The 57,671-nt window shown below is 45.5% G+C and carries 42 protein-coding genes, 1 tRNA gene, 5 pseudogenes and 1 riboswitch (1 of these 49 running past the window's edge); of the genes and pseudogenes, 15 read left to right on the forward strand and 33 right to left on the reverse strand.

Annotation, left to right across the window (positions count from 1 at the left end):
• The 7 genes and pseudogenes from BR62_RS0104760 to BR62_RS0104785 all read right to left on the reverse strand — a co-directional run.
• Positions 1–1,541: condensation domain-containing protein (locus BR62_RS0104760; protein ID WP_032869912.1), on the reverse strand; the 1,541-nt coding region annotated here is incomplete at its 3' end.
• A gap of 15 nt (positions 1,542–1,556) precedes the next feature.
• Complete coding sequence (locus BR62_RS0104765) at positions 1,557–9,254, reverse strand: non-ribosomal peptide synthetase (protein ID WP_032869913.1); 7,698 nt, start codon at positions 9,252–9,254, stop codon at positions 1,557–1,559.
• Positions 9,255–9,279: 25 nt separating this feature from the next.
• A pseudogene (locus BR62_RS0104770) lies at positions 9,280–13,032 on the reverse strand (amino acid adenylation domain-containing protein); the annotation flags it as partial.
• A pseudogene (locus tag BR62_RS20025) lies at positions 13,028–14,779 on the reverse strand (condensation domain-containing protein); the annotation flags it as partial. The pseudogenes BR62_RS0104770 and BR62_RS20025, both read right to left, overlap by 5 nt.
• 479 nt (positions 14,780–15,258) lie before the next feature.
• A complete protein-coding gene (dacB, locus tag BR62_RS0104775; RefSeq protein WP_032869916.1) occupies positions 15,259–16,734 on the reverse strand; it encodes a D-alanyl-D-alanine carboxypeptidase/D-alanyl-D-alanine endopeptidase in 1,476 nt (491 codons plus the stop codon).
• 18 nt (positions 16,735–16,752) lie between these two features.
• A complete protein-coding gene (locus tag BR62_RS0104780; RefSeq protein ID WP_007407363.1) occupies positions 16,753–17,721 on the reverse strand; it encodes an aldose 1-epimerase in 969 nt (322 codons plus the stop codon).
• A 115-nt stretch (positions 17,722–17,836) separates the two neighbouring features.
• Entirely contained in the window at positions 17,837–19,225 is a 1,389-nt protein-coding gene (locus tag BR62_RS0104785) for an MATE family efflux transporter (protein WP_032869917.1), read from the reverse strand.
• 228 nt (positions 19,226–19,453) lie between these two features.
• Here BR62_RS0104785 and BR62_RS0104790 point away from each other — a divergent pair, with 228 nt between their 5' ends.
• Entirely contained in the window at positions 19,454–19,996 is a 543-nt protein-coding gene (locus BR62_RS0104790; RefSeq protein WP_014418077.1) for an IseA DL-endopeptidase inhibitor family protein, read from the forward strand.
• Between the two features lie 322 nt (positions 19,997–20,318).
• Here BR62_RS0104790 and BR62_RS0104795 read toward each other — a convergent pair.
• The 3 genes from BR62_RS0104795 to BR62_RS0104805 all read right to left on the reverse strand — a co-directional run bounded on the left by BR62_RS0104795 (position 20,319) and on the right by BR62_RS0104805 (position 21,526).
• Positions 20,319–20,391, reverse strand: a tRNA-Arg gene (locus BR62_RS0104795).
• Between the two features lie 42 nt (positions 20,392–20,433).
• Positions 20,434–20,979 carry a site-specific integrase gene (locus BR62_RS0104800; RefSeq protein WP_007407359.1) on the reverse strand — a complete coding sequence of 182 codons (546 nt, stop codon included), beginning with the start codon at positions 20,977–20,979 and terminating at the stop codon, positions 20,434–20,436.
• A 316-nt stretch (positions 20,980–21,295) separates the two neighbouring features.
• On the reverse strand, positions 21,296–21,526 hold the full coding sequence (locus BR62_RS0104805) for an excisionase family DNA-binding protein (protein WP_003153848.1): 231 nt from the start codon (positions 21,524–21,526) through the stop codon (positions 21,296–21,298).
• Between the two features lie 243 nt (positions 21,527–21,769).
• On the opposite strand from BR62_RS0104805, the gene ggt reads away from it, so the two are divergent.
• A complete protein-coding gene (ggt, locus tag BR62_RS0104810) occupies positions 21,770–23,545 on the forward strand; it encodes a gamma-glutamyltransferase (protein ID WP_014418078.1) in 1,776 nt (591 codons plus the stop codon).
• 46 nt (positions 23,546–23,591) lie between these two features.
• Here ggt and BR62_RS0104815 read toward each other — a convergent pair whose 3' ends face one another.
• From BR62_RS0104815 to BR62_RS0104830, 4 genes and pseudogenes are all read right to left on the reverse strand, one after another.
• The gene (locus tag BR62_RS0104815) at positions 23,592–24,767 is read right to left on the reverse strand and encodes an MFS transporter (RefSeq protein WP_015239980.1); all 1,176 of its coding nucleotides are present in this window, start codon (positions 24,765–24,767) and stop codon (positions 23,592–23,594) included.
• A gap of 142 nt (positions 24,768–24,909) precedes the next feature.
• Positions 24,910–25,212 carry an ArsR/SmtB family transcription factor gene (locus BR62_RS0104820; RefSeq protein ID WP_003153841.1) on the reverse strand — a complete coding sequence of 101 codons (303 nt, stop codon included), beginning with the start codon at positions 25,210–25,212 and terminating at the stop codon, positions 24,910–24,912.
• A gap of 46 nt (positions 25,213–25,258) precedes the next feature.
• A pseudogene (locus BR62_RS19030) lies at positions 25,259–25,489 on the reverse strand (His/Gly/Thr/Pro-type tRNA ligase C-terminal domain-containing protein); the annotation flags it as partial.
• A 51-nt stretch (positions 25,490–25,540) separates the two neighbouring features.
• The gene (locus BR62_RS0104830) at positions 25,541–26,407 is read right to left on the reverse strand and encodes a LysR family transcriptional regulator (RefSeq protein WP_015417599.1); all 867 of its coding nucleotides are present in this window, start codon (positions 26,405–26,407) and stop codon (positions 25,541–25,543) included.
• Positions 26,408–26,525: 118 nt separating this feature from the next.
• Between BR62_RS0104830 and BR62_RS0104835 the strand changes: the two genes are divergently transcribed.
• On the forward strand, positions 26,526–27,506 hold the full coding sequence (locus tag BR62_RS0104835) for a zinc-binding dehydrogenase (RefSeq protein ID WP_032866223.1): 981 nt from the start codon (positions 26,526–26,528) through the stop codon (positions 27,504–27,506).
• A gap of 26 nt (positions 27,507–27,532) precedes the next feature.
• On the opposite strand, the gene BR62_RS19475 is transcribed toward BR62_RS0104835, so the two are convergent.
• The 3 genes from BR62_RS19475 to gltB form a co-directional block, all read right to left on the reverse strand.
• Positions 27,533–27,733 carry a hypothetical protein gene (locus BR62_RS19475; RefSeq protein ID WP_047935787.1) on the reverse strand — a complete coding sequence of 67 codons (201 nt, stop codon included), beginning with the start codon at positions 27,731–27,733 and terminating at the stop codon, positions 27,533–27,535.
• Positions 27,734–27,828: 95 nt separating this feature from the next.
• Positions 27,829–29,310 carry a glutamate synthase small subunit gene (gene gltD, locus BR62_RS0104840; RefSeq protein ID WP_014418084.1) on the reverse strand — a complete coding sequence of 494 codons (1,482 nt, stop codon included), beginning with the start codon at positions 29,308–29,310 and terminating at the stop codon, positions 27,829–27,831.
• 16 nt (positions 29,311–29,326) lie between these two features.
• Entirely contained in the window at positions 29,327–33,886 is a 4,560-nt protein-coding gene (gene gltB, locus BR62_RS0104845; RefSeq protein WP_032869920.1) for a glutamate synthase large subunit, read from the reverse strand.
• A 145-nt stretch (positions 33,887–34,031) separates the two neighbouring features.
• Between gltB and BR62_RS0104850 the strand changes: the two genes are divergently transcribed.
• Complete coding sequence (locus BR62_RS0104850; RefSeq protein WP_007407347.1) at positions 34,032–34,934, forward strand: glutamate biosynthesis transcriptional regulator GltC; 903 nt, start codon at positions 34,032–34,034, stop codon at positions 34,932–34,934.
• A gap of 60 nt (positions 34,935–34,994) precedes the next feature.
• Here BR62_RS0104850 and proB read toward each other — a convergent pair whose 3' ends face one another.
• From proB to rtp, 3 genes are all read right to left on the reverse strand, one after another.
• Positions 34,995–36,113, reverse strand: coding sequence for a glutamate 5-kinase (gene proB / locus BR62_RS0104855; RefSeq protein ID WP_032869923.1), 1,119 nt, complete (start codon positions 36,111–36,113; stop codon positions 34,995–34,997).
• A gap of 24 nt (positions 36,114–36,137) precedes the next feature.
• A complete protein-coding gene (gene proC, locus BR62_RS0104860; RefSeq protein ID WP_007407345.1) occupies positions 36,138–36,986 on the reverse strand; it encodes a pyrroline-5-carboxylate reductase in 849 nt (282 codons plus the stop codon).
• Between the two features lie 187 nt (positions 36,987–37,173).
• Positions 37,174–37,542, reverse strand: a complete 369-nt coding sequence (gene rtp / locus BR62_RS0104865; protein ID WP_003153833.1) for a replication termination protein — start codon at positions 37,540–37,542, stop codon at positions 37,174–37,176.
• A 429-nt stretch (positions 37,543–37,971) separates the two neighbouring features.
• Between rtp and BR62_RS0104870 the strand changes: the two genes are divergently transcribed.
• From BR62_RS0104870 to BR62_RS0104875, 3 genes and pseudogenes are all read left to right on the forward strand, one after another.
• Positions 37,972–38,400: a GNAT family N-acetyltransferase gene (locus BR62_RS0104870; RefSeq protein ID WP_032869925.1), complete on the forward strand. Its 429-nt coding sequence runs from the start codon at positions 37,972–37,974 to the stop codon at positions 38,398–38,400.
• 139 nt (positions 38,401–38,539) lie between these two features.
• Positions 38,540–38,978 (forward strand): annotated as a pseudogene (locus tag BR62_RS19035) (IS4 family transposase); the annotation flags it as partial.
• 351 nt (positions 38,979–39,329) lie between these two features.
• Complete coding sequence (locus tag BR62_RS0104875) at positions 39,330–39,854, forward strand: SDR family NAD(P)-dependent oxidoreductase (RefSeq protein ID WP_231559575.1); 525 nt, start codon at positions 39,330–39,332, stop codon at positions 39,852–39,854.
• 587 nt (positions 39,855–40,441) lie between these two features.
• Here BR62_RS0104875 and BR62_RS0104880 read toward each other — a convergent pair.
• Complete coding sequence (locus tag BR62_RS0104880) at positions 40,442–41,158, reverse strand: 3-ketoacyl-ACP reductase (RefSeq protein WP_007407344.1); 717 nt, start codon at positions 41,156–41,158, stop codon at positions 40,442–40,444.
• Positions 41,159–41,287: 129 nt separating this feature from the next.
• Between BR62_RS0104880 and BR62_RS0104885 the strand changes: the two genes are divergently transcribed.
• Both BR62_RS0104885 and BR62_RS0104890 read left to right on the forward strand, forming a co-directional pair.
• Positions 41,288–41,593: a hypothetical protein gene (locus tag BR62_RS0104885; protein ID WP_032869927.1), complete on the forward strand. Its 306-nt coding sequence runs from the start codon at positions 41,288–41,290 to the stop codon at positions 41,591–41,593.
• Between the two features lie 65 nt (positions 41,594–41,658).
• On the forward strand, positions 41,659–42,420 hold the full coding sequence (locus tag BR62_RS0104890; RefSeq protein ID WP_012117723.1) for a hypothetical protein: 762 nt from the start codon (positions 41,659–41,661) through the stop codon (positions 42,418–42,420).
• A gap of 31 nt (positions 42,421–42,451) precedes the next feature.
• Here BR62_RS0104890 and BR62_RS0104895 read toward each other — a convergent pair whose 3' ends face one another.
• Genes BR62_RS0104895 through BR62_RS0104905 form a run of 3 tightly spaced genes read right to left on the reverse strand, consistent with a single transcriptional unit; the run spans position 42,452 to position 46,222 of the window.
• A complete protein-coding gene (locus BR62_RS0104895) occupies positions 42,452–43,699 on the reverse strand; it encodes an RbtT/DalT/CsbX family MFS transporter (protein WP_032869929.1) in 1,248 nt (415 codons plus the stop codon).
• Positions 43,700–43,746: 47 nt separating this feature from the next.
• A complete protein-coding gene (locus BR62_RS0104900; RefSeq protein WP_032869932.1) occupies positions 43,747–45,213 on the reverse strand; it encodes an FGGY-family carbohydrate kinase in 1,467 nt (488 codons plus the stop codon).
• Complete coding sequence (locus tag BR62_RS0104905) at positions 45,206–46,222, reverse strand: 2-hydroxyacid dehydrogenase (RefSeq protein WP_032869935.1); 1,017 nt, start codon at positions 46,220–46,222, stop codon at positions 45,206–45,208. Before BR62_RS0104905 ends, BR62_RS0104900 begins: the two co-directional genes overlap by 8 nt.
• A 121-nt stretch (positions 46,223–46,343) precedes the next feature.
• Positions 46,344–46,436: riboswitch (SAM riboswitch) on the reverse strand.
• Positions 46,437–46,583: 147 nt separating this feature from the next.
• Here BR62_RS0104905 and BR62_RS0104910 point away from each other — a divergent pair.
• A complete protein-coding gene (locus BR62_RS0104910) occupies positions 46,584–48,647 on the forward strand; it encodes a molybdopterin oxidoreductase family protein (protein WP_032869938.1) in 2,064 nt (687 codons plus the stop codon).
• 141 nt (positions 48,648–48,788) lie between these two features.
• A pseudogene (locus BR62_RS19815) lies at positions 48,789–49,015 on the forward strand (hypothetical protein).
• Between the two features lie 43 nt (positions 49,016–49,058).
• On the opposite strand, the gene BR62_RS0104920 reads toward BR62_RS19815, so the two are convergent.
• On the reverse strand, positions 49,059–49,283 hold the full coding sequence (locus BR62_RS0104920; RefSeq protein ID WP_015417608.1) for a hypothetical protein: 225 nt from the start codon (positions 49,281–49,283) through the stop codon (positions 49,059–49,061).
• A gap of 197 nt (positions 49,284–49,480) precedes the next feature.
• On the opposite strand from BR62_RS0104920, the gene BR62_RS0104925 reads away from it, so the two are divergent.
• Both BR62_RS0104925 and BR62_RS0104930 read left to right on the forward strand, forming a co-directional pair.
• Entirely contained in the window at positions 49,481–50,059 is a 579-nt protein-coding gene (locus tag BR62_RS0104925) for a MarR family winged helix-turn-helix transcriptional regulator (protein WP_032869940.1), read from the forward strand.
• A complete protein-coding gene (locus BR62_RS0104930; RefSeq protein WP_032869943.1) occupies positions 50,052–50,333 on the forward strand; it encodes a hypothetical protein in 282 nt (93 codons plus the stop codon). Before BR62_RS0104925 ends, BR62_RS0104930 begins: the two co-directional genes overlap by 8 nt.
• A 39-nt stretch (positions 50,334–50,372) precedes the next feature.
• Here the strand turns inward: BR62_RS0104930 and BR62_RS0104935 are convergent, their stop codons facing one another.
• From BR62_RS0104935 to BR62_RS0104960, 6 genes are all read right to left on the reverse strand, one after another.
• Complete coding sequence (locus BR62_RS0104935; RefSeq protein WP_032869945.1) at positions 50,373–50,837, reverse strand: SMI1/KNR4 family protein; 465 nt, start codon at positions 50,835–50,837, stop codon at positions 50,373–50,375.
• A gap of 13 nt (positions 50,838–50,850) precedes the next feature.
• Positions 50,851–52,650, reverse strand: a complete 1,800-nt coding sequence (locus BR62_RS0104940) for a T7SS effector LXG polymorphic toxin (protein WP_032869948.1) — start codon at positions 52,648–52,650, stop codon at positions 50,851–50,853.
• A gap of 330 nt (positions 52,651–52,980) precedes the next feature.
• Positions 52,981–53,313 (reverse strand): chaperone CsaA, encoded by a 333-nt coding sequence (gene csaA / locus BR62_RS0104945; protein ID WP_007407998.1) that lies wholly within the window; start codon positions 53,311–53,313, stop codon positions 52,981–52,983.
• 68 nt (positions 53,314–53,381) lie between these two features.
• Positions 53,382–54,092, reverse strand: coding sequence for an AraC family transcriptional regulator (locus BR62_RS0104950; protein ID WP_032869951.1), 711 nt, complete (start codon positions 54,090–54,092; stop codon positions 53,382–53,384).
• Between the two features lie 52 nt (positions 54,093–54,144).
• The gene (locus BR62_RS0104955) at positions 54,145–54,711 is read right to left on the reverse strand and encodes a TetR/AcrR family transcriptional regulator (RefSeq protein ID WP_012117734.1); all 567 of its coding nucleotides are present in this window, start codon (positions 54,709–54,711) and stop codon (positions 54,145–54,147) included.
• The gene (locus BR62_RS0104960; protein WP_014418104.1) at positions 54,711–55,430 is read right to left on the reverse strand and encodes an MBL fold metallo-hydrolase; all 720 of its coding nucleotides are present in this window, start codon (positions 55,428–55,430) and stop codon (positions 54,711–54,713) included. The genes BR62_RS0104955 and BR62_RS0104960 overlap by 1 nt, the downstream gene beginning before the upstream one ends.
• A gap of 224 nt (positions 55,431–55,654) precedes the next feature.
• On the opposite strand from BR62_RS0104960, the gene BR62_RS0104965 reads away from it, so the two are divergent.
• Entirely contained in the window at positions 55,655–56,176 is a 522-nt protein-coding gene (locus tag BR62_RS0104965; RefSeq protein WP_032869954.1) for a CcdC protein domain-containing protein, read from the forward strand.
• A 29-nt stretch (positions 56,177–56,205) separates the two neighbouring features.
• Here the strand turns inward: BR62_RS0104965 and czrA are convergent, their stop codons facing one another.
• Positions 56,206–56,538 (reverse strand): Zn(II)-responsive metalloregulatory transcriptional repressor CzrA, encoded by a 333-nt coding sequence (czrA, locus tag BR62_RS0104970; protein ID WP_012117736.1) that lies wholly within the window; start codon positions 56,536–56,538, stop codon positions 56,206–56,208.
• A gap of 191 nt (positions 56,539–56,729) precedes the next feature.
• On the opposite strand from czrA, the gene BR62_RS0104975 reads away from it, so the two are divergent.
• Positions 56,730–57,395 (forward strand): lysozyme family protein, encoded by a 666-nt coding sequence (locus BR62_RS0104975; protein ID WP_032869957.1) that lies wholly within the window; start codon positions 56,730–56,732, stop codon positions 57,393–57,395.
• Between the two features lie 64 nt (positions 57,396–57,459).
• Here the strand turns inward: BR62_RS0104975 and BR62_RS0104980 are convergent, their stop codons facing one another.
• Positions 57,460–57,671 carry the 3' portion of a DUF420 domain-containing protein gene (locus BR62_RS0104980; RefSeq protein WP_007407990.1) on the reverse strand. Its footprint extends 325 nt past the window's final position, so the window shows 212 of its 537 coding nt (coding positions 326–537); its start codon lies off the right edge, out of view — the gene reads right to left on this strand; the stop codon is at positions 57,460–57,462.

Genomic DNA, 57,671 nt, shown 5'->3' on the forward strand with positions numbered 1-57,671 from the left:
CTTTCTTTGCGGACGCCTTTTTGTCGGAGCCAAACAGCGAGTCTGTCTGTGTACTGGTCAAGCTCGGCGTACGTCAGCATACCGCCCGGAAAACGGAGCGCCGGACGATGCGGCGAAAGCGCGGCGCGGCGGGCAAACAGTCCGTGAAGCGTCGGAGCCGGCGGTTCAACCGTTTCTGTACGGTTAAACGCATCCAGCATACTTCTGGCTTCACGCGCATCAAGCAATGCGATCTCGGAGGCGCAAATTTCAGGATCGGAGATGACTGAATTCATCATATGCCGTAAAAATGTTTCGATATTCTTCATAAAAACGCTGTCGTATATACCGGTATCAAAGTTTAAGCGGATATAAAGAGAATTTCCCGGAATCACCTTTATGCTGCATCCGTAGTTTGTGACTTCCTCCATCGTGAAATCTTCTACCGCAAAATCAAATGAACCGGACTGACTCACATTTTCAATTTCACGCTGGGCCGGCACATTTTCAAACACGATAATGTGGTCAAACAGCGCTTGCTTCAAAGGGCTTTGCGCTTGAATGTCATACAGCGGATAATAGCTGTACGCTTCTGCTTGCAGCGTCTCCTGCTGCAAATGCCTGACGAGCTCCAGAAAAGAAAATGAACCGCTTTTCACCCGCACGGGAATCGTATTAATAAACAGTCCCACCATTTTTTCCACGCCTGCGAGATCCGACGGCCGGCCGGAAACGACAGAACCGAAAACGGCGTCATCACAGCGGCTGACACGCTGCAGCAACATGCCCCACAGTGCCTGGAACACTGTATTCAGCGTTGCTCCCGCCCTTGCCGCAATGTTCTTCAGCTCATTTGTCTGCTCTTCAGAAATGGTGAAAACCGCCTGCTCAAGTTCGCCATTTGGTTCCGCGGATTTTTTCGGAAGAGACGCCGATTGCTCAAGATCGGCAAGTCTCGTTTTCCAAAAAATCTCGGCTTCTTTACGATCCTGCTTCATGAGCCATTTAATATACTTACCATATGGCTGAACAGGCTCGAGAGACGGGAGCCGCCCGTCTCCCAGAGATTGATAGATCATCAGAAATTCCTTCATGACAATCCCGAAGCACCAGCCGTCCATGACGATATGATGATGGCTCCAGATACAAACATAGCGTTCAGGCGCTTTTTTCAAAATGGAGACTCTCATGAGAGGGTCTGATTGCAAATCAAAGCCTTTATCTTTATCTTCTTTTCTGAACCGGTCGGTATATTTGTCTTGTGCCTTCTCGTCCAAATGAGAAATATCATGAAACTGAACGCGGCTCGGCCTGTTTTTCAACACGACTTGGCGGGGCTTCGCCACATTCTTATGAATAAATGTCGTACGGAAAATATCGAATCGTTCAAAAACAGCATCTATACTTTTTTGGAATCGTTCCCGGTCAAGCTGTCCGTTGATCGTAAACACCGCTTGTTCGAAGTAGGCTCTTGAGTCATGATCCAACAGAGAATGAAAAAGCATGCCCTCCTGCATAAAAGATAAAGGATATATATCTTGTATTTCCGGTTGCTGCCCCATTGCGCCACTCCTTTTCTATAGTTTGTTGACGGCTCCCATAATGTCACTCAGATCTTCCAGCGTTAACTCCTCGTCACTGAAATCAGCGGCGCTCCATTCACGCTCCTCTTTGCCTGTGCAATGCGAGATGATCTGCTTGAGAAAGGCATGAAAATATCCCGTCAAAACTTCAATCGTTTCTTTTTGATACTGAAAACGGTTGTACACGACATGCATGCTGAGACATTCCGACGATACGGAGCCGCTGATATCAAGTGTGTACGGACGTTCCCAGTCTGGGCTGACTTCATTTCCCGCTTTTACGGGAGAAACACCAAAGCCGCTGGAACGGATCTCCCTGTCAAACTGCCCTAGATAGTTAAAACTGATTTCAGGAGAATCGGATTCAGTCTCTTCCCAGAGTTTGCTTATATACTTCAGCACCCCGTATCCCGCTCCTTTATGCGGAATGCGGCGCATCATGTCTTTTGTCCGCTTAATGTGATAGCCGAGCCGCTCGCCGTCATCAGCCTGATCTTGAAAACTTGCGTCAACCAATACCGGATAAATTGACGTAAACCAACCGATTGTTCTGCTGATATCAAGATGCTCCAAGTGCTCTTCCCTTCCGTGGCCTTCCATGCTGATTTTGAATGTCTCGTTTCCGGTCCATCTGTTCAGCGCAAGGCTTAACGCGGCAAGCAATAATTCACCCGTCTCTGTTGTGTATGCTCTGTTCGCTTCCGTTAACAGCTGCTCAGTCTCCTGTTTCGTCAATGTAACGGTCATCACATCTGTATCTTTCAGAAGATTGGAAGAGATGCGGGCATCTTTCGGAAGCGGTTCGACCGCCGCTCTTTCTCTTTCGGACCAGTAGTCTGCTTCCTGTAACAGCCGGCGGCTTTTAGCATAATCAGAGATTTGCTTCGCGTAAGTCTGATAGGAATCGGTTTTTGCCGGAAGCGCGGTTTCTTTTCCTTCGAGCACCTGCCTGTAGCATGCGGTGAGATCTTCAAATAAAATCCGCCATGACACCCCGTCAATGACAAGGTGATGAATGGAAAGCAGCAGATGATCGCCATCATTAGCGTGAAATAATCCGACAGCTACGAGCGGACCCGTCTCCAGCCGAATGGAAGTTTGAATACAGGCGGCCGCCTGTTCAATTGCGGCGTGCTCCTCTTGTAATGACCCTTTCCCTCTCACGTCAAGCGTTTCAAACGTAAAGAGTTCTTCTTCAGAAAGCTTTTCCGCTCTGTTATATTGAATCACCGATCCGTTTTGCGTGCCGCATACCATCCGTAATGCGTCATGATGAACCGCAAGCTGTGCCAACGCTTTTCTCATAGCAGATTCATTGATTCTGTCCGCACTGCGGAGCATAACCGACTGATTAAAATGATCATGCGGCAATGATTGCGACAAGAACCAGTGCTGGATCGGCGTCAGCGGAACGTCTCCCATGACGGGAGCCTGATCAATCACGCGGCGGACTTTCCGGAGCCGCATCGATACTTCTCCCAGTGTCTGATGCTCGAACAGCTCGCGGACGGTCGTTTCATAGCCCTGCTGTTTCAGCCTCGCACATACTTGCAGCGCTTTAATCGAATCCCCGCCGAGATGGAAGAAATGAGCATTGGGACCGAGGCCTTCAACACCTAAGAGTTCTTCCCAAATGTCAGCCATCATTTCTTCAGTTTCATTTCTCAGGCTGATATCATTTCCAAGGCTATCATTTAATTCAGGCTGCGGGAGCGCCTTCTCGTCCAGCTTCCCATTCGCCGTCAAAGGCAGTTCATCAAGCGCTATCAAGCGGGCGGGAATCATATATTCCGGCAGAAAAGCTCTGAGAGAGGCCTGAATCTCTGCTTCTTTTATCTTTTCGTTCCCGTGTAAGACCGCGTATGCGTAAATGGAGTGCTGACCGTGCTGATCAGCACGTGTGATCACGGCGGCCTCTTTCACGGAGGAAAGCTCTTGCAGCGCTGATTTAATTTCTCCCAGCTCAATTCTGTGGCCTCTGACTTTTACTTGCGCATCTTTCCGCCCGACATATTCCAGCTCGCCATTTGAGAGCCTTTTGGCGATATCACCCGTCCGGTAGAGCCGCATGCCGGAAACGTGCGGATTCGTGATGAAACGGGAGGCGGTTAAATCATCCCTGTTTACATATCCCCTCGCGACGCCTTCCCCGCCGATATAAAGCTCACCGGGAATTCCGATCGGCTGCGGATTCATATAGGCGTCCATAACAAAAGCATGAAGGGTTTCCAGCGGTCTGCCGATATTGCTTTTGTTTCTCTCAATATCATCCATATTCAGTTTTTTGCATGTGACGTGAACCGTGGTTTCCGTAATACCGTACATATTAACAAGCTCCGTCTCCGGGTACTTCTCTTTCCAGCTTTTCAGCATGCCGGGCTGAAGCGCTTCTCCGCCGAAAATGACATATCGAAGCTTCAGCTTGTCCGTATGCCCGGCCTCTTCATGAATGAGTCCGGAAAAAGCCGTCGGCGTTTGGTTCAGCACCGTTACGCCTTCACTTTGCAGCAGCTGCCGGTACAAATGCGGATCACGGGCTGTGTCTTTCGGCACGATAACTACCTTTCCGCCGTATAAGAGCGCGCCGAATATTTCCCAGACAGAAAAATCAAAGCAATAGGAATGGAACAGCGTCCAGACGTCTTCAGAGCCGAAATCAAACGGCAGTCCTTTATGTGTGATAAGGCTGATGACATTGCGGTGTTCCGTCATAACGCCTTTCGGTTTTCCTGTTGTGCCCGATGTGTAAATCACGTAAGCCGGCTGTTCAGGCGTTATTATTTCTTTCGTTCTGTCTGCTGAAACGGATTCAGGCTTATCGATGTATAAAACCGGCAGCCCGTCCATTCCGGATATCCCAAGACCCGATTGCGTCAACAGAACACGCGCGCCGCTGTCAGTCAGCATAAATGAAATCCGCTCGTCCGGATAGTCAGGATCAATCGGCAGATAAGCTCCTCCCGCTTTTAAAATACCGAGAATCCCAATCAGCATATCCGGAGATCGTTCGGTCATAAATCCGACAATCTGTCCGGAGCGGATGCCGTTTTCCGACAGCATATCGGCGATTCGATCCGCCTTTTCATTGAGCTCGCGGTAGGTGAGACGCTCATGAGACATGACGGCTGCAATTTGATCCGGCATTTTTTCCGCCTGTGCTTCGAATAAACTGACAATCGTTTCATGCCTCGGATACTCCGCCGTTTGATTTTCCGCTTGAAGAAGCATCTGCCGCTCGTTTATGCCCAGCAAATGAATGTCAGACAGCTTCCGTTCGTAATCTGCTGCAATTTGTCCTAAAAGCTCTTTAAAATGACCGGCCCACCGTTCGATCGTATCTTTTTCAAACAACGCGGTACTGTATTCAAAATGAAAATCCAGTGAGCCATCCGGCCGTTCCTCGGCATGAAGCGTCAAGTCGAATTTTGAAATGTCATGCTTCACTGCATGTGAAGAAACGGATAAGCCCGGAAGGTTCACTTCGAAATCATCACTGTTTTGCAAAACGAGCATGGCATCAAACAGCGGATTGCGATTGACTTCCCGGTGTGTATCAAGCTTTTGGGCAAGTTCTTCAAACGGGAAGTCCTGATGTTCGGCCGCGCCGAGGGCGAGCATTTTCACCTCTTCTAAATAAGCGCGGAATGTCTTATCCCCTTTCGGCCTGCTTCTCATTGCCACGGTATTTACAAACATGCCGATGACCCCGTCAAGCTCAGCGCGGCTTCTGCCGGCCGCAGGTGAACCGACGACAATGTCTTCCTGCCCGCCCAATTTAGAAAGGAACAAGGAGTAGCTTGCCAAAAGAATCATATACAGTGTCGAACCCGTCTCATCCATGAGCCGGCGCAAGTTCTCCGCCGTTTCCTTTTGAAGGCGCGTTCGAACAACGGACCCGCTGAAATCAGGAAGCTGAGGGCGCTTTTTATCGAGCGGCAGATCAAGAACGGGAATGTTTTCCCCGATCGCATCCAGCCAATAACGCTCATGTCTTTTGAATTCTTCAGCGGCAAACCGCTCATGCTGCCAGACGGAAAAATCTTTGTACTGGAGTTTTAACGGCCGCAACTCTTTTCCTCTGTACAAATCCGTCAATTCTTGAATCAGAACGCTCATTGACACACCGTCTGCGATAAGATGATGCATATCAAGCAGCAGAAAATGACGTTCTTCAGTAACTTTGGCTAAAGTCACTCTCAAAAGCGGCGCTTTTTCCACGTCAAACGGTTTGACGAAAGTTTCCATCACCTCTTGAAGAAGGTTCCCGGATGGCATGTGAATCTCTGTGAGGTCAAGATCGACATGTGCATGTATGTGCTGCATCGGCTCCCCGTTTCGTAAAACAAATGATGTGCGTAACGCTTCATGCCTTTGTAACAGCGCTGAAAAGGCTTCGTGCAGACGATCCCGGTTGAGTCTGCCGCTCAGTTCCAGACAAGCGGGCATATGATAGCCCGTACTGTCCGCTGCCAGCTGATGAAGGGCATAGAGCCTTTTTTGCGCAAAAGATAGCGGGTACAAGTCCTTTGCCACAGCAGGCGTGATTTCTGCATATTCTCCTCTTTTCCTCTGTTCAAGGAAGCGGGCCATGCTCTCGATGGTCGGATGTTCAAAAACATGGCGGACGGCAAGTTCAATTTGCAGCCGTTTATGTATGTTTGAAACAAGCGACGCGGCTTTCAGCGACTGTCCGCCGATTTGGAAGAAATCATCTCTCATACTGATGTGTTCCCGTTTCAGCACTTCTTGCCAAATAGACAGCAGCTCAGTCTCAAGCATTGTGCGCGGAGCTTGATAATCACCGGTTCTCCCGGCTTCTTTCGGCTCAGGAAGTGCGGCCCGATCAAGTTTTCCGCTCACAGACAGCGGCATTTCCGTTAATTTGGTAAAGCTTCCCGGTATCATATAAGCAGGTAATCTCCCGGCCAATTCGGCATGAGGGTCAAATGTCACACCCGCGTTTTCCAGTACGACATAAGCTGCAAGCTCCTGTTCCCCGTCCGCCGTTTTGCGCACGATGACTGCCGCCTCTTTTACCCCGGACAGACTTCTGAGTGCCGTTTCGATTTCTCCCAATTCAATTCTGTAACCTCTTACCTTCACCTGATCGTCAAAGCGTCCCATATATTCAATCGTTCCGTCCGGTAAAAATCGGGCTGCATCTCCCGTTCTGTACAGCCGTTCGCCTTCACGAAACGGATGAGGGGTAAAGACTTTGCCCGTCAGCTCTTTTTGCTGAAAATATCCATCCGCCAGACCTTTTCCGGAAATACACAGTTCACCGACGGCTCCGACCGGCTGCAGCCGATCTCCGTGCATCATATAGACAGAAGTGTTGGCAATCGGGCGCCCGATCGTAATCCGGCTGCTTTTTTGCAGGTTGCGCAGAATCGTCGTGGCCACACTGTTTTCCGTCGGACCGTATTCATTCAGCAGCTCGGCATTCGGGCATATGTTGCGGCTCGCTTCCACGATATCAGGAGTGGCCGCTTCCCCGGCAAATGTCACCGCCCGAAGCGTCTGCGCATCCTTTTTCGTCAGCGAATCAAGCAGAACGCGATACAGAGACGGAACGATCAGAAGATGGCTCACTCCGTGGCGGGCGATTTTCTGTTTTATTGAAAGGACGTCTTTCGCATCATCTTCATCAGTTAACAATACACAGGCGCCCGACAGAATCGGAGTGAAAAGACTCGTTAATGACCCGTCAAATACGTATGAAAAAAGATGAAGCGCTATGTCCCCTTCTGTCATCCCGTATTCTTCACGCCGCCATTGCAATGTATTGCTGATCGCTTTGTGTTGTACAAGCACCCCTTTCGGCCGGCCTGTCGTTCCGGAGGTGTAAATGACATACGCCCAATTTCCGCTGTCAGATACCGGCGGAAGCGGTGCGGTCTGCTGGGAAACCGTTTCCTCCAAGATGACGACGCTGCCCTTGAAATGCGGCGGAATGAGGGGGAGCAGGTCTTTTTCAGTCACGAGCAGTGAGGCTTCACTGTCTCTCAGTAAAAATGAAATCCGTTCAGGCGGAAATTCCGCATCAATCGGCATATAGGCGCTGCCCGACTTCCAAATTCCGAGCAGAGCGGCAACCGTACTCATTGATCGGCGCAGCATAACAGCGGTGATCTGGTCGGGGCGTGCGCCTTTTTCCCTTAACGCATGCGCAATCTGATTCGCCCGCTGATTTAATTTCTTGTAGCTCCAGCTTACCCCGTTATATCTCAACGCCTCTTGGTCAGGCGTTTTTGCCGCCTGTTCTTCAAACAGCCCATGAACGGTTGTCTCAGGGTACGGACGGTTCGTTTCGTTAAACGAATGAATCAAGGCTTCTTCCTCTGGAGGCACGAGACTGATGCTTGATAAAAGCCTGTCCGGATCTTCCGTTACACAGGAGATGACCTCCAGAATATGCCCTTTGATCCGTTTCATGTCTTCCCGATCGTAGATGCCCGCATTGTAGCTGAATTTCACATAAAACTCTTCTCCCGGAACGATGACGACGTTAAGATCGTAATTGGTTTCTTCCGCCATCGAAAAGTTTTCAAGTGAGAGCGCACTGCTTTCCGTTTGCTTCCAGCCGTTTACCGCAGTCTGCATCTGAACCGGATAATTCTCAAAAACCAGGATGTGGTTCAAGAGATCTTGTTGCAGGCCGCTCTCGTTTTGGATGTCATAAAGCGGATAATAGCTGTGCTCTTCCGCAGCGAGTGACTCTTTCTGCACCTTTTTGAGAAGAGAAGAAAAAGTCATATCCCGAGCCGCGCGCACCCTTATCGGCACGGTATTGATAAACAGTCCGGCCATGGATTCGATGCCGGCGATAGCTGACGGCCTGCCGGAAACAACTGAACCGAATACCGCATCTTCAGTGCCGTTGTAACGGTGGAGAAGCAGTCCCCAAATGCTCGTAAATAAAGTATTCAGCGTGACCCCGGTGCTTCGGGCAATGTCTGTCAGCTTTTGCACGGTTTCAGACTCAAGGGAAAATTGAAAATGCTCAGATGCATAACCGTTTTGCGCCGGCTTATTCTTCGTTTGCGGAACGGAAACGACTTCTCCGTAATCTTCCAAGCAGCGCGACCAGAACGCTGACGTTTCTTCTTTATTCCGGCTTCGGAGCCATTTGATATAAGAACTGTAAGGAGCCGGACTGCTGAGGTTTACAGGCCGCCCGTTTCGGATCGCATAATACATGCTGAAGAAATCTTTCAGCACAATGCCCAAGCTCCAGCCGTCCATCATAATGTGATGGTGAGTCCAAACGCATGTATGGCGGTTTTCTCCCGTTTGAAAAAGAGTCAGGCGCATTAAGGGGCCTTTTTGCAGATCAAAGCCCTTATTCCGGTCGGTTTCCTTGAATTCCTTAATGATGTTTTGCTGCTGTTCTTCCGAATAATCTGAAATGTTCTCAGTCTGTACGGCTGTGTCACGGCGTGAAAGGACAACCTGCTGCGGCCCTTCAAGGTCAGGCACTTCTTTTATGAAAATCGTTCTGAAAATATCATAACGGCTGACAAGCATATCCAGACTTTTTTGGAATGTATCAATGCATAAATCCCCGCTGACTGTAAACGAAATCTGCTCGACATATGCGTTTGATCCGGAATCCAGAAGCGAATGAAACAGCATGCCTTCCTGCATATATGATAAAGGGTAAATATCTTGAATTTCTGTCGCTTGTGTCACGAATGCCACACACCTTTTTATGAAATTAAAGTCCTTTTACGAGATCTTCAATGCTTGATAGTGCTTGAGCGGTCAATTCTGTATGGCTGTAATCCGTTAATGTTTTTTCCCGCTCTTTCTTGCCGGAACAGTGGGCGATGATGTCCTCGATGTGAGTATGGAAACGATTCATGAAGAACTCGATTGCCCCCGGTGCAAATACATCGGTATAAACGGCTTTTACCTCCAGTTGCCCGGCCGCCACCATCGCGTTAATATCCAGATCAAACTCGCGGATGCGCCCGGCCGCTATATCATGCTGCGGCTTGAACGGTGACATCTTCAGCGTTCCCTCAAGACCGTCAAACGCACCGAGATAGTTAAAGCTTATTTCTGGGTCTTTATAAAGAATGTTTCGCGAATATCTCAGCAGCCCGTAGCCGGTTCCGTGATGAGGAACCCGTCTCATCATGTCTTTTACCGACTTTATGCGGTGAGCGGTTTTTTCGCCTGAGCCGCCCGGCACTCTCATATCCAAAAGCACCGGGTAAACAGATGTAAACCATCCTGCCGTTCTTGACATATCAATGTCAGGCATATGCCCCTGGCGCCCGTGCCCCTCAGTGCTGATAAGGATCTGTTCAGAACCCGTCCACTCATGAAGCGCCATTCCAAGCGCCGTTAAAAGCAATTCATGAACATCCGTTCCGTATGCCTGCTGTGTTTCCAACAGCAGCTGTTTCGTGACTTCGCTGCTTAATATCCACGATGCCGTGCGCGCGTTTTCCTGCAATCGTCCGGCGTTTTCATCAGTTATTTTCGGCAGCGGCGCTGTTTCACTAGACATCACGCTGTCCCAGTATGCGGCTTCCTCCAGCAATGCTTTGCTTTTGGAAATGTCAAAAAGCTCTTCGGCATACTTTATATAAGAATCGCTTTTCGGCGGCAGTTTGATTTGTTTGCCTTCCAATGCCTGCTGATAAGCTGTCTGCAGATCTTCAAGCAATATCCTCCATGACACGCCGTCCACGATAAGATGATGAATCGTTATAAGAAGATGGTCGGCTTCCTTCTGCCGGAACACTCCGAGATGAAGCAGAGGCCCTTGATCAAGACGCATAGCCTGCTGTATTTCTTTTTCCTCAGCGGCTATCCGTTTTTCGGGCTGCGTTTCTTCTGAAATATCTATGACGTTAAGCGTAAAGATTTCTTCATACTGCTTTGTGATTCCGCGATTATATTGAACCGTTTCCCCATGCTCATTTTCAGTGAAAGTCATTCGCAGCGCATCATGATGTTCTGTCAGCGCGCAAACCGCCTGATACAGCGCATCTATTTCGAGGCTGTCTTCACTGCACAGCATGACCGCTTGGTTATAATGAAGCTCAAACGCACCCGGCTCCTCAAAAAATCTCTGCTGGATCGGTGTCAGCGGAGCGCTTCCTTCTATCGGCCCCTGATCAGCCATTGCAACAGCCGGCATGAGGTGCTTCGCGAGTTCTGCAATCGTCGGGAACTGAAACAAATCGCGGATCGACATGTTCCAGCCTTCTCCCGCGAGTCGGGCTGACACTTGAAGCGCCTTAATGGAATCTCCCCCAAGCTCAAAGAAAGAGTGATGAATTCCCGCTTTCTGAACATGAAGCACATCTTCCCAAATCCGGCATAACATCTCCTGTTTTTCATCGCCGGGCGCGACAAATGCCTGTGTTGAATGTATCTCTTCTGCCGGCAGTGCCGATTTATCAAGTTTGCCGTTCAGTGTCAGGGGCATGCTGTCTAAACCGATAATATGAGACGGCATCATATAAGCCGGGAGCTCCTGCATAAGAGACTGGCGAAGTGATGAGATATCGGCCTCTTTAGGAACGATGTATGCCGCTAATCGGGCTTGTCCTTCAGCATCTTTCATCACGGTAACAGCCGCTTCTTTGACTTGATCGTGTTTCAAAAGCACACTTTCAATTTCTCCCGTCTCAATTCTGTAGCCTCTGATTTTTACCTGCTTATCAATCCGCCCTTGAAAACGAAGAGTACCATCCGGCAGCCAGCAAGCCTGATCTCCGGTTCTGTAAAGCGTTTCTCCCGTTTGTAACGGGTCACTGAATGCGTCCTCTGTCAGCTCAGGCTGTCCCCAATATCCTTTGGCGACGCCGGCGCCCCCGATATACAGCTCTCCGAAAACGCCGATCGGCTGGACCTGTTTGTCTTTGTTTAAGACGTACATTTGCACATTCGGAAGCGGAACACCGATCGGCACATCATCTTCCCGCGGCTCTTCGCTCATTTCGGCTTCATAATACGAAGAATCAATTGTCGCTTCTGTTACACCGTAGCTGTTAATGATCCGCATTTCTTTTCCGAAGCGTTCATGAAGCGTATAAAAATCCTGCGACTTGATCATATCTGAACCCAGTACAAGTATTTTTACACTTTGCAGCGCGAGGTTCCGGCGATATATATATTCCATAAACGGAACAATCAGCGCGGGTGTCGACTCCATAAACGTGATACGGTGCTGATCAATGAGCTGATAAAGCTGTTGTGGCTCAAGCCGGACGTCATCCGAACAAATGACAAGCGTTCCCCCGTTTAGCAGGGCGCGTGCAAGATCCCCTGAAAATACATCAAATGAGAAACTCGCCATCTGCAGCACTCTGACTGGTTTACGATCAAGCTCATAAATTTTTCGCCATGCAAGTGCTGCATGCGTAAAGCTGCGATTTCTGACTTCGACTCCCTTCGGCGTTCCCGTTGTTCCCGAAGTATATATGATATATGCAGTATCATCCGGAGACGCTGCCGGCTGAATATTCTTTGCACAAATATCGTATTGATCTTCATGATCGAGCTGAATGAGAAATAAATTGTTATCCGTCAGCTGTGAAGCAAGTTCTTTGTATTCTGACTGCACCATCAAGACGGATGCCGCGCTGTCTTTTAATAAATAGCGAATCCGTTCCTCAGGATAATGGGAGTCAACCGGTATATACGCCCCTCCCGATTTCATGACCGCAAGAACACTGACGATCGCTTCAATCGAACGGTTTGCCAATATAGCTGCTCTTTTTCCCGGACCGAATCCATTTTTGTGTAATGTTCGCGCAAGCCGATTTGCCCGCTCATTAAGCTGCGAATAGCTGATCTGTTGTGCTCCTTCAATAACAGCGGTCTGATGAGGCGTTTCTTCTACTTTCTCTTCAAACAACTGGTGAAACAGTTTGTGTTTTTCCATGAATTCGGTTTGTGTGTTATTAAACTCAATCAGTAACTTTTGTTTTTCTTCTTCATCCAAAATGTCAGCTTTCGATAGTGTGACTTCCGGTTCGGCGGCAACATGGCGCAAGAGATTCAGTAAGTGGCCCATCCAGCGTTCAATCGTTTCTTTCATAAAAAGCTCGGTGCTGAATTCCATTTCAAAGCGGATGTTTCCATCGGATTCAGCCGCTGATAAGGTCAGGTCAAAACTTGATACATCATGTTCGGTATGCTCTGATCGCGACGCTTTCAGACCGGCCAGATTTATCTCCTCTCGCTCCATATTCTGAAGAATAAACATCGCATCAAACAGCGGATTGCGGCTCATGTCCCGCTGCACGCCGAGCCGTTCCACCAGCTCTTCAAACGGATAGTCCTGATGCTCATACGCCTCAAGCGCCGCCTGGCGGACTTCCGCCAAGTAATCGGTAAACCGTTTGTCTCCTTTCGGCTCCGTTCTGATGGCCAGCGTGTTGACGAACATGCCGAGAATCGGTTCAAGGTCTTTGTGCGGACGCCCGGCAATCGGCGAGCCGACCAACCACAACAGAAAGAGACACTTCTAGCGTTTCTCCGGAAAAACCGGAAACGGATAATCCCGGCTGTGCAAGCAGGAGACAAGCGCCGCAGTCATCGAGCATATAGCGCAGCCTGTCCTCAGGATACTCCGGGTCAAGCGGCACGTAGGCGCCGCCCGCTTTTAACACGGCAAGCACTGAAACCACCATCTCCGGCGAGCGTTCAGCGAGCACGCCGACCATGCTTTCTTTGCGGACGCCTTTTTGTCGGAGCCAAACAGCGAGTCTGTCTGTGTACTGGTCAAGCTCGGCGTACGTCAGCATACCGCCCGGAAAACGAAGCGCCGGACGATGCGGCGAAAGCGCGGCACGGCGGGTGAACAGCCCGTGAAGCGTCGGAGCCGGCGGTTCAACCGCTTCTGTACGGTTAAACGAAGATAACACCCGTTTCTTTTCTTTTTCATCCGCCATATCAATATGCCGAATCAGCCGGTCTGGATTTCTAACGGCATTTTCAACGATCGTCAGCAAATGAGTTTGAATGCGTTTAATTGATGTTTCAGTAAATAAAGCGGATTGGTAATCAAAATTCAGCTCAATCAATCCCGTATCTGTCCGCTCCTTAATTAAAATGGAGAGCTCGTTTGCGGTATGTCCGCTGAAAAACATGGCCGTTTCATAATCGAAACCGTCTGCCTTACGCCACTCAAGCGGCTGATACTGCATCGAAATACCGATGATATTTTGCAGGTCATGATGAGTCTGCCTTAATTCATTCACAAAAAGATTGTAAGGATATTTCTGGTGCCGCATAACAGACAGCTGCTCTTTTCCTACGCTGCGGACAAAGGACAGGAACTCTGCATCAGGATCTGCCGTCATTCTGATCGGCAGTGTGCTGACGAACATGCCGAGCATATCCTTTTCGAGCCTGGAGCCCCGGTTTCCGTAATAAGTGCCGATGGCAATATCCTTTTTAGCCGTCAGACGGCTGATGCATATGTATAACGAAGCCATAAACAGAGAGATGATGCTGATATTATTTTCTTTGCAAAAAAGCCGGATTGATTGTTCTAAGGAGTGAGAAAGAGTGATAGTATCTCTGGAAGCCGCAGTGCTTTGTCTAAGATGAGAGGTTCGTTCCGCCAGTGAAAGGTGTTCCGGAACGGTTCGGTATGTTTCAGTCCAAAATGAACGGTCTTTTTGAAAACGGGAAGACTGTAAGTATTGCTGTTCTTTTTCCATGTAGCTGAGATAGGAAGGTCTGTGGTGTTCAGTTAAATCCTCGCTCCGCATGATCTTTTGGTAGATATCAATGAGCTGGTTGCCGAGCAGGTTGAGCGAGATGCCGTCCATGATAATATGGTGAAATTTTGAATAAAGCCAAACTTCTTCGTCTGACATGACAAGCAGAGTAAATTGATACAGAGGTGAATGAAACAGCTTGAACGGAACACGGGTCTGCGTGTCAATCCATGCGTCCCGCTCTGCCTGATCAGTATGAGTAAAATCAACAGTCTCTAGAGAAATCGGCCGATGCCCCGCAAGATACAGCTGGGGTTCTGATCCGTCCCCTTCTGTCAGTTGAAACCTGAGCGAATCATTTTGCGAGATAGAAAAATCTAAAGCATGGCGCAGTACGTCAAAATCGATGTCCCCCCTGAATTTGACGCATGCCGCGAGATTGCAGATACTTGTGCCCGGTTCGAGCAGCTCCGTAAACCACACTCTTCTTTGTGCGTGAGTTAAAGAATAAACAGTGTTCTCCAATGGAATCCCTCCGCTTCAATTTAAGAGGATAAGAAAGTGAAATAATTACAATTAAATTTCGACAGCATATGACTTAATCATCCATATAAGCATTATTTTAAAACATATTTTAGAAATCACAATAAAAAATTAAATTTTCTCTAACATTTTTTAGAATATAGTATATATTCCTCACTTCACTTCTTCATTTCTATAATCTTTATACCATGTAAAACGGTATGTATGCATACTGTAAACTGGTTCTTAAACACTATAATAAGGAATAAAATGTATAATTAATTGCGCTTTTAAAAAGGTTTTCCTCCCGAAAAGAAGTTTTATGTTAAAAAATGAATAATCGGTGAACATGTAAGAAAGCGGTATGTAAAAAAAAGGAAGGATATTGCCGATATTACTTTTTGAAAAGATTGATTCATAATCGCAATATAATGTTTTACAGACATCAAAAAAAGCCGAATCCTCTAAGGATTCGGCCCTTCTTATTGATTTGCCAGCACGACTGCGATTTTGTCTTCAATGTCTTTTCCGTCATCTTCGTCAAGCAGCCCGGTTTGAAGCACGGAAAAAATAAGCGTATCTCCTGTTTTTGTGTCTGCATAGCCGGCAATCGAACTGACTGATGTTAGTGACCCGGTTTTCGCTTTAATTTTGCCTTCTGCCGGCGTATTCTTCAGCCGGTTCCGAAGGGTTCCTCCCGTCATTCTGTCGCTTGCGCCGGCAACAGGGAGCGAACGAAGGAAAGCCGGGTACCACTTTTCTTTCTGAACCGCATACAAAAGCTCTCCGATTTGGCCGGCGGATACGCCGTTAATATGAGAAACGCCGGATCCGTCTCTTGCAATCAATTCATCCGGATTCAGCCCGAACGATTTGAGCTCCGATTTCATCACGTCCAAGCCCTTTTCCCAGCTGCCCTCCCCTTTTTTCACTTTTCCCATTTCCTTGATCAGAATTTCGGCGTGCCCGTTGTTGCTCAGTTTCATAAACGGGATCAATAATTCTGAAAGAGGCATGGATGTCCGTGATGTGACAAGCTGGGTGCGGTGCGGCATTCGCCCTGTTCTGATTTTCCCTTTTACAGTTATCCCCTGTTTAGTAAGCGCTTGTTTCCATAAATCTAAAGCATAGGACGACGGATCCCACACTGCCGCCCATTCTCTTACCTGTGCCGAGCCGGCAGGTATGGTTCCCTTTATCGTAATCACATTGCCACCGTGCTCCCGTTCAACCGTCAAATCTTTCTTTTCATCAGAAGCGACGGTTTTCACTTCATTTTTCACCCGAACGACGTCCGTATGGGGAGAAATCGAAATGCGCGGCTTTTTACCGGGCTGTTTCGCCGGGCTGATTTCCGCAATCACCGTTCCGGTATCATAATCCTCATTTGGTGAAGCGGTAAGAGCTGATACTTGCGCGCCATAATATTGGCCTTCATCGCTCCACGGAAGATCAACTGAATACCTGGTATCGTCATACCACGAATCATCCCCGACCAGATCTCCTTTAATGACATGGATGCCTCTGGCTTTGACCTGTTTAGCCATCTTCTCAAAAGCAGAAGCCAATAGGGTCGGATCGCCTTTTCCCCTGAGATAAAGGTTTCCGCGCAGCTGTTTTCCTTTCACGGCGCCGTCTGCCCGTACTTCTGTCTTAAAGGTGTAATCTTCTCCGAGAACGGAAAGCGCCGCAGATGCCGTCAGCAGCTTCATCAGTGATGCAGGCCTCAGCCGCATATCTTCCCGGCTGCCGAACAGCACCTCCCCTGTTTTTGCTGACCGGACACTGACGCCCGCTGAAACTCCCTTTAAAGCAGGTTCTTCATCCAGAATGTGTTCCAGCTCTTTTTGCAAAGTATTTTTTTGTTCAGCCGCCTTAGCCGCCTCATCAATATAAGGAACTGCGGCAATGACCAAAAGCAGAATCACCGCGCTCAAGCGTTTCACATATGTTTTCAATGTTATCCCGCCTCTTTCCTATTCTTCGTCATGCAAAATGGTGATCCTGGATGACGCAGCCGCTTCTTCGCCCGGTTTCAGAATCTGAAGCCCTGTCAGTGATGCAGGCTGATTCAGATTAAATGCATCTGTAACGGAAGTATAAGGCTCAAGACTGACAAACCCTTGCTTTCCGTCACCGTTATATACCACCCAATGCTTGAAAGACATGTCTGCTTGATACAGCACGGATAATTGCTCATCCGGATGATAAATAACAGCTTCGTTATTGCCGCCATTCCGTCCGGAAGAAAGAAAAACATCGTCAAACTGTTTATTTTTCAAAGACACCCCCTGACGGAACGCTTCTTTATCAGGCACATCCAATAAACGGCCCGTCGGCACGAAACGTTCATTTAATTCCCACATGCGGTCAGCCGTCAAAAATAGACGGGATCGCTCTTCATTGAAAACAAAAGTTGAATGATAGCCGAGCCCCCAAGGAAAAGCCTCCGTTCCCTTATTCATAATCAGCGCCCGCTGCGTAAACACATTGTCTTTTAATGTATAGGTCATCCGGACAATGACATCGTGCGGAAATTGTTTATGAACACGGGGAATCTTTGAAAGATCAATTTCTGTTTCGACTTTCATTCCATCCCCCTCTTCTTTCGCTGCCGTCGCTTTCCAATGCTGATTGTGAAGAAAGCCGTGAATATGATTATGTTTATCCTCTTCGTTTATCTCAAATTGATACGCGCGGCCGTCAAAACGAAACGTCCCATCCGTAATCCGGTTCGGCGGGAATAAAACGGGAATGCCGTACAGCATCGGTTTTTTGCGGAATTGCTCCGCAGTTTCCGGTTCTCTCAGAAGCCGCATACCGGTTCTTTTATCCCGAAGCGATATGACATTTGATCCCCACTCCGGCACAATGATGCATTCAGCCTGATCAGTCTCCGCTTTTATGGCTGAAGCCCCTAAATAAGTCGTATGTTCAATCGTCATAAGCACCTGCCCTTTCCTTGTTTTCTAGCATGTATAGGAATTCCATTTTCTAAACTCATTTTCCTTCTCTAAAAAAAACATCGCCCGTATGAACTGAGCGATGTGCGGTAAAACCTTATTGAATCAGCCGGGTAATCTGTTTTTTCTTCCATACAAACCGGTAATATACGTATTGCAGCAGCAGGCTGACGACAAAAGCCGCCGGATAACCGACCCAAATGCCGAGAATGCCGAGATTCGTATAATGAGAAAGAATAAAGGCCACAGGCACTTCAATTCCCCAAATCGCAAAAATGCTGATAATCGTCGGCCATAACACCGTACCGCTCGCCCGCATCGTCGCTGAAACGATCTGAGCGTGACCGAAAATCAAATAACTCCAAAGGGTAATCATAATCAGATTGCGGGCAATGTGGAGCGTGTCCTGATCTGTTAAAAACAAAGCAAGTATCTGCCGGGAGAAGGTATAAATCAGCACAATCAAAACCCCGCCGATCAAATAATTCAGGCCGATGCCGACTTTGATGACCTGTTTCAGCCGGCCGAATTGATTGGCGCCAATGGATTGGGCGGCAAAAATGGAAACGGCGATACCGAGGCTTACCGCCGGCATCTGCACATAACTCGCCACTTGGTTGACGACCCCGTAAGCAGCCGTCGCGTTTGATCCGTAATGATTGACAAATGAAATGACCGCAATTTCAGAAAGTGACACGAGAATCATATTGATGCTCGACGGAATACCGAGACGGAGTAAAAGCGCGAGCAGCTTTTTGTCCATTTTAAGAGAACGGAGCGCAGTCCGATCAAATGCCAATGGATGTTTCCTTTTCCGCAAATAAACCATGAGTACGATAAATGTCACGATGTTTGAAATCACGGTTGCATACGCCGAACCGTAAATGCCGAACTTCGGAAGTCCGAAAAGCCCGAGAATCAATAAGGGCAAAAGCCCGATGTTTATGACTGTACTGACGATTAACGTATAAAACGGAGTCTTTGAATCTCCCGTTCCGCGTAAAAATGTCGTATACGCAAAATATAAAAACATCAGCGGCATTGCGCAAAACAAAATGCGCGCATATCGGACACTGACATCTATTACGTTTTCCGGCGTTCCCATCAGCCGCAGAATATCAAGCGTAAACACACTGCCGACAACTGCCAGGACAACACCGAGCATAAAGGTAAAAGTCAGTGTAGTGCCGACAATCGCCTTCATCCTCTCTTCGTTTTTCGCGCCGTAAGCCTGCCCGATCAGAATGGAACTTCCCGAACCGATTCCGATCGTAAAGGAGATCAGCAGAAAAAACAGCGGAAAAAAAGACGATACAGCGGCAAGCGCATCGACTCCGAGCCACCTTCCGACAAATACCATTCCGACCAATTGGCCGACAGATTGCAATACATTGCTTAAAAGCAGCGGCACTAAAAACAGTGACATCGATCGCCAGACTGACTGGCCGCGGCCTTCCGCTGTTTCTAAATGATCTTGTACTTCCATATGTAGGACTCCTTTTTTGATTTTCTTCCATTTTATTATTCAGCAGACAGCTTGTAAAAACCTTTTGTTCAATGAAACTCTTTATCTTTTTCTCACGTCTTACATGGAAATAAACCATAAAAATAAAAAGTCCGGAAAATATTTCTGAAAAGGTATTGTAATCTTATCGTAATTATTGTAACATTTGTAACATAAGAGAAAGAGATTGATTGAAGGAGAGATTATATCATGAAAAAATGGCTATTATTCCTCACTACTATTACATTGATTCTGTCATTGGGCACTGCGGCGACTGCAAAAAATGCACCTAATGACCTTACACAAAAACAAGCACTTCAGCTGGCCCTGTCAGCGAGAGAACATTTCTGGAACACAATGAGCGGCGGTGCGCTTAAATCAAACGCAAATTGCACATCTGAACCGTTTGAATATCAAAATCTGCAATATGTATTTATGTGCAAAGACCTCGGAACAAAAGCGAAAGCCGTAAAATATCTGACACCCGCTTTTACAAAGCAAGCGATTGACAAAGGGCTCAAAGATTACCACTTCACTGTAAAAGACGGCAAATTGGCTGTTCCGGTCGGCGACGGAGATAACCTCCTGAATTGGAAAAAAGCAAAAATGACCCTTCTTTCTAAAAAAGGAAGCGTCCAAACATACCGCTTCACTGTACCGACTCTTGACGGTTCTCCGTCAGCAAAACGCGATGTAACATTCGTAAAAGAAAACAACGTTTGGAAAGTCAATCAATTTGATGCTGTCATATAAGAAAAAGCCCGCTTGCTTACAGCGGGCTTTTTTCAATGATATGCTGGCATATTATAACGGAAGGCTGTTTTTCAGAAGCAGTTGACGGTTAAGAAGAAACAGCTTATGGGAGGAACTCTGTTAAGAAGATAAACGAATACCCTTGATTTTTTTTAAAAAACAACACGGCCGCAAAAACACTTGCATATCAATGTGCAAAATTTGTGCAAAACATAAATTTCCACCAGGTTTTCACAAAATATTCAACTCAAAACCCCCTTGTATAACAAGGGGGTTTCTGTTTTGCCGACATTATTAATCTGCGCCTATCTTATGCTGGAAACGCTCTAGGAGAGATTCGAACTCCCGACCTGCAGTTTAGGAAACTGCTGCACTATCCGCTGTGCTACTAGAGCCTGCTTCTATTATAGTAACGCTGGCGGCCGTTTTTTTCAAGCCTACAGCCCTCCGAACACTTTATAGGCGGCTCTCGTCGTATCTTCATCTATTCCGATATAACGCATTGTAATAGACGGAGAAGAATGATTCAAAATCCTCTGCAGTTCAGCAATGTCTTTTGTCCTCTGATAAAAATGATACCCGAACGTCTTTCTAAGCGTATGCGTCCCGATTTCCTCCAACCCGCAAGCGGCAGCCGCTTCCTTTAATATTCTGTATGCCTGAATCCGGGATATGGGCTTATTCGTCCGTTTCGATTTAAACAAATAGTCATCCTCTTTCATGTCTTTTGTATAAGCGTATATGTCGGCCTTTAAAGACTCCAGTATCAGAATTTTTCTTTTCTTTCTCGTTTTGCTTTCGGTTGCCCACACATGGTCTTTGTTCCTGACATCTCTCACGCGAAGCGGCAGAACATCAGAAATCCGCAGTGCGCTGTTCATGCCAAAAATAAATAAAAAATAATCACGATCACTTTTTTGCATTAAATACTCTTTGACTTCCTGGATCTTCTCCAAACTTCGGATCGGCTGTACGATATGCATCAAAAAACCCCTTATAATTGGTAAAGTAACATATTGAGCATTATGTTACTATTATAGCCGAAACCCGTTGAATGATAAAGGATAAAGGGTCTTATGTAACATAATATACATAGTGTTACATAAGGTGAATCAGATACGCAGTTTCAACAAATTCCTCAAAAACATCATTTTCAGACCGGTGACAAGCTTTTAAACAAATAGAGACTCAAGGCATTAAAAAATGAAAACAACGGCCTTAAAATGAAATCTGAGCATCCGTTTTTTTTGTGAGCAACCGAAAAAAATGCAAAAAAAAGACACAATATGAAATTGTGTCCTAGTCTTCATCTTTTACATCAATGTCTTCAGGAAGCGGCTCATTTAAAAACTCTTGAATCATTTCCTTGTATTTTTCCAACTGCTCGAGATGGGTTTGAAATTGTTCCTTGTTGATTAAATATTGCTGTCCGTCATGGACGGCCCTTATTTTATTCGTCAAAACAAGATTGTGCACATATTCTTCAGGAAGACTGGTAAACTCCGCTGTCTCTTTGATCGTTAAATACATGGCTCACGTTCCTTTCATATGTCATGTGAGTGAATTCTGTTTTGTTCATTGTAGCTTATTTTTTGTCTTTATGCTTGTTTCACAGCTTTTTCAGTCCGGTTTCCCATTTAGCCTATTTGCGACTGATTACATTCACACAGAAACTCCGGCTTTTTGCGCACCGGACTATTCCGTTTGTCACTTGTGAAAACAGCACATTTTACTTACTCTATAATTGTAAGCGGAAAACAAAGGAGGCAGACTATGAAAAAGAAAAAGTTTATGAATCTCTGTTTTATCGTTCTGCTCAGTACGTTGCTCGCGGCCGGAAGCATCCCTTATCACGCTCAGGCTAAGAAACACCCGTTTTCCTATGACGACTACAAACAGGTAGATGTCGGCAAAGACGGCATGGTTGCCACCGCCCACCCTCTCGCTTCACAAATCGGTGCCGACGTGCTGAAAAAAGGCGGCAATGCAATTGACGCCGCGGTTGCCATTCAATTCGCATTAAACGTAACTGAACCTATGATGTCAGGAATCGGCGGCGGCGGATTTATGATGGTTTATGATGCGAAGACGAAAGACACCACCATTATCGACAGCCGAGAACGCGCACCGGCAGGCGCAACACCGGATATGTTCCTTGACGAAAACGGCAAAGCCATCCCTTTCTCCGAACGCGTTACGAAAGGGACTGCAGTCGGTGTTCCGGGAACATTAAAAGGACTTGAAAAAGCGCTCGACAAATGGGGCACACGCTCCATGAAACAACTCATCACCCCTTCCATTAAACTTGCCTCAAAAGGCTTTCCGATCGATTCGGTTTTAGCTGATGCCATCTCAGATTATAAAGACAAATTATCACACACTGCTGCAAAAGACGTGTTTCTTCCGGACGGAGAACCTCTGAAAGAAGGAGACACACTCATCCAAAAAGACTTAGCCAAAACATTTACAGCTATTAAGTACAAAGGCACAAAAGCATTCTATGACGGAGCATTCTCCAAAAAGCTTGCGGAAACAGTGCAGGAATTCGGCGGCTCAATGACAGAAAAAGATATTAAAAACTTCAATGTGACGATTGACGAACCGATCTGGGGAGATTACCAGGGCTATCATATCGCAACTGCTCCTCCTCCAAGCTCGGGCGGTGTTTTCCTGTTGCAAATGCTGAACCTTCTGGATGATTTTAAGCTTTCTCAATATGATATCCGTTCTTGGCAAAAATATCAGCTTCTCGCAGAAACGATGCATTTGGCTTATGCTGACCGCGCCGCATTTGCCGGGGATCCAGAATTCGTCAACGTCCCTCTCAAAGGCCTCTTGAATCCAGATTATATCAATGCCCGCAGACAGCTGATAGATATTGATAAAGTCAATAAAAAACCGAAAGCCGGCGACCCTTGGGCCTATCAGGAAGGTTCTGCAAACTATAAACAAGTGGAGCAGCCGACTGACAAACAAGAAGGCCAAACGACTCACTTCACGGTAACTGATCGCTTCGGCAATGTCGTATCTTATACGACAACGATTGAACAGCTGTTCGGTTCCGGCATTATGGTTCCCGGATACGGCGTTGTGTTGAATAATGAGTTAACAGACTTCGATGCGGTGCCTGGCGGTGCAAATGAAGTGCAGCCGAATAAACGTCCGCTCAGCAGCATGACTCCGACTATTTTATTCAAAAATAACGAACCTGTCCTGACTGTCGGCTCCCCCGGCGGAGCAACGATTATTTCTTCCGTCCTGCAAACGATCCTGAACAAAGTTGAGTACGGCATGGATCTGAAAGCGGCGGTCGAAGAGCCGAGAATTTACACAAACAGCATGACATCCTATCGATATGAAAAAGGAGTGCCGGAAGAAGCCCGCACAAAACTGAACGAAATGGGGCATAAATTCGGCAGCAGCCCGGTTGATATCGGTAATGTGCAAAGCATCCTGATCGACCGTGAAAACGGCACCTTCACCGGAGTCGCCGACTCAAGCCGAAACGGAGCCGCAATCGGCGTAAACTTGAAAAATTATAAAAAATAACAAGACAAAAAGCCTCGTTTCTCAAGCTGAGAAACGAGGCTTTTGTTTATTCTGCACTGTATTCAGATGAGGTTTTTTCAGACGTTAATGACGCAAGCGAAAGCACACCGCACATCGCGATGACAACACCCGCTGATCCGATCCATGTCACTGATGCAAGAGACAGATGAGTGACAACAATGCCCCCGATGCCCGCCCCGGCCGCCATAGCCAGCTGCATCACAGACTGGTTGAGGCCAAGTAATACACCCGATGATTCAGGCTCCATCGTTGCCAAATGATACTGCTGAGCAGGCCCAGATGACCAGGCGGCGAAGGACCAAAACATAAGCACTGCCGCCGCTCCGAAAGCAGAATGTGTGACAAACGGCAATAACATGAGCATGATAGCATGAAGCGCCATTCCGCCGGTTAATGTCATACGCGCCCCCCATTTGTCTGCGCTGAAACCGCCTGCTTTAGAACCGGCAAGACTTGCAACACCGAAAATAAGCAGCAATGTACTCAGTATTCCGCTTCCGATATGAGTAACGTTCAGTAAATACGGAGAAAGGTACGTATACGTAACCGAATAGCCTCCGAGCCAAAAAAACGTAATGGCCAGCCCGACTGCCACCTTTCGTTTCTTCAAAAGAGAAAATTGCTGAATGAGCGGCACCGGTTTATCTCCTTTTATCTCAGGCAACGCGAAACGTATAATAAGCATGGCAATGATTCCGATTGCCGCAATTCCGGCAAAAACCACCTTCCACCCAAAAGCTTCAGACACGGTTCTTCCGATCGGAACACCGATAATGAGCGCCGCCGTAAACCCCATAATGACGGTTGCGAGAGAACTTGCCTGTTTTCCCGGGGGAGCGATTTTTGCTGCGATCGTAAGCGCGGTGACCACCACAGTTCCTGCTCCAAGCGCCATGATCACCCGCGCTCCCGCAAATAAACCGAATCCCTGCACAAGGAAAGAAATGATATTCCCGATAACAAACAGCCCCAGAGCATAGATCATGAGCTTCCTTCTGTCCAGTTTTGCTGTAAGGGCCATCATGACAGGCGTTCCGATTGCATAAACAAGTGAAAAAATCGTAATCAGCTGCCCTGCCGCTGCCACAGTAACTCCCAAGGAACCTGCAATTTTATCAAGCATCCCTGATATCACATATTCAGACGTCCCCACTAAAAAACTGATAATTGCCAAAATGTAAATCTTCCAGGTATTTTGCACCTGACACACTCCTTCATTGATGATTTATATAAAGATATATTGTGATATATCGATATAAAGAGTTGAACAAACAGAAACAAATCGCAATATGTCGATGTGTAGTCGGAAAAAGAAACTGAATCCCTCTTCTAAAGGATTCAGCCTACATTTCGCGCTGAAAATAATCGGCCATCGCCTTTATCGCGTCTTCATCTCTTTTATAATAGGTGTATTTGCCAATCCGTTTTGTTTGGATAAGGCCCGCCCGCTGAAGGATGGAAAGATATTGAGACGCCGTTGACTGTGTCATCTGAAGCTTATCGGTGATCTGGCTGACACATACTCCGATCTCATTCATATCAATGCCATCATGCGGGGCGAAGTGACGGTCCGGCTCTTTCAGCCATTGCAAAATCTCAAGCCGTGACTCATTAGACAACGCTTTAAAAACATCAATAGGTTTCATACGCTTTATTATATCGTGATTTTACGATATGTCAATATTGTTTTTATTAAATCTCTATTTTTTGTTTTGCCTCTCTTATGATCCGGGAAATAAAATCACTCACATTCTCTTCAAATGTGTCTTCCCGCCCGTATTGCCTTACATGTACAGATTGATGGCGGCACTCTCGATCTCCCACAACAGCAATATACGGTATTTTTTTCATTTGTGCTTCTCTGATTTTATAGCCGAGTTTTTCATCACGCTGATCAAGCTCAGCCCGGATACCCGCTTTCTTTTGAGAAAAACCAGAACGAAAAAAATTGGCGTACACAGCTGTCCTGTTTTCTCATCTTCCGTTCGGTAATGCTTTTAATCCATTCAGCAGTTCTTCAAACGCCGATGTCAAAAATAAATCACTCCGGTAGATGAATGATATATTCATATCCCGAAACTGTTCAGGAAGCTCATGAAGAAAAAGATTTTTCCTGTTTTGAAAATAACGGACGGCTGATGCAGGCAGAAAGGAAACCCCCATCCCCGCCTGCACCGCCCCAATAATGGCTTCCAACGTACCGAATTCAATGATTTTATGTGCGGGTACTGCTTCTTCTTTCAGTATGTTCTTTATTTTGCGGCGGTGCGAACAGCCCGCGGCAAAATACAGAATCGGATCTCGCAACAAGTCTTGCAAACTGCCTTCCCGCTTATTTGAAACCAAGACCAATTCTTCTTGAATTACAGCGACTTGCTCAAGATCTTCGTATTCGACCGGACCATAAACAAAAGCGCCGTCCAGCTCATAGTGTAAGACGTGCTGCACTAAGGTATGTGTATCACCGGTTGACAGAGACAGCTGTACTTTCGGGCAGCGGCTGCAATACTCTGTGAAAAATTGAGGGAGATGGACGGCTGCCGCCGTTTCAAGAGAACCGATTCGAAGCGGGCCGTTCGGATCGCCTGCCTCTTGCGCCGTTTTTTGCGCCTCATGCAGCAATTGAAGGATTCTGTCTGCGTCTTTCAATAAGTTTTCACCTGCGGGCGTCAGCGTCATCCCCCGATTTGTGCGGTAAAAAAGCTGTGTTTGCAATTGCCGTTCCAGCTGCTGAATCCGGTTTGTCACATTTGATTGAACATAATGCAGGCTTTCTGCCGCCTTTGAAATACTTCCTTTGCGGGCGACAGCCTGAAAAATCTTTAAGTCTCCGCTTTCCATGTAAGGGCACCTTCTTGCTATGATTTTTATTGATAGCCGGCTATCAATTTTCATTTATTTACTGCAGCTGATACAGCCTGTAAAATCTTTCTCATCAATCATAAAGGAGAGAAGAATGATGAATGCCCTTATCATACACGAAAATGGCTTTGATTTCAGGCAGGCACCTGACAAAAGGCCGGGAAACGGCGAAGTAAAAATAAAGCTGAAAACAGCCGGATTAAACCATCGTGATTTGTTTTTAATGAAAAACCACGAAACCGGAAACCATGAATTTACTCTCGGTTCAGACGGCGCGGGAATCGTAACCGAAATAGGACACGGCGTCCGGTCTCATTTACTGCATGCAGAAGTCATCATCAACCCGGTGCTGAATTGGAAGACCGTTGAGGACGTACCGGCCGTACCTGATATTTTAGGCGGTCCGAGCGACGGAACCTTTTCACCTTATGTCATCGTTCCTGCGGAAAATGCCGTTTTAAAACCCGAACACCTGACATGGGAGGAAGCGGGCGTGCTGCCGTTATCAGCATTAACCGCTTATCGCGCCTTATTTACAAAAGGACAATTAAAAAAAGGCGAACACCTTATCCTTCCGGGCATCGGAAGCGGCGTGGCAACATACGCCTTATTAATGGCAAAAGCTATCGGAGCGACAGTCAGCGTCACCTCCCGCAGTGAAAACAAAAAACAAACCGCACTGTCATACGGTGCAGACCGGGCGATTGACAGCTACGGTGACTGGAATGAGGCGCTGTATGGCGAAAAAGCAGATATCATACTTGACGGTGTAGGCCCCGCCTTGTTTCAACACTATCTTGACATTATGAAACCGAATGGCCGGATCGTAACATTCGGCGCCAGTTCAGGCGATCAGCTCGGATTCCCTATTCGCTCGCTGTTTTTTCCGCAGATTCATATTCTCGGTACATCAATGGGAAGCAATGAGGAATTTGCGGATATGATGGAATTGGTAAACCGCTGCGGCATCCGTCCCATTATCGACCGCATGTACCCTCTCAGTGAAGCAGCTGCCGCTTTTAACAGAATGCGGGAAGGACGGCAGTTCGGCAATATCGGCTTTCGTTTGGATGTCTAAAAAAGAGGAGCGGACGCGTCCGTTCCTTATTTGTTTATAAGCGTTTCCGCTTGAAATTCAATATGTTTTTCTTCATCAATTAAAATCTGCCCGCAAATCGACTGCAGACACACAGAGCCCGTCAGCAGCACCGTGATCGACTGCTCAAGGCTTGCAAATCGTCTCAGTCTGCGGAAGAAAACAATCTCTCCACTCTGTAAAACAAAATTCCATATGTTATCTTCCACGTTACCCTTATATGACCAATAAAGGAAGAAGGAGGTTTCATTTCAATACGAAAAACCGGCTGATCCCAGCCGGTTTTATAAATAAACCCCTTTATTTACGGTAAAACAGTGCTCCCCATTAAATAACTGTCGACTTCGCGCGCTGCTTCCCGGCCTTCATTAATCGCCCATACAATCAGGCTTTGGCCCCTTCTCGCATCCCCTGCGGCGAAAACACCGTCAACATTCGTTTTATAATCCCCATATGCCGCCTGAATTTTATGATTTGCCGAATCGACACCGAACTGTTTCAATAATGGCTGTTCTGTCCCTTCAAAACCGATGGCGATGAACACCAGCTGAGCAGGCCAGACTTTTTCTGTTCCGGGCAGTTCATGAAATTCATACTTTCCGAATTCGTTTCTGACTTTTTCCATTTGAATGGTGTGAATCTCTTGTAAGCGGCCCTGCTTATCGGCCACCATTTTTGTCGTCTGAATTGAATATTCTCTCGGGTCTTTGCCGAACTTTGCCTGCGCTTCTTCATAGGCGTATTCAAGGGTAAAGACGTGAGGCTGTTCAGGCCACATATTGTCGTTCGTGCGCGTTTGAGGAAGTTTAGGATGTTTCCCGAACTGGTGCACGCTGCGCGCTTTTTGGCGCAGCGCGGTTGCCACGCAGTCAGCTCCTGTGTCTCCTCCGCCGATTACGATGACGTCTTTCCCTTTAGCGTCTATATATTGTTTGTCTTTGAAGTTGGAATCTAAATAGCTTTTCGTCGCCAGTGTTAAATAGTCCATCGCATAATGGACGCCTTTTGCTTCCCGGCCTTCAATCAGCAGATTGCGCTGCTTTTGGGCGCCTGTGCACAAAATGACGGCATCAAATTGATCTTTCAGCTCATCTGCCGTTATGTCAACGCCGATTTCGGTATTTGTTACAAAATCTATACCTTCCTGCGTCAAAAGTTTAATACGGCGTTCGACGACATTTTTCTCAAGCTTCATGCTCGGAATGCCGTACATCAGCAGACCGCCGGCTCTGTCAGCACGCTCATAGACCGTTACGGAATGACCGGCTTGGTTCAGCTGATCAGCGCTTGCCAGACCTGCCGGGCCTGAACCGACGACAGCGACTTTTTTACCTGTGCGTTTCGCTGGTATTCTCGGCTGAATCCATCCATTTTCAAAACCTTTGTCAATGATCGTCCGCTCGATGTTTTTAATTGAAACAGCCGGATCTGAAATAGCCAGCGTACAAGATCCTTCACAAGGAGCGGGACAGACCCGCCCTGTGAATTCAGGAAAGTTATTCGTTTTCAGAAGGCGCTCCAAGGCTTCTTTCCAGCGCCCCCGATAGACGAGGTCATTCCACTCCGGTATCAGATTATAAATCGGGCATCCGGAGGTAAAACCGTTGATATCAGCGCCGATTTGGCAAAACGGTGTGCCGCAATCCATACACCGCGCCCCCTGCCGCTTTGACGCTTCATCTGAAAACGGAGCCGAATACTCTTTCCAATCCTTTAAGCGAGTGAGAGGGTCCCGCTCAGCCGGTTTTTCTCGTTTTTCTTCCATGAATCCAGTTGGTTTCCCCATGTTCCTCTCCCCTTTCTTACTGTACTACCGCTTGTTTTTGATCTTTGGCAGGCGTTTGGAGGACCTTTGTATTGGCTTCAAAAGCATACATAATTGCGTCTTCTTCTGATAAACCCGCCGCTTTTTGTTCTTCGATGCTGAGGAGCATTTGTTTATAGTTTTTCGGAATGACTTTGATAAAGGTTTCTGCGGCTTTTTCCCAATTGTCCAGGAGATCTGCGGCTTTTTTGCTGTTTGTCAGCACCGCATGCCGTTTGACCATTTCTTGCACTTCTTTGATCTCCGCCTCATCCGTCAGCTTTTCAAATGAAATCATTTCCATGTTGCATTTGCGTTTAAATGCTTTGGCATCATCACTGAGGACGTATGCGATACCGCCTGACATTCCCGCCCCGAAGTTTTTGCCGACTTCGCCGAGGACGACAACCCGGCCGCCTGTCATGTATTCACAGCCGTGGTCTCCGATACCTTCTACAACGACATTGACTCCGCTGTTACGGACTGCAAAACGTTCACCGGCGCGCCCGTTAATGTACGCTTCCCCGCTTGTTGCTCCGTAAAATGCGACGTTCCCGATAATAACGTTATCGTGTGTTTCACAATTGAAGGCATCAGGCGCTTTCACGATGATTTTTCCGCCTGAAAGCCCTTTGCCTACGTAGTCATTTGAATCCCCGTTCAAATGAAGCGTCATCCCTTTAGGGACAAATGCTCCGAAACTCTGTCCGGCTGATCCGGTAAAATGAAGTCTGATCGTATCATCCGGCAGGCCTTCCGCTCCGTAGCGTTTAGAAATTTCACTTCCCGTCACGGTTCCGGCTACGCGATTTGTATTATTGATCTTGATTTCAGCTTCCGCTTCCTGTCCGGCTTCAATTGCAGCCTGCACCGCCGGAAGAATAACCGTCATATCAAGCGACTGGTCGATTTTATGGTTTTGCGCCGTACGGAAAGTGCGGACGCCTTCAGGCTGGTACAGCAGTGTGGATAAATCAAGCTGGCCCGCTTTCCAATGCGCTTTTGCACGTTCACTGACATGAAGAACGTCTGTCCGTCCGATCATTTCATCAAGCGTCTTAAAGCCTAACTGCGCCATATATTCACGCACTTCTTCTGCGACAAACAGCATGTAGTTTACGATATGGTCAGGATCGCCCATGAATTTTTTGCGAAGCTCCGGGTTTTGCGTCGCGACACCTACAGGACATGTATCTAAATGGCAGGCGCGCATCATGACGCAGCCGAGAACGACAAGCGGCGCTGTAGCAAAGCCGAATTCCTCCGCACCGAGCAAGGCGGCCATTACGACATCCCGGCCTGTCATCAGCTTACCGTCCGTTTCCAATACCACGCGATCCCGTAAACCGTTCAGCATCAGCGTTTGGTGAGCTTCTGCAAGACCAAGCTCCCACGGAAGACCCGTATGTTTAATACTTGTTTTCGGCGACGCGCCCGTTCCGCCGTCGTAGCCGCTGATGACGATGACATCCGCAGTGCCTTTTGCCACACCGGCCGCAATCGTGCCGACGCCGGCTTTTGACACGAGCTTGACGCTGATTCGCGCGCTTCGATTTGCATTTTTCAAATCATGGATCAGCTGCGCCAAATCTTCAATTGAATAAATATCATGGTGAGGAGGCGGTGAGATCAGCCCTACACCTGGTGTAGAACCGCGGACATCCGCGACCCAAGGATATACCTTGTTGCCCGGAAGCTGACCGCCTTCTCCCGGCTTCGCCCCTTGCGCCATTTTGATCTGCAATTCATCCGCATTGACGAGATAATGGCTCTTTACGCCGAAACGGCCGGAAGCGATCTGTTTAATCGCACTTCTTCTGTCGTCGCCATTATCATCCGGAACGAAACGTTTCGGGTCCTCGCCGCCTTCTCCGCTGTTGCTTTTTCCGCCAAGCCTGTTCATCGCTATCGCTAAAGCCTCATGGGCTTCCTTGCTTAATGAACCGAATGACATCGCTCCTGTTTTAAAACGTTTCACGATGGAAGCAGCTGATTCAACTTCCTCTAATTTTAAAGGCTTGCGGTCTTCTTTGAAGGCGAACAGATTGCGTAAAAATCCGATTCGTTCTTCATCCGCTGCATGAGAATACTGCTTAAATAGGCTGTAATCATTTTTGCGGCAGGCCCATTGCAGCGTATGGATGGTTTTCGGGTTGAAAGCGTGGTGCTCTCCCCCGTTCCGCCATTGGAATTCACTTCCCGGATCAAGGGTTTGGCTGTAATCATCCTTGTACGCCGCTTGATGGCGCTGTTTCGCTTCTTGCGCAATCGTTTCGATATCGATTCCGCCAAGCTGAGATGCAGTACCGGTAAAGTATTTGGCGATAACGTCTTCACCGATGCCGACCGCTTCAAAAATTTGGGCGCCCCTGTAACTTTGCACAGTTGAAATCCCCATTTTTGACATCACTTTCACGACGCCTTCTGTTACGCTCTTTCCGTATTTGCTGACAGCTTCTTCATACGGAATATCAAGCCGGCCTTCATCGATTTCCTGCTTATACGTAGCGTAAGTCAAATACGGATTGACAGCATCTGCACCATACCCGATGAGAGCCGCAAAGTGATGAACTTCACGCGCTTCCCCGGATTCAACGATAATGCTTGCTTTTGTTCGCAGTCCTTGGCGGATCAAATGCTGATGCAGCGCACTGACAGCCAAAAGCGGCGGAATCGGCGTCAACTCTTTACTCATTGCCCTGTCAGATAAAATTAACAGAGATACGCCTTCCTTGATCGCTTTTTCCGCCTGCTGAAACAAATCCTCCAGGCCTTTTTCTAGGTCATCGGAAAACAGCGTGCGGATGTTCTGGCTCTTAACGTCAGGATGCACAAGTGTTTTCAGCGCATAAAACTGTTCGTTTGATAATACAGGAGTATAAAGCTTTATGCGGCGTGCATTTCTTTCACTCGGATGCAGCAGATCGCCTTCAGCCCCAAGCCAGGTCACCGTAGAGGTCACAAGCTGCTCGCGGATCGCGTCAATCGGCGGGTTTGTGACTTGCGCAAACAGCTGTTTAAAGTAATGAAACAGTGATTGGGCGCGGTCGGATAAAACGGCGAGCGGCGAATCATTTCCCATAGAGCCGAGCGGGTCCTTGCCTTCTTTAATAACAGGGATTAAATATTTCTGAATATCTTCATACGTATAGCCAAACGCTTTTTGACGGACGAGAAGATCATCGAATTGTTCCTCTTCCCGGATTTCCGGGTCAGGATTCACTTGAACCAATTCTTCTTCAAGCCATTTTTGATAAGGGAATTCATTGGCAATTTCTGTTTTCACTTCTTCATCTGAAATAATCCGGCCTTCTTCTAAGTCAATGAGCAGCATTTTTCCGGGCTCCAGACGTTTTTTATGAAGAATGTTCTCCTGCTCTACTTCAATAACGCCGACCTCAGATGAGAAAATAATATGGTCATCTTTTGTCACATAGTAACGTGCCGGACGCAGGCCGTTACGGTCAAGGATGGCGCCGATCTGTTTTCCGTCCGTAAACGAAATGGCGGTCGGCCCGTCCCACGGCTCCATTAAAGAGCTGTGATATTCATAAAAAGCCCGTTTCGCTTTAGACATGTGAGTGTTTTCCGTCCATGGTTCCGGAATCAGCATCATTGCCGTATGTGCCGGTTTCCGCCCTGCCATCACGAAAAATTCAAACGCATTATCAAGAATGGATGAGTCACTGCCCTCAGCATTTAAAATCGGCAGCACTTTGTGAAGATCGTCTCCGAAGCTTTCTGAAACGAACTGCTGCTCCCTCGCTCTCATCCAATTGATGTTGCCCCGGAGCGTATTGATTTCTCCGTTATGAATCAGATAGCGGTTCGGATGAGCACGTTCCCAGGTTGGAAAGGTATTTGTGCTGAACCTTGAATGCACAAGTGAGAATGCAGATACGAAGGTTTCATCCTGCAAATCCAAATAAAATGCGTCAACCTGCTCAGGCGTTAACAAACCTTTATAAACAATAGTCTGGCTTGACAGGCTTGCGAAGTAAAAATCAAGCTGTTCTTGAACGCCCCAATTTTCCGCCTGCTTCCGGATGACATACAGTTTGCGTTCAAAAGCAAGGCTGTCTTTCAAATCGTTTGCGGCGCCGATGAATACTTGACGCACATACGGGCAAGTGCTTTGTGCCACTGTTCCGATTTTTCCGACATTTACAGGGACGGTTCTCCAGCCGAGAACGATCTGTCCTTCCTGCTCAATGAATGCATTCACCTGTTTTTCGATCTTTTTTCTTTCCTCTTCATTTTGCGAGAAAAAGACCATTCCTACCCCGTAACGGCCTTTTTCCGGCAGTCTCATCTTTCCGCACTCTTTCTTAAAAAAAGCATCAGGGATCTGAACCATCAGGCCGGCGCCGTCACCCGTATTCGGATCACTGCCCTGTCCTCCTCTGTGATCCAGCTGGCAAAGCATCTTCAGTCCTTTTTTGACAATGTCATGTGAAGGTTTCCCTTTTAAATGGGCATACAAGCCGATTCCGCATGCATCGTGCTCAAATTCCGGACGGTAGAGACCTTGTGCTTTCGGCATTTGATTGTAAGTCATAATTCCTCTCCCCCGATCAGTTTCCGTTAATTATCGGTCATAAAATCTGACAACTTTAAATTAATTGTAAGTTTTCAAAACAATATAAACAATATATAATTTAGATCAAATACATCTCAAAATGAGATAGATAGGTGTGAACGCAATGGAATTACGCCAGCTTCGGTATTTTATGGAGGTAGCAGAACGGGAACATGTGTCAGAAGCGGCTGATCATCTGCATGTCGCACAATCCGCCATCAGCAGGCAGATTGCAAATCTTGAAGAAGAGCTGCAAGTCACTTTATTTGAACGGGAAGGCAGAAATATTAAATTAACGCCGATCGGCAAACAATTTTTAGAACATATTAAAACGGCGATGAAAGCAATTGATTACGCGAAAGAACAAATTGATGAATATCTTGATCCGAATCGCGGAACCGTCAAAATAGGATTTCCGACGAGCCTTGCAAGCCAGCTTTTGCCGACGGTGATTTCGGCGTTTAAAGAGGAATACCCGAACGTTGAGTTTTTGCTCCGCCAGGGGTCATATAAGTTTTTAATTGAAGCCGTAAGAAACAGGGATATAGATGCTGCGCTGCTCGGCCCCGTTCCGACGGAATTCCCCGACATAACAGGCAATATCTTATTCACGGAAAAGATTTACGCGCTTGTTCCGCTGCACCATCCGCTTGCCAAACAGAAAAATATTCATTTAATTGATCTGCGCGGCGACCAATTTGTTTTATTTCCTGAAGGGTTTATTCTCCGTAACATGGCGATTGACGCTTGCAGACAGGCCGGCTTTGCGCCGCTTGTATCGACGGAAGGCGAGGATTTAGATGCCATTAAAGGATTAGTCTCCGCGGGGATGGGAGTTACTTTATTACCTGAAAGCACCTTTGGAGAAACCACCCCTCGGTTCACGGTCAAAATTCCGATTGAATTTCCTCAAGTGAAGCGCACCGTAGGCATTATTAAACCAAAAGGAAGGGAACTGGCTCCGTCTGCAAATGATTTCTATCATTTTGTCATTCAATTTTTCTCCAAACTTGAACAATATCAATAAAAAACAAACCCGAGCTTCAAAACGAAGCCTCGGGCTTTTTCATATTTTTATAGATCTTTCTCAGCCGATCGGAATGGATAGTTCAACGTGGCAGACAAACGCTTCCGGATCAATGACTGATTGATCGGTCTGTTTGGGCGGCGTTTCTTTAAATGTCTTCAGCTGGGCTGAGGAATAGTTTACGATGCCGAGTCCGAGCTCTTCTCCCTGCTGATCAAGCAGCCTGACAACCGCTCCGCTGCTGAATCTGCCCTTAATCTGCTCGATGTCCTGCGGTGACAGCTCCATATTTCCGTTCGCGACATCGCGGCTGCTTTCTTTTTCCATCACAATTTCGCCTTCGGGGCCGGAATTAAATGCAAGCCATTGTTCTTTGTGGTTTAACGGCAGGGTTCCTTTCGCTTCAAAATAAGTTCCTTCAGCCGCCTCATCTACCGCTTGAAGCAGAATGTCCGGAATGTTAGCCTGCCCGAGAAAGCCTTTAATACCGGAGGCCATCACAATTTTAAAAGCATCCAGTTTCGAACGCATTCCGCCGGTTCCCATTTCACTCCCGGCATCTCCCGCGCTTGCTTCTATTTCCGGAGTGATGTCACTTACATGACTGATTCTTTTCGCTTTCGGGTTGCTGCGCGGATTATCATCATATAAACCGTCAATGTCTGATAAAATCACAAGCATGTCGGCATCAATTAAACCTGCCACCTTCGCTGCGAGTGTATCGTTATCTCCGAATCTCAGCCGGTTGACTGTGACCGTGTCATTTTCATTAATAATCGGAATAATGCCCCGTTCCAAAAGGACGTTCATCGTATTGCGCACATTATGGTAGCGGTATTCATCGGAAAAGTCGCTTCTTGTAATTAAAATTTGTGATGCGACATAACCGTGCGCTAAAAACAGCTTTGAATAAGCCTCCATTAATAATCCCTGCCCGATGGAAGCAGAAGCCTGTTTTTCAGGGAGGCTTTCCGGTTTCTGAATAAATCCGAGCTTCCGATAACCTGCCGCCACTGCGCCGGAAGATACTAAAATCACTTCATAGCCGCTGTCTTTCAGCTGTGCGATTTGATCCACCAATGCTTCCAGCTTTCTTCTGCTGATTTCCCCGTGCAGGCTCGTCAGTGAGCTGCTGCCGATTTTCACGGCGACTCTTTTGATCTTCGTCCGAGACGTCACTGTATCACTCCTGTTTTTTAACGATTATAGTGCTGCCGTTTTTTCAATTGTTTTGCTGATCTCAATAGAACGTTCGGTCGCGTGTTTAATGGCTTTGGCAATGGCTTCTCCGCCGCCTTCTGACCTGAGCGCATCGAGCCCGGCTTCCGTCGTGCCGTTTGGAGAGGTGATGTTTTCCCGAAGCACATCCGGTTTTTCACCCGTTTCCATCAGCATTTTAGCGGCGCCCAATAACGTTTGCGCGCCGATTTTGCGGGACAGCCGTTTGTCTAAGCCGGCTTCTTCACCTGCTTTTTCAATAAACTCCATTAAATAATAAAAGTACGCCGGTCCGCTGCCTGCGATACCGGTGAAAATGTCCATCTGATCTTCCTTGATCACGTACACTTCCCCGAGGCATTCCAAAAGGGATACCGCGGTTTTTGCTGAACCGTAAGAGACATGGTCTCCGAAAGCCGCAGCTGTTGCCGATTCGCCGATCATGCTGGATGTGTTCGGCATCACTCTTACAACCGGCTGATTATCATGTAATGATTGTTGTATAAATGAGGTTGTTATGCCTGCCAGAACAGACAGGATGATCTGATGAGGTTGAATACGCCGTTTCAGCGCAGCCAGAGCGATTTCAGCATCCTTCGGTTTCATGGCTAAAATAAAGACATCAATGTCTTCGGTTTTCATGCTGTCAAAAGCAATGCCTTGAATACCGTATTGATGTTCCAATTCAGCGAGTCGCTCTGTATTGCGGCGGTTTGTCACGCAGATGTTTTGGTTGGGAATTTTTTTTGCGCGGACCATGCCTGATATCATTCCTTCAGCCATTGATCCTGCTCCGATAAAAGCAACTTTCTTTTGATCTAAGATCGGTAACATCTCCCTTGTTCGTATTTTGTTCGTATTTTGTTCGTATTTTTCACACGTTTTTTATGTTACCACTTCAGGAGTTGATGTCAAGTTTGAAGGTATTATTGATATGTATTGTTCCGAGCCTGCTATTATGTATAATGAATCACAGAACAAACCTTTTGAGCCCGGGAGGCCGGGGGCGTTCCGGCCGGATTTAAAAATTATCTGAAATGGCTTTTTCTATCAGCTTTTTGCAGCGGTCAAGCTCTGTCTTCAGCTGTTTTTTGTAAAGCTTCGCAGCCTCATAGTCTTTAAATTGATAGAGAACGACTTCCTGGAGTTTGGCTCCCTCTTTTTTCACTTTTACTTGCTTTAAAATCCCGTCATCCAATAGTTCGTGAAGTGAACGGTACACCTCGGTATGATTCGGCTTAAAACCGATGGGTTTAAATTCCGAACGCAGCACTTCGAGAAGCTTCAGTCCGTAAAGCCGTTCCTGCTCTGTCATTGTAATCATGTAAAGCTTTAAAAAAGCTCTTTGTTTCACTAAAAAACCGGTTGAACTTCTTTTTTCTTCTTTCAATATGTGCACACCCTTTCCTCTAACGAATAATTCCATGTACTAAATATTCTCTATAGATGCCCTTTTCCTTTTTTATATGCTGTATCAGTTTTATTTGTATCTTGTTGTTTTTATGGATAGAGGGAAAAATTGAATAACTGAACATTTGGTACATAGTTTATTTAGTATATTATAACCTGTTTGTGCCGATATTTCATTCTTCCGTTCAGGGGTAGTACCACATCACTATCAAGTTAAAAAACAAAATACCCCTAAAATGAAAAAATACTGTAAAGTAATAATAAAGATTTGATATTATAATCAAATTATCGAAATGTTTATTTGGAGGTTTTATTAATGAACATTTTAAGTTCGTGGTTATATAACATGAAAATCATAAAATACTTATTAGGAAGGAGTTGATAATTTAAAACTAAAGGAGAGATATTAATGATATATAGAAAAGCAAATCAGAAAGATTATGATACAATTTTGAATATATGGGAAGAGTCGGTTTTAGCTACTCATCATTTTTTAAGAGATACCGATAGAGAAGAGTTTAAAAAAGAAATACCCTCATATTTCCCACATCTTAATGTCCAGTTATGGTATGAGAAAGAAGATTTAATTGGCTTTTCTGCTATAAATAAACAACACTTAGAAATGTTATTCTTAAAACCTAATAAAATAGGTAAAGGATACGGTAAAGCTATTATTAATTCTTTAATTAAAGACTTTGATATTACAACAGTTGATGTAAATAAAGACAATAAGAGTGCAACTAAATTCTATATTAATAATGGCTTTTTTATAGTAAGTGAAACGGAAACAGATTCTTTTGGACGTCCATACCCTATACTAGAGCTAAAGTTAAAATAAGGTAAGGTGAAAATCCTCCCTTACCTTTGATTTTTGCACTAAACTGCACGTTAGTCCAATAAGAATTAAACAACTTTATTGTCACTTAACAAATACGCTATTCTTTTCGTAGAATCATAGGAAAGGATGGCGTCTTTGTATGTCTATTTCTATATCTGATGAATTACAATTATTTGCTCAAGAAATTCAAAGGTTTTTATCTCCAAACGCCTTACAGAATCTTACTAGGGAGTTGGGTTTGTTCAGCAATTGAGTAAGTACCAAGCAAAGGATTTAATCGCTTTATGTGTGTGGATGAGCCAAAAAGTTGCTACGACTTCTTTAACTCAGCTATCTAGCTGTTTAGAAGCATCAACTGAAGTGCTTATCAGTCCTGAGGGACTGAATCAACGATTTAATCAGGAAGCTGTTCATTTTTTGCAACAGATATAGCCAAACTACTAAACCAAAAATCAGCTTCATCTGTATCGTTTTCTTCTCCCTATACTTCTGTTTTCAAACGTATTCGTATTCTAGATTCAACTGCATTTCAACTACCTAATTCCTTTTCAAGCGTTTATCCAGGTGCTGGTTTTTGTGAATTGATAGCTTTTAATCTTGGCAAAAGCTACTTCGCTTTGACCGTGACTGTCTACATAATTCTTTTCTATCTTATTTTAAATACACTTCTTTACAAGCTCAGCTTTTAAAGCTGTATGGTACCTACTGACCTATATAGGTTATTTCTTACGTAACCTGGGTGAAATAAATTAAAGATTTTGAATAATAAAAAACAAACATCCTATAAATTCTTATAAAAATCTTTAAAAATGCATATTTCACACAAAGAAAGCTGCTTAAAATGAAACCGTATTATAAATCTTTGTTATTGACTAACATGCTGCTTAATCGATTTTAAAGTATTTGTTAGCAAAGAAGGAGAAGATAGAATGGAAAAATTAGTTGGAAAAGTAGCCGTTATTACAGGAGCTGGCGGCGGATTAGGTAAATATATTGCACTTCGCTTCGCAGAAGAAGATGCTAAACTAGCATTATGTGATATCAATGCAGAAGGGCTTAACGAAACAGCTGAATTATGTAAAAGCAAAGGTGCAGATGTATTTGCAAAAGCTTTTGATGCTACTGATATTAAGCAGTCAACAGAATTTATTTCGGATACGGTTGTACAATATCAAACCATAGATATTTTAGTAAATTTAGCGATGGCGATTGAGCCACCTCATTCATTTTTGGATCATACAAGAGAGACACTTGATAGAAGTTACCAGACTGGTCTCGTTACAACATGGGATTTTATGAAACTGTGCTATCCATACCTTAAAGAAAATGGTGGTAAAATCATTAACTTTGGCTCTGGAAGTGGTAATGAAGGACAGGAGGGCTATGCAGCTTATGCAGCGATCAAAAAGAGGGATATTGTATGCGTCATAAATCAATTGAGAGATATATTCTAAGTTGTTTTTCATTTTGCCACTCCTGATATATCAAATTTATAAAGCGCCTTCATTTTTGAATTAAAAATAAAGATGCCCCTGGATTGATGAGAGACTGTTCCTTAGAATTCATAGCAAGGTTAAAGTTGTAAAATATTTGGCGGTGTACGCAGGTGAAAAAATTGCTATACATTGTGCCATCACCAAGTTAGATAGCTACTTAGAATTGTAGTGATTATAGTAAAAATAAAAAACAACAGGATAATCATAAATGTATGTTATCCAACTTTTTTTATATTATCGCAGGATTGAATGTTTATATTATTAATTGTAATTTCCAAAGTTCCCAAAGCGTCTTTTGGGAACTTTATTTGCTTAACGTTGTAAATCCGCATTTTTCTGACGCTACCCCAATTATAACTTATTTTAATCTTGATATTTCCTTATTTCGGGTTGTGACAGCTTCGCTGGTACTCCCCCGTTCACGGAAATTCAGAAGACGAATCTTTTGATCTATTAACATCCCCTTCAAAAGATAATCAGAAGAGCCGATGGACCGTTTCGAATGGAATAAAAAAGACCCGTCACGAAGACAGGTCCCCTTTTGTTTAAGGATTCGTTGACCACAAACCGGCAGTTTTGATGAAAATGCGCGGATGTAATTTCAATTGAGCAACCATATATTCTGCAAGATCCTCAGGCTGCATGACTTTTTCCGGATTGCCGTCTGTCAGATTTAATTCAATAGACATGTCGCTGGCAACCGTGCTCGGAGTCATTGCGCTGACACGGATATTGTGTTTTCTGACTTCCTGCATGAGAGATTCAGTCAGACCGAGAACGGCAAATTTAGAAGCGCTGTACGCACTTGTCGCCGCGGCGCCTCTTTGGCCCGCCGTAGAAGAAATATTAATGATATCTCCTGATTTTCTCTCAATCATTTCAGGTAGAACGGCGCGTGTCACGTGGTATACACCCATTACATTCACTTGAATGATGTCTTCCCACTCTTCAGGCGTAAGATCCAAAAATCCGCCGAATTTGCTGATTCCGGCATTGTTAATCAAGATGTCAATCTCACCGAGTTCTTCTTTAATAGAGGAGACGGCTTGCTCTACCTCTTTTTGGTTTTTTACATCGGCAGCAGCGAATGATGCCTTTACACCAAGGGCTTTCACTTCTTCCGCAACCTTTTCGACATTTGCTTCTGTGCGGCCGATTAAACCGATATTGACTCCTTCTTTGGCTAAAGCGATAGCGGCGGCGCGGCCGATTCCTCTGCCCGCACCCGTGATAAGAGCCGTTTTGTTTTGTAAACTTTCCACGTCTTTCACCCTTTCTGAATGTCCTTATGTACGATTTCACATTATAAGCAGAAAAAAAACAATTAGCAAATAAAATGATTCAACACGATCCGTAAAGGGTATCTACTGAAAAAAAGGAGTGAAAAGCAGATGATCATCATTTTGTATATCAGTGCTGCCGTTGCGGCTGCCGCATTAATTTATGCAGCCGTATCCGCCGCGCATTTTAAAAGAAACACAGCGCCTGATATAAAGAAGATTAACGCCGCGACAGCGTCCATGCAGACGGCCGTTGATGAAATCAAAACAGAAACCGATCTGTTATCGCAAAAGCAGAAAGAGCTGAAAGAAGATTTTCTCACTAAAAAAACAGCCGTGCAAACGACGGCGGCCGAAGTTAAAGGAACGCCTCACGTCCTGAAGATGCTCTGGAACGCCGGTAAAAGTGATGTATGAGCCTGCATGTCATCCGACGTTTTTGATGACACTAAGAGAAACCGGCGGATTCAAGGAGGCATAACATGATTTGCGATCGTGAGCGGCTTGCGCATTTTTTGCAGCAGCTTAAAGCACTATCTTCTTCGGTAGGGTTTACAAAATCGGATTTGCTGACTCCGGCTTTCCATTTAGCTAAGGACGGAGATCTGGATTTGTATTATTCGCCTCATAATGAATATATTAACCCTTATGCAGTCGTTGCCATTTCCGGAATCACACCCGGTTTTTTTCAAATGCAGCTGGCTTACAAAAAAGCGGCACAGCTTTTAAAAGATGGCGAAACTCTTGAAACGATAGCCTATGAAACAAAAAAAGCGGCCGGACTTTCCGGTTCAATGAGACAGAACATCATCGAAATGCTTAATGAATGCGGTCTGCCGGCCGCGCTTCACGTTGAGGATTCATCCCGGTTATTTGATTCAAAACGGGAGCTTCTTCATACAACGTCCGTTATCAAACACCCTGTTTTTTATAAACAGAAAAACTATACGGGACATCGGCCGGCAATCAGCAGGTCAGCTCTTCTAAGCCGTTACGCGCTGACATGTTTTCCGGATGAAATAGAAATGATGAAAAAGGACATTCTGCTTATCCCTCTCGGCAAAGCAGCAGAATCAGCCTGCCGCATGCTGAAGAAGAACGGCAGAATGGGTCATGCGGTCATTCTGGAAGGCTTCCCGCATCCGTCCGGAGCAAACGGACATCGTTTCAAACAATTTCACGAAAACAAACAATCGTTACGTGAACAAATTCAGCGCTTTGCCGGGTTTCTTCAGCAGCTGTAAAAAAACGCCCCGAATTTTCGGGGCGCTGCTGTTAAGAAGCGTATTCAGGCAATGCTTTATTGTGTTTTGCCGTTTTCTCTTCAGGTATTTTGATTTGATTTGTCAAGATTGCACTTACGAAATAGAGCGCTGCGAAAATCCATACAACGCCTTGTGCGCCGACAAGTCCGATGAACGCCCAGGCAAGCGCAGGGCCGACAAATGCCGACAGGCCCGCAGCCAGATTTAACACAGACATGGCAGCACCTTTATCGCTGCCGGCCGCCGTCGGCACGATAGCCCCGATCGGAACGAACCCGGCGAGGAGCCCTCCCCATATAAAACCGACAATGCTGACGAAAAGCAAGTTCCCATGTGATACAACAGGAGCATAATATAATAAAAGAGTAAAAATGCCGCAGCCCACTCCCCCGAACCACATGACAGTCTTCTTCCAGCCGAATGCATCGCCGACTGCGCCGAAGATTAAGTTAAAGACGATATTTCCGAGAAAGATCGTTCCCCAAATTTGAAGCCATACATTTGTAGAAATGCCGTGTTGCGCCATATGCATCGGAAGAAATACCGGAAATCCGTATGTACCAATGCTGTTAATGATCCGAATGATCCCCCCAGAGAGCACACGCGGATTTTCAGCAAGGATGGTGATTCCCTTCATTAATTCCTGCGCCTTTTCCCGCTTATCTGCCTTTTTCTTTTCAAAGCGTTCCCTATTTAAAATCAAAGCAAAAAACGCGCCGAGGCAGACCCAGAAAATTGAACTCCACAGTGTATTCAAATAGCCGAAGGATTTGATGGCCCAGCTTGAATACCAAGCACCGAATACAAACATCCCGCAGCAATATGCAATCCAGAACCAGCCGACCGCCGTACTGAGCCTGTTTTTCGGCGACCGGTAAATCACCCATGTCAAAAAAGAATAGGCAAACAGCGGATAACCCAGCCCTTTAATAAAATACGTGACATACATCACCGGCAAATTAAGATTTTCAAATCCGTATGCGATAAACGCGGCTGTTCCGATAACGTAAAACAACAGCCCCATAAACATCGTCCGCTTTGCGCCGAAGGCTTCGAGGCAGACCCCTGAAAACCAAGACGCCACAGCGAGAGAAACACCGTAAACCGTAAACAGGGATGCTGATTGCTGTACCGTCAAGCCGTTTTCAACTAAAAACGGGCTGAGCCAGCCTTGTTCAAGGCCGTCCCCCATCATAAACAGCACGACTCCCAAAAATCCCCATGCGAGCTGTTTCGGAATTCCTATTTTATTAAGCATTTTTGTTCCTCCTCAGCAATCTTTCATGTTGTCATCTCATCCCCAAGTCAGGCTTTCACCGCCGGCTGAAAATGAGTAAATAATTTTTGCGTATGTTTCCATTCTTCATATAGGAAGAGATCCGTCTGATCCGCTTCCGGCTCAATTACCTTTGTGCGGCTCGAAAGCTCTGCTTTCACACCGAGAGCTTCGTTACAAATCATCACCGCTCCCATTGCGGATGCCTGGCTGAACCCCTCTCTCTTATAGATTTTCTTTTGGAGAAGGTTAGCAAGAAACTGCGTCAAAGCATCACTTTGGAAACCGCCGCCGCACACCTTCACATCATCTTGTGAAAAGGAAGCCACCTCTGTTAACGCCTCATAGTTCCATTTGATTGAAAAAGCGATTTCCAGCAGTGCGGCTTTGACAAAATGGGCTCTGCTTAAGTTTTGGGACAGCGGAGCGTCAAAAATAAATCCGCCTTTTGCCAGTGCGTTTTTCTCAGGCGATAAATAGGAGCCTAACGCAGAAATACAAGCATGATCATGTTTCGGCAGACTTGCGATTTCCCGTTCCATAACGCCGTAGGATTCATTCGGATAAAAAATGGATTTTAATTTTTGATAATTGAGTCCTGTTACACCCGGATTCGTTTCAAGAAGCCATTGACCTTCTTCTGTATGGCAATTCAGCCATGCATTCGTTAAACTTTCGGTTCCGGTCTCCGCTGTTATCTTTGTAATCGGCGTCGTCGTGCCGGATACGATGACGATATCTCCCGGCTTTGCATCTGCACTTTTGATGGCAAGCTGTGTGTCTCCCCCGCCTGCAATCACAGGCACTCTTTCAGATAGACCGAGAACCGCCGCTTTCTTAAACGTTAACATTCCGACAACCGTCCCAGATCGGACGAGTGAAGGAAGAATGGCAGAAGGCACACCGAAGATGTTGCATAATTTCTCTGACCACGCCTTTTTCCTTACGTCAAACAGCAGTGTTTCAGCAGCCTGTGACGGTTCATAGCTTAAAATACCGCTCAGCTCAAATGTCACCCAGTCACTGATGCTTGTGATGTACTTCACTTCTTTCCATAAAGACGGCTGTCTAGCTTTTAATCCGACAAGTTTCATGGCGGAAAATAAAGCGCTCGGAAGACGTCCGGTTTGCTGATGCACTTCTTCTTTTGTCTCAATCCCGTCTTCCCATTCACGGCCTCTGTTATCAATGTTGGGCAGACCGAGAAATGCCTTTTTATCTTTATTGATCAGAACAATTCCCTGCCTCTGGCTTGTTGAGGTGATTCCGATTAATGTAATATGAGGGCTTTTGCCAATAACCTTCCTTGCCATAGCGCTGATTTGCTTCCATAACCCTTCCGGTGAGAAATATCGTCCGTCCGGATAAAGCGGATCCGTCACATATTCAATGTCTTCCCTTTCAAGCGCGGTCACTTCGCCGCCGGCAGTCACGACCGCGACTCGCGCATTCCCCGTCCCGATGTCAAATACAAGGTAGCCTTTTTGTTCAGCCATTACAGCCTCCTCCTTCCGTTTCAAGTTCTCTTTTGTTATAAAGTTCACGTATTGAGCAGGTTTGATCTTGTTTCCATTTGAAAAGCGCTTCATTTAAAATCTTCACATGATGATCTTCCACTTCAAATGTTGCGCCCGCTAAATGGGGAGTCGCTAACACATTCGGCAAAGAGATCAATTCATAATCAGAAGATTCAGGCGGTTCGTGATAAAACACGTCAAGGATCGCTCCCTTAATCCGCCGTTCTTTCAGCACCCGCAGCAGCTCTTCCCTGTCTGTAACCGCCGCTCTTGACGTATTGACAAAAACAGCTTCCTGTTTCATCAATTGAAAGTGCCGGGCGCCGATAAGGCCGATGGTTTCTTCTGTGCGCGGTAAGTGAACGGAAACAATATCACTTTCAGAAAATACCCGTTCAATCGTCGTTTTTTCATACTCCCGGTTTTCATGATGGACAAATGGATCATAGTAAAGCACCTTGCAGTCAAAAGCGGCCAATAGCCGGGCGATTCTCTGTCCGACAGCTCCGAAACCGATAAGGCCGACTGTTTTCCCCGTCAGCTCATTTCCTCTGAATTTGACGTAAGCCTGCAAATAATCACCGTTCCACTTCCCGTCCTTCAGCCACTGATGGGAAGAATACGTATGACGCAAAAATGAAATCACATTTCCGATAAACATTTCAGCAACAGCCTGGGCATTGCGGGCCGGTGTAAAGAAAACGGGGATTTTTCTTTTAGTCGCCGCCGCAATATTCACGTTAGACGGCATTCCTCTGCAGACACCGATAAAAGCGGAATCAGGCAATATGTCAATAACACGCTCAGACACCTCATCAAGTTCAGTGATAAGCCCCGACGCGTTTGTCTCTTGAATCATTCGGATCAATTCATCTTCCCGATAGGCCCGGCCGTGCTTCTTCCACGGCCGGTGCACAGTCCGGCCGAACAGCTCAGTCAGCTCCTTCAGCCCCTCGTCGTGATATGGTGCGGTAATTAAAACCGTCATGGTGCAAAACATCCTTTTCACATAAATTTTGTCATAAAAAAATCTCTTTCCCCAAAGAAGGAAAGAGATTCATATACCGTCTTTATGCGCTTGAAGCGCACAAATATGTATAGATCATTCTTTCCTATCTTTCAAGCATACGCTTGCTGGAATTGGCACAATAAATGTTGCCGAGGTTTCGTAGGGCCAGTCCCTCCACCTCTCTGGATAGAAAATAAAATGATGAAATTGTCAGGCTGTTTAAAAGAATAAACTCATCATAGAAAAGTCTTTCCGTGATGTCAACACTTTTTTTCTGAATTGACGTTCGATTTTGAAATGTTATAATGCTTACAATATAAACAAAGAGGAGAAATGGGCTATGAATTCTGCTGCAACACAGCCGAACGGGGTCTTTAAGTCGGTATGCTCACTAGACTGTCCCGATCAATGCGGCTTGCTTGTGACAAAAAAAGACGGAAAAATCGTTAACATTCAGGGAGACCCCGATCACCCGGTCACATCAGGGAATATTTGCAACAAAGTCAGACACATGGCTGAGCGCATTTATGATGAAAAGCGCGTAACCGTTCCGTTAAAACGGATCGGTAAAAAAGGTGAAGCCGCGTTTGCGCCTATTTCCTGGGAGGAAGCGATCAATACGATCAGTGCGCGCTGGAAAGAGCTTATTGCCGAAGAAGGAGCGGAAAGCATTCTTCCGTACAGCTTTTACGGCAATATGGGAAAACTGGCGGCAGAGGGAATGGACCGCCGTTTTTTCCATCGTCTCGGAGCGAGTCATCTCGAACGGACGATCTGCAGCAAAGCCGGTTCTGAAGGCTATAACTATACAATGGGAGAAGGAGCGGGTACTGATCCGGAGGAGACCATACATGCAAAGCTCTTTATTTTTTGGGGGATCAATGCCGTCAGCACGAATATGCACCAAGTCATGATTGCTCAAAAAGCCCGGAAAAAAGGGGCTAAAATTGTCGTTATCGATGTACATAAGAACCAAACCGGCCGGCTTGCCGATTGGTTTATTCCCATTCGCCCCGGCACAGATGCCGCACTCGCCCTCGGTATCATGCATGTCTTATTCGACGAAAACCTTCACGATGAAGCATTTCTCACAGAATACACCGAAGGCAGTGACGAATTAAAAGCGCATGTTAAACACTATGATCCGGAAACGGTTTCTGCTATTACAGGCGTTAAAGCCGACGATATCAGACGCCTTGCGAGAATGTACGGGGAAACCTCCCCTTCCCTTATCAGGATCGGAAACGGCATTCAGCACCATGACAATGGCGGAATGATCGTCCGCACCGTTGCCTGCCTTCCGGCTGTTACAGGACAGTGGCTCAACACCGGAGGAGGCGCAATCAAGCACAACAGCGCGGTATTAAACTATAACAGACAAGCGCTCCAGCGGCCTGATCTGCTTTACGGCAGGAAGCCACGATCATTTAATATGAACAGGCTCGGAAGCGTTCTTTTAGAAACAAAACCGCCCGTGCGCTCCCTGTTTATTTACGGTACGAATCCCGCAGTGGTTGCGCCGGAAGCGAATAAAGTCAGAAAAGGCCTGCTGCGGGAGGATTTATTTACAGTCGTTCACGATCTGTTTTTAACGGAAACCGCCAAATACGCGGATATCGTGCTCCCTGCTGCATCCGCTTTGGAAAACACGGATTTTTACACGTCTTACTGGCATCATTTTATTCAGCTGCAAAAACCGGTGATCGAACCCTGCGGGGACAGCAAATCGAATACGGAAGTGTTCCGTTTGCTTGCCGGAGCAATGGGATTTACCGAGCAGGAGCTTCAGGATACCGATGAAGAATTGATCAGACAGGCGCTGGACTTTCCCGACAATCCGTATATCGAGGATATTGATTACGAAGCGCTCTCACGCCATTCCTTCATGAAAGCCAAACGGAAAAAACCGCTTTTTCCGGGAAAGCTCAAAACACCGAGCGGAAAAATTGAATTATATTCGGAAAAGATGAAACAGGACGGTTATCCGGCGCTGCCGACACACATCCCTCTTGAGAGAGATGACGATTTTCCGCTTTTATTTGTCCCGGGACCGAATCATAATTTTTTAAATTCGACATTTTCGAATAACGAAAAACACGTAAAACTGGAAAAAGCGCCAAAGCTTTTTATTCATACAGAAGATGCTGTACGCCGGAACATAGAAGACGGGGAAACCGTTAGAGTTTGGAATCACCGCGGAGAGTGTGAATTGACAGTTTCGGTCGGCGAACAGGTGCTTCCCGGCGTTGCAGTCAGCCAAGGTCTTTGGGCCGATATGGATGATAAAAAACAGCTCGTCAATTCGCTCACGCCCGATCGGCTGGCGGATATGGGCGGAGGCGCTGTTTTCTTCTCCGGAAAGGTGCAGGTGGAAAAGCTCAGCAATCAAAACCGTCCGCAATAAACGCCGGGCGGTTTTGATGAAGGCTGAATCCTTTCAGCCGGCTTCACCGTATAAAAAGTGATAACGTTTATTGGAGGTTTGCTGTATGGATATCATACCGGCATCGGAATCGCTTTAGCCGGATATTTCATAGGAGACGGATTGAAAAATTTTAAATCACCTGATCCTCATGAACACACTGACCACATTCTCATTAAAGAAAAAGATTTACACTTCTATATTGGTATTATTTCGGAGTTACCAAGGAAGAAGCGAAACAAATCGTGCCCGACACCTCCGACATTCCGCATATCACGAGAAACGGAAAGCGGTATGTACAGAAAACTGCATTAAGAGAATGGCTGACTTCCATGCTGGAAAAAGAATAACAGCTGCCATGAAAAGCGGGAAGAGTTTTTCTCTTCCCGTTTATTAAGATTCGCCGCCCTGCCTCTCTTCAACCCCAAACATACGACAGATATCATTCTTACGTAACGAAACATCCCCTTCTTTAGATTTCAAATAAAACCCTTTCTTATATAACCGTATGACTTCCTCATATGTAAGCTCATGACGAAGGAGCGCCATTAAACGCCCGTCTTTTTCATCTTGTTTATTGAACCATTCATACTGTTCTGACCAGTTCACTTTCTGCATGTCAAACACCTTCTCACTTTGGATTAATGCCTTTTCGCATTCTTTTACTTATTACCCCTTCTGTAAACACTCCGACTGCCTGTGACATTTTTGAAAACAGCCGTAACCCCTCCAATTAGTCACCATGTTGACTTTTTCCCCATTTCGTTGTATATTATAATTGTCAACATGGTGACAATTAAGATAGGAGATACCTTATGGATATTAATTTATTAATGAAGGAACTGCATGTTATGCAACAAAGTTACGCATCATTATTTTCGGTTGTCAATAAAGTGCAGGCTCGGGGGGACGAATACTTAGAAATGTTGACTTCCCGACAGCACATGACTCTTATTGCTATTGCCCATTTACCGACGGAAGATACCACACTTATGAATATCGCTAAAAAGCTGGGCACAACAAAACAAACCGCTAACAAATTAATTTCAAGCCTCGCGAAAAAAGGATATGTTCACACTGTGCCAAGCAAACTGGATAAACGTGCAATCAATATTGAGATTACCGCTGAAGGAAAAAAAGCGTTAATTTCCTGTTCAGAAAAATCCACCTATTTTTTAGCGGATATGTTTCATGACTTCACAACTGATGAAATTGAAACATTCTGGAGGCTATTGCAAAAACTTTATCGTTTTGATGGTGAAGAACAGGATGGTTTTGAAGAAAAAGCACATTTGAAAGTTGAAGATCAGGCACAATTCATCTCAGATGACTATGAAGAAAAAATCATGGCTGAATTTTCAAAACGGCGATATGGGAGTGCAGACGATGAATAATATGCTTTATCGAAAAGTAAAAGAAACAGAGGATAAAATGAAGGAAAAATGCTATGAGCTGAAAGATAAAATTGATCAATTTATTTCTCATGCTAAATATAAAATTCATTGCAACCGTAAACTGGACCGAGCCGGCAATTATATATCAATTGCCATTGGACTCTTTATCCTAACTGCCTCATGGCTGACCGCAACACAATGGCTGCTTTGGATAGGCACGGCGAGTATTTTGAGTAATGCCTGTTTGCTCATTATAAAGCCTGTTAAAAATTGAAAATCTGAAAAAAGCTCTCTAAAAGAGAGCTTTCTTTTATTAATCGTCCCAGTCTTCATCTTCTTCCCAGTTTTCTTTCATCTCATGAAGTCTTTCATAAAAGAACTTTATAAAATGGGCAGAATTAAGTTCTTTATAGCCACCGAATTCACTCCAAATAACAACTGGACATTCTCCTTCACTGTTGATTTTATTGGTATCTAAACAATACCCAAAAAAATCAACATGTTCTATGACTACTAAGCCACTTGGCAATCCCCTATATTCATGATATTCCCTGGTTGTTTCTACAACTGAAGCACCGCCAAAATCATAGCCTAATAAATCGATTCCATAAACCCCGCCAGAACCATAGTTTCTAAGAAACCATTTGTAGCTATCCGGCAGCGTGACTTGAAGATCTTGCTCAATTTTTAAAATTTCATCTTCTCCAATCCCACCCGTAAAATCTTTTTCTTTTGCATTATCAGCTATGAATTCTGTTACTTTCAAATAAAAATCCATGGTTTATAACCCCTTATTCTTTCTCATATTGTTTTGCTCTCCACTTCCAATACCTTGTCTTAAAGTTATTGTACTGTTTCTCCAGGTAAACATCATTCCGGAAGCTTTCTCCATTACCTTTAAGGCCATGTATTACGTCGCTATACTTTGTATGTAAACTATTAGGTATCTCAAGCAACGGTCCACTTTCTTCTTGTATGAGGTGATGTAAGTTAATCTGTGTTCCGTCTTTAGCATAAGGAGACTTACCATCTTTCATTAATTCCAGGTTGGTTTTTCCTTTTGGAGTTTTTTGATTAATATCAATGTCCTTTAAGGTATAGACTCTACGGCTTACATCTCTAATTTGTCCTTTAACTTTTACTTTGCCGTCTATTTCAACAGCACCATACTTTTCTTTATTTAACCAAGGAAGGTTTATTTCTTGACCAGTAAACGGCTTTCTCGTTCCATCCGGGATTTTCTTTGCATTGGTCAAAAGTTCATTTTTAAGGTTTTGGCTGTCAACCACATTGTATGGTACGTCACCCGACAGAGCAAGATCATATTTAGAGTTATAAGGAAGCAGTTCTGGAAGTTTAACGTCTTTAATTTTCTTCCCTGCCTGTCCTGCCCTGTTTATGACTTTCCCCGCCGCATCAGCTTTGTTAACGGCTCCTGCGCCTTTCGTTCCGACGACAGCCACAGCTGCTGAACCAATTGCATATGTCACCCATCTTGATCTGGAGTAAGCATCTCCGTTCACCATATCTTTTTGATACGATTCCTCGATTGCTGCTGAAACAGCATCATATGTTTTTACTGGATGAAGTACTGCATTCCCCAGTGCTGACAAGGTTTCTCCCGGATCGGTTATGAAGTCCCATAACCCGCTAACCGTGTCTTTCCCGACATCATAAAGGCCGATGCCGGCTCCTTTTAAAATATCCCAAGTCACTTCTCCGGCTTCTTCCAGCTGTTTTGCTTGTTCAAGCTGAATGACATATTGCTGCTGGGAAGGTTCAAGGTTTTCATAGCCGATCTTCTTCGCAATTTCCAAATATTCATCCGGATCGGTCACACCGTCAGCGAGCTTTTTCTTCAGATCCTTGATTTCCCGCTCTTTCGCTTCTTCCTTTTTAATCGTCAAATAAGCATCCGAATGTCTTGCGATATCGCCTTTTTTCTTATGGATGTCGCTTTCACGGTACGCTTTGGCGTTGTAGTGAAGCGGCGTGGCGCTTTTTCCTTTGCCTGTGGCGTTTTGGAGCTGCTGAAAGTCGGCTTGGATGAACTGTTCGTTTGCTTCGGTTTCTGCGTATTCTTTCGTTAGATCGTGATCAAGCTTGCCGAGTTTATGTATGGTATCGTTCCTTTTTTTATCTGCTGACTTAAGCTTTTGATCGACATCTTCTATAGAGAAAACATCAAGATGAATGATATCGCTGATTTCATCAAGGATACCTTTCATTTCATTGCGCTGCTCCTGCATGATAGCTGTTGATTTATTCTTCGCATGAATCAACTCATGTTCTAAAAATGACTCTTCCACAAACGAAGCGGCCAATCCGGCATCAGCTACTTTTCCTGAAATACTGTTAAGAAACGCAATCTTCATATCGATCAGATCAAGCCAGCTGTCTGTGACACCGGCGTGATCTTGAAAGAATGCTTTGATGTTGTCTGCGCCTTTGCCTGAAAACTCACTGTCGTCTAAGTCAGCCATTCCCTGAAACGCTTTTCTGAGATTGATAAATTGTTCTCTAATCTGATCGTATTGTTTTGCCCGCTTTTCTGCGGCTGAAATGAACGAGGCTGCTTCAAATACTTTCATTTACGGCTTCTTTCTGCTTCTTTCTGTCTAAATTTTACCATAGGATATAAGATTAGATGAATCTCTTGCATTTGTCGAACTGCTTTATTCAAGATCATAAAATTTCAAATGAAACCTTACACGAAGGAATCTGGGATCGGTAAAACAAAGCCAGATATAACATATATTAAAAAATCTCTTGCATTTCCACACCCGGCATGCTATATTGATATAGCGATGAGCTGAATTGTGTAAGCCGATGCACATGCCCTTGCGGCACACACGAATGTGGCGTGTGGTGTATCGCCTCAATACGCAAAAGACGTTTGCTTCTGCAAACGTCTTTTTTTATTATCCGATTTTCGTTCCGTTCGGTACTGTCTGCTCTGGCGTAAGCAGGACAACGTCTCCTTTTTCCGGGATGCCGCCGAGAACGAGAACTTCTGACTTAAATCCGGCGATCCGCCGCGGCGGAAAGTTGACAATAGCTGTAACCTGTCTGCCCATCAGATCACCCGGTTCGTACCGTTTTGTAATCTGGGCGCTTGATTGTTTCATGCCGATCTCTTCGCCGAAATCTATTGTCATCTTAATGGCCGGCACCTTTGCTTCCGGGAATACTTCCGCTTTTACGACCGTTCCTATTCTAAGATCAAGCTTGATAAAATCTTCGATGACTGCCATATCAAAAACTCCTTTTTTACAATCATGATACCAAAAAAAGAAGCAGTTTATTTAACCGATTTTCAGGATTATTTATCAGATTGAAAGGTGTTTCGGAAGACGCGCGGCGTTATTCCCTTATGTCTGACAAACCATCTGGTAAAGGAAGACAAATTTTGAAAGCCGACCTCCTGACTGATGTCTGTCAGCCGGCATTTTGTTTCAATAAGCATTTGTTCCGCTTTCTTCATACGGAGCTCAGCAATATAAGCTTGCGGGCTTTTCCCCGTCTGCTTTTTAAACCAGTCGGAATAATACGCCGGGTGGTAATGTTCCATTGCGGCAAGCTTTTTAATTGTAAAAGTCTTTGAGAGATTTCGGCGGATATACGCAATTGAATCATTCGTACGGTTTTCTTGTATCTTTTCAGCAATATATTCTGCAAGCAGACTCAATGAATGAGCCGACTGCTGCTTTGTCTCTTCTGTCAGCAGAAACCGAATCGATGTCCAAAAAGGATCAAGCTTATTCAGAACGCCGGGGTCTAATGAACCTTTGAAAAAATATGCCGGTATGTCGAGAACGAGACATTCATTTCGCTCCAAAGAACGGAACCGATGTTCATGCCCGGGCGGAATATACAACATTTGATCAGGTTTTAATCTGATTTTACGTCTTTCTGTCTCCAGGTCCAGCTGTCCTTCGAGCGGAAAGAGCATTTGGCAGTATGTGTGTGCATGAGAATCAAATATATGTGAATAGGTGCGCCGCTCACAAATGATATGTTGTAATGAATCCATTTGTCCCTCCTTTTTACATGATGCGTCTTTTTATTTAGTTTACATAATAATATTATTGTTCCCTCTCCTGCAAACCTCTTAGAAAAGCAACAACTGCAAACTTCCGGCTTTCCTTAATTGATTCGGTTAATTCAAATGCACTCTGTTTTCTCAACACGGCAAATCCGTGAAGAAGGCTCCTCAGTCCTCTCGCAGCATGAATCGCAGTGTCAGACTGTGCATAACCGTTAGCAGTCAGCTGCCTGACAACAAGCTCTACAAGCAGGCTTGACAGATTCTCAATCCGCCCGTCTTTTATCTTTTGAAATGTTGCGTCATATAATCCGGGATTGGCTTCGGCGAAATTGATATAGGCATCGGCAAGAGCAAGCAAAGCCGTTTCGCCCGTCAGTCCTTCTGCAGAGGCCGCCATTTTTTCATATAACATAGTTAAACCGGAGACAGCCAGCTCTGTTTTAATTCCTTGAAGGCCATTGACAAAATTGTAAAGGGAAGGCGGTTTTACGTTTAAGGACTTTGCAACAGCCGCAAGCGTCACTTCGTTCAGCCCTTTTTCGTCAGCGATGCCTGCTGCGGCTCTCAATATCATGTCAAGGCTCATTCCGACTCTCGGTGACATTATGATCGGCCTCCCGGCAGGCTTCGTTCGGCTTCCTCAGCAGCCTCAGCCATCATTTCAACGGGATTGCAGAGAACATTTCCATGTCCGGCGGCCAGACTGCTTGGTTGATGAGCGATAAGTGTTCTTGCTGTTTTTACAGCTTCTTCTTTATTCCACGTAGCAAAAGCCGGAAACGGAAATTTCCATTTCAGCTTCCCAGAAACAGCAAGGCCGCCCCGTACTTGAAAGGCATCTCCGACGATCAGCATATCATTTCTCATATCTTTAAAAGCGAGGCTTCCCGGCGTATGACCGGGAGCGGGAATGACAAGTAAAGATCCGATCCGCTCGCCGCCTTTCAGCAGGCGATCAGGTTCGGTCTGAACATTTTTCGGCACTCCCCCCTTTATCGGTGTTTGTGCTTCATGCTCAAATAATGAAGTGTCACCTTTCAGCAAGAAAGAATCCCGCTCAGAAATACAGACGGAAGCATCCGGAAATTCCGCAGCTAATGAGTCAAGCGAACCGATGTGATCCCCGTGCGCGTGGGTGAGTAATATGTCATTCAGCGGCTTCCCAAGCTGCCGCAATGCTTGTTTGATTCCTTTATGACTGTTAGGCAGTCCGGCGTCAATCAGGGTTACTCCTTCTTCTTCTTCAACCAAATAACAATTCACCGGGAAAAGCGCTGGAAAAAAAGTCAGCTGCCAAACGGTTCCGTATTGTAAGATTCTCATGAACATCCTCCTAAAACTAATATCATTAGTTTTATTATACCTAATACCGTTAGTTTTTCAAGAGTTTTATGTTTAAATCCTGAAAAAGGCGCGGGCGATTCTCTTATGCCAAAAAAAGAAACGTGCATAATGTGATAAAAGATGCTTTCAGCCTGCGAATAAATCACACTACTAAAACCAGCCGGATAAGCATACACTACTCAACGGAGGGGGAGTTCCACACCATGCATATCACACTTCAAAGCATCTGCCCTGTCTTAATGATTGCCTTTTTTCTGTATAAAAAGGTGAAACGGTCCGTCGGCTTTCAGCCTTTGAAACCCCGCTGGCTTTATACAAGAATGATTTTGTTTTCATTGCTGGCCGCAGCTCTGGCGTTTTTCAGCATCACACACCCGGCTTTATACGGCCATCTTATATTCGGCACTTTTTGCGGCTGGCTTCTGGTCCTGTTTGCTAAACGGAACATTTCTTTTGAAGAACGCCGCGGAAAAATATATTTTCGCACTCACCTGTGGATTGAACTTATTCTATTAACGTTATTCCTATCGAGATTTGTTTATCGCGTTATTGAAATTTACCGGGTCACAGCGGACTTTACCCATCCGGAGGCATACAGCCAAACGGTCGGGGCCGATCCGCTGTCCATCAGTATCTTTTATTTCATCGCAGTTTATTACAGCGGCTTCTCTTTTTATGTTTTAAAAACGAGCAGAGACCAAACCAATAACAGTCAGTACGGCTGACATCCCTGTCTCAAAAGCAGGGATGTTTTTTAATCGTGCCGCGTATGGTGAATCATTTGCTGAAGCACATCTAACACATGTTCATCCTCAGGAGAATAATAGATGGATGTTCCTTCTCTGCGTGATTTGACGAGGCGCAGATTTTTAAGAAAACGCAGCTGATGAGAAACGGTAGACTGCAGCAAATTCAGCTTTTCTGCGATATCATTTACCGCGTGCTCACCCTGTGACAGCAAATGGAGAATTCTGATTCTGGTCGGATCAGACAGCGCCTTAAAAGTCTGGGCAACCAAAAATAAAGTTTCCTCATCTAAATCGACAGCGGGGTCATTTTTGTTTCCGGATTCGTGAAATTCAGTCATATACCTCACCCTTCTTTTCTCAAGTAGCCCAATTATACCAAATGTCAATTGATGCAGATACATCCTGCGCCTGACAAAAGAACCGTTATTTTAAATTTATGTTTCAAATACGGGTTTCCGCTTGGTTTCGCGCATTCATCTGTGTCATAATGAAAAAGTCATAATGCTCCTGAAATTGAGGGTGAAACACAGTGGAGAAAAAGAAAAAAGGCTGTTTCGCTGCCGCGGGTCTTATGATGATATGTGTTTTTGTCATGGTTTCCTTCTTCCTCATTCTGTTATTTTCAAATAATGAATGGCTCAAAAGTCTTCCGTTTGATGTCAAGCCGATCGTCCTTGAACGGCTGACAGATTACAAACCGCTTGTTGAAGACGAGCTGGATGAAAAAGGACTCACCAAATATACATCGCTTGTACTCGGCATGATATATCAGGAGTCAAAAGGAAGAGGAAATGATCCCATGCAGTCTTCAGAATCTCTGGGTTTAAAGCGAAATGAGATTAAAAACCCTCAAACCAGTATCAAACAGGGAATCAAACAATTCACTCTCATGTACCAAACAGGCAAGAAAAAAGGCGTAGACTTGGATACGATTATACAAAGCTACAACATGGGAGCCGGCTATATTGATTTTGTGGCTGAACATGGAAGATCGCATACTGAGGAACTGGCAAAACAATACTCCGAGCAGCAGGTCAAAAAGAATCCGAAACTTTACACTTGCGGAGGGAACAAAGACAATTTCCGTTATCCCTACTGCTATGGTGATTACACGTACGCAGAAAAAGTAAAAGCAAAAACAAAAACCGTTGAACAATCCTTAAATGTAACAACACTTGAAACGCTTGAAGAGTAAAAGGCGCCCTGATGAGGCGCCTTTTTCAATCAATAGAAAAAAGCCGCGCAGAGCACGGCTTTTTTTAATAATACGGTGAGATCATTAAGTATACAATGACACCCGTCAGACTGACATACAGCCAGAGCGGCATCGTCCATCTCGCGATTTTTTTGTGGCGCTCCACTTGCATGCTGAATCCTCTGATCAGCGTAAACAGCGCAAGCGGCACGATAACGGCGGAAAGACAGATGTGCGTAATTAAAATAAAGAAATAAATCCCCCGAATGATGCCGT

Source organism: Bacillus sp. UNC69MF (genome assembly GCF_000746035.1).
Classification (GTDB): domain Bacteria; phylum Bacillota; class Bacilli; order Bacillales; family Bacillaceae; genus Bacillus; species Bacillus velezensis.

Excerpts from the sequence above, each read along its gene's own strand:
- BR62_RS0104780 (WP_007407363.1), bottom strand. The coding sequence starts at position 17,721 with ATGACGATTGAACATACGACTTATTTAGGGGCTTCAGCCATAAAAGCG.
- BR62_RS0104785 (WP_032869917.1), bottom strand. The coding sequence starts at position 19,225 with ATGGAAGTACAAGATCATTTAGAAACAGCGGAAGGCCGCGGCCAGTCA.
- BR62_RS0104790 (WP_014418077.1), top strand. The coding sequence starts at position 19,454 with ATGAAAAAATGGCTATTATTCCTCACTACTATTACATTGATTCTGTCA.
- BR62_RS0104800 (WP_007407359.1), bottom strand. The coding sequence starts at position 20,979 with ATGCATATCGTACAGCCGATCCGAAGTTTGGAGAAGATCCAGGAAGTC.
- BR62_RS0104805 (WP_003153848.1), bottom strand. The coding sequence starts at position 21,526 with ATGTATTTAACGATCAAAGAGACAGCGGAGTTTACCAGTCTTCCTGAA.
- ggt (WP_014418078.1), top strand. The coding sequence starts at position 21,770 with ATGAAAAAGAAAAAGTTTATGAATCTCTGTTTTATCGTTCTGCTCAGT.
- BR62_RS0104820 (WP_003153841.1), bottom strand. The coding sequence starts at position 25,212 with ATGAAACCTATTGATGTTTTTAAAGCGTTGTCTAATGAGTCACGGCTT.
- BR62_RS0104830 (WP_015417599.1), bottom strand. The coding sequence starts at position 26,407 with ATGGAAAGCGGAGACTTAAAGATTTTTCAGGCTGTCGCCCGCAAAGGA.
- BR62_RS0104835 (WP_032866223.1), top strand. The coding sequence starts at position 26,526 with ATGAATGCCCTTATCATACACGAAAATGGCTTTGATTTCAGGCAGGCA.
- gltD (WP_014418084.1), bottom strand. The coding sequence starts at position 29,310 with ATGGGGAAACCAACTGGATTCATGGAAGAAAAACGAGAAAAACCGGCT.
- gltB (WP_032869920.1), bottom strand. The coding sequence starts at position 33,886 with ATGACTTACAATCAAATGCCGAAAGCACAAGGTCTCTACCGTCCGGAA.
- BR62_RS0104850 (WP_007407347.1), top strand. The coding sequence starts at position 34,032 with ATGGAATTACGCCAGCTTCGGTATTTTATGGAGGTAGCAGAACGGGAA.
- proC (WP_007407345.1), bottom strand. The coding sequence starts at position 36,986 with ATGTTACCGATCTTAGATCAAAAGAAAGTTGCTTTTATCGGAGCAGGA.
- BR62_RS0104870 (WP_032869925.1), top strand. The coding sequence starts at position 37,972 with ATGATATATAGAAAAGCAAATCAGAAAGATTATGATACAATTTTGAAT.
- BR62_RS0104875 (WP_231559575.1), top strand. The coding sequence starts at position 39,330 with ATGGAAAAATTAGTTGGAAAAGTAGCCGTTATTACAGGAGCTGGCGGC.
- BR62_RS0104885 (WP_032869927.1), top strand. The coding sequence starts at position 41,288 with ATGATCATCATTTTGTATATCAGTGCTGCCGTTGCGGCTGCCGCATTA.
- BR62_RS0104890 (WP_012117723.1), top strand. The coding sequence starts at position 41,659 with ATGATTTGCGATCGTGAGCGGCTTGCGCATTTTTTGCAGCAGCTTAAA.
- BR62_RS0104895 (WP_032869929.1), bottom strand. The coding sequence starts at position 43,699 with ATGCTTAATAAAATAGGAATTCCGAAACAGCTCGCATGGGGATTTTTG.
- BR62_RS0104900 (WP_032869932.1), bottom strand. The coding sequence starts at position 45,213 with ATGGCTGAACAAAAAGGCTACCTTGTATTTGACATCGGGACGGGGAAT.
- BR62_RS0104905 (WP_032869935.1), bottom strand. The coding sequence starts at position 46,222 with ATGACGGTTTTAATTACCGCACCATATCACGACGAGGGGCTGAAGGAG.
- BR62_RS0104910 (WP_032869938.1), top strand. The coding sequence starts at position 46,584 with ATGAATTCTGCTGCAACACAGCCGAACGGGGTCTTTAAGTCGGTATGC.
- BR62_RS0104920 (WP_015417608.1), bottom strand. The coding sequence starts at position 49,283 with ATGCAGAAAGTGAACTGGTCAGAACAGTATGAATGGTTCAATAAACAA.
- BR62_RS0104925 (WP_032869940.1), top strand. The coding sequence starts at position 49,481 with ATGGATATTAATTTATTAATGAAGGAACTGCATGTTATGCAACAAAGT.
- BR62_RS0104930 (WP_032869943.1), top strand. The coding sequence starts at position 50,052 with ATGAATAATATGCTTTATCGAAAAGTAAAAGAAACAGAGGATAAAATG.
- BR62_RS0104935 (WP_032869945.1), bottom strand. The coding sequence starts at position 50,837 with ATGGATTTTTATTTGAAAGTAACAGAATTCATAGCTGATAATGCAAAA.
- BR62_RS0104940 (WP_032869948.1), bottom strand. The coding sequence starts at position 52,650 with ATGAAAGTATTTGAAGCAGCCTCGTTCATTTCAGCCGCAGAAAAGCGG.
- csaA (WP_007407998.1), bottom strand. The coding sequence starts at position 53,313 with ATGGCAGTCATCGAAGATTTTATCAAGCTTGATCTTAGAATAGGAACG.
- BR62_RS0104950 (WP_032869951.1), bottom strand. The coding sequence starts at position 54,092 with ATGGATTCATTACAACATATCATTTGTGAGCGGCGCACCTATTCACAT.
- BR62_RS0104955 (WP_012117734.1), bottom strand. The coding sequence starts at position 54,711 with ATGTCACCGAGAGTCGGAATGAGCCTTGACATGATATTGAGAGCCGCA.
- BR62_RS0104960 (WP_014418104.1), bottom strand. The coding sequence starts at position 55,430 with ATGAGAATCTTACAATACGGAACCGTTTGGCAGCTGACTTTTTTTCCA.
- BR62_RS0104965 (WP_032869954.1), top strand. The coding sequence starts at position 55,655 with ATGCATATCACACTTCAAAGCATCTGCCCTGTCTTAATGATTGCCTTT.
- czrA (WP_012117736.1), bottom strand. The coding sequence starts at position 56,538 with ATGACTGAATTTCACGAATCCGGAAACAAAAATGACCCCGCTGTCGAT.